The 52,356-nt window shown below is 69.2% G+C and carries 66 protein-coding genes; 12 read left to right on the top strand and 54 right to left on the bottom strand.

Annotation, left to right across the window (positions count from 1 at the left end; genetic code table 11):
- The first annotated feature begins 119 nt into the window (after window positions 1–119).
- Entirely contained in the window at window positions 120–368 is a 249-nt protein-coding gene (locus TSO221_RS19320) for a hypothetical protein (RefSeq protein ID WP_109120153.1), read from the top strand.
- 133 nt (window positions 369–501) lie between these two features.
- Here the strand turns inward: TSO221_RS19320 and TSO221_RS19315 are convergent, their stop codons facing one another.
- From TSO221_RS19315 to nifJ, 7 genes are all read right to left on the bottom strand, one after another.
- Window positions 502–927: an OsmC family protein gene (locus tag TSO221_RS19315; RefSeq protein WP_109120152.1), complete on the bottom strand. Its 426-nt coding sequence runs from the start codon at window positions 925–927 to the stop codon at window positions 502–504.
- A gap of 69 nt (window positions 928–996) precedes the next feature.
- On the bottom strand, window positions 997–1,527 hold the full coding sequence (locus TSO221_RS19310) for a hypothetical protein (RefSeq protein ID WP_109120151.1): 531 nt from the start codon (window positions 1,525–1,527) through the stop codon (window positions 997–999).
- Between the two features lie 113 nt (window positions 1,528–1,640).
- The gene (locus tag TSO221_RS19305) at window positions 1,641–3,218 is read right to left on the bottom strand and encodes an MBL fold metallo-hydrolase (RefSeq protein WP_109120150.1); all 1,578 of its coding nucleotides are present in this window, start codon (window positions 3,216–3,218) and stop codon (window positions 1,641–1,643) included.
- Between the two features lie 12 nt (window positions 3,219–3,230).
- A complete protein-coding gene (locus tag TSO221_RS19300) occupies window positions 3,231–4,112 on the bottom strand; it encodes a ribose-phosphate diphosphokinase (protein WP_109120149.1) in 882 nt (293 codons plus the stop codon).
- Complete coding sequence (locus TSO221_RS19295) at window positions 4,109–5,617, bottom strand: thymidine phosphorylase family protein (RefSeq protein ID WP_109120148.1); 1,509 nt, start codon at window positions 5,615–5,617, stop codon at window positions 4,109–4,111. Before TSO221_RS19295 ends, TSO221_RS19300 begins: the two co-directional genes overlap by 4 nt.
- A gap of 208 nt (window positions 5,618–5,825) precedes the next feature.
- The gene (locus TSO221_RS19290) at window positions 5,826–6,827 is read right to left on the bottom strand and encodes a dihydroorotate dehydrogenase-like protein (RefSeq protein ID WP_109120147.1); all 1,002 of its coding nucleotides are present in this window, start codon (window positions 6,825–6,827) and stop codon (window positions 5,826–5,828) included.
- A 15-nt stretch (window positions 6,828–6,842) separates the two neighbouring features.
- Window positions 6,843–10,430, bottom strand: coding sequence for a pyruvate:ferredoxin (flavodoxin) oxidoreductase (gene nifJ / locus TSO221_RS19285; protein ID WP_247878130.1), 3,588 nt, complete (start codon window positions 10,428–10,430; stop codon window positions 6,843–6,845).
- A gap of 515 nt (window positions 10,431–10,945) precedes the next feature.
- Between nifJ and TSO221_RS36470 the strand changes: the two genes are divergently transcribed.
- Window positions 10,946–12,877: a nitrate- and nitrite sensing domain-containing protein gene (locus TSO221_RS36470; protein ID WP_158284141.1), complete on the top strand. Its 1,932-nt coding sequence runs from the start codon at window positions 10,946–10,948 to the stop codon at window positions 12,875–12,877.
- A gap of 12 nt (window positions 12,878–12,889) precedes the next feature.
- Here TSO221_RS36470 and TSO221_RS19275 read toward each other — a convergent pair whose 3' ends face one another.
- Complete coding sequence (locus tag TSO221_RS19275) at window positions 12,890–13,900, bottom strand: hypothetical protein (RefSeq protein WP_109120145.1); 1,011 nt, start codon at window positions 13,898–13,900, stop codon at window positions 12,890–12,892.
- A 216-nt stretch (window positions 13,901–14,116) separates the two neighbouring features.
- On the opposite strand from TSO221_RS19275, the gene TSO221_RS19270 reads away from it, so the two are divergent.
- Window positions 14,117–14,338: a hypothetical protein gene (locus TSO221_RS19270; RefSeq protein ID WP_109120144.1), complete on the top strand. Its 222-nt coding sequence runs from the start codon at window positions 14,117–14,119 to the stop codon at window positions 14,336–14,338.
- 49 nt (window positions 14,339–14,387) lie between these two features.
- Entirely contained in the window at window positions 14,388–16,415 is a 2,028-nt protein-coding gene (locus tag TSO221_RS19265) for an AsmA family protein (RefSeq protein WP_158284140.1), read from the top strand.
- Window positions 16,416–16,427: 12 nt separating this feature from the next.
- On the opposite strand, the gene TSO221_RS19260 is transcribed toward TSO221_RS19265, so the two are convergent.
- Entirely contained in the window at window positions 16,428–17,003 is a 576-nt protein-coding gene (locus TSO221_RS19260) for a hypothetical protein (RefSeq protein ID WP_109120142.1), read from the bottom strand.
- A gap of 164 nt (window positions 17,004–17,167) precedes the next feature.
- On the opposite strand from TSO221_RS19260, the gene coaD reads away from it, so the two are divergent.
- Window positions 17,168–17,680, top strand: a complete 513-nt coding sequence (gene coaD, locus TSO221_RS19255; RefSeq protein ID WP_109120141.1) for a pantetheine-phosphate adenylyltransferase — start codon at window positions 17,168–17,170, stop codon at window positions 17,678–17,680.
- A gap of 145 nt (window positions 17,681–17,825) precedes the next feature.
- On the opposite strand, the gene TSO221_RS19250 is transcribed toward coaD, so the two are convergent.
- Window positions 17,826–18,086 (bottom strand): hypothetical protein, encoded by a 261-nt coding sequence (locus TSO221_RS19250; RefSeq protein WP_109120140.1) that lies wholly within the window; start codon window positions 18,084–18,086, stop codon window positions 17,826–17,828.
- A gap of 97 nt (window positions 18,087–18,183) precedes the next feature.
- Window positions 18,184–18,645, bottom strand: coding sequence for a cytochrome c (locus TSO221_RS19245; RefSeq protein WP_109120139.1), 462 nt, complete (start codon window positions 18,643–18,645; stop codon window positions 18,184–18,186).
- Window positions 18,646–18,735: 90 nt separating this feature from the next.
- Here TSO221_RS19245 and corA point away from each other — a divergent pair, with 90 nt between their 5' ends.
- Together corA and TSO221_RS19235 are read left to right on the top strand one after the other, a co-directional pair.
- The gene (corA, locus tag TSO221_RS19240; protein ID WP_109120138.1) at window positions 18,736–19,707 is read left to right on the top strand and encodes a magnesium/cobalt transporter CorA; all 972 of its coding nucleotides are present in this window, start codon (window positions 18,736–18,738) and stop codon (window positions 19,705–19,707) included.
- 74 nt (window positions 19,708–19,781) lie between these two features.
- Window positions 19,782–20,171 (top strand): hypothetical protein, encoded by a 390-nt coding sequence (locus tag TSO221_RS19235; protein ID WP_109120137.1) that lies wholly within the window; start codon window positions 19,782–19,784, stop codon window positions 20,169–20,171.
- A 47-nt stretch (window positions 20,172–20,218) separates the two neighbouring features.
- Here the strand turns inward: TSO221_RS19235 and TSO221_RS19230 are convergent, their stop codons facing one another.
- The 5 genes from TSO221_RS19230 to TSO221_RS19210 all read right to left on the bottom strand — a co-directional run bounded on the left by TSO221_RS19230 (window position 20,219) and on the right by TSO221_RS19210 (window position 25,201).
- Complete coding sequence (locus TSO221_RS19230) at window positions 20,219–21,295, bottom strand: BMP family ABC transporter substrate-binding protein (RefSeq protein ID WP_109120136.1); 1,077 nt, start codon at window positions 21,293–21,295, stop codon at window positions 20,219–20,221.
- Between the two features lie 58 nt (window positions 21,296–21,353).
- The gene (locus TSO221_RS19225) at window positions 21,354–21,557 is read right to left on the bottom strand and encodes a hypothetical protein (RefSeq protein WP_146208852.1); all 204 of its coding nucleotides are present in this window, start codon (window positions 21,555–21,557) and stop codon (window positions 21,354–21,356) included.
- A 63-nt stretch (window positions 21,558–21,620) separates the two neighbouring features.
- The gene (locus TSO221_RS19220; protein WP_109120134.1) at window positions 21,621–22,553 is read right to left on the bottom strand and encodes an ABC transporter permease; all 933 of its coding nucleotides are present in this window, start codon (window positions 22,551–22,553) and stop codon (window positions 21,621–21,623) included.
- Window positions 22,550–23,626, bottom strand: coding sequence for an ABC transporter permease (locus tag TSO221_RS19215; RefSeq protein ID WP_109120133.1), 1,077 nt, complete (start codon window positions 23,624–23,626; stop codon window positions 22,550–22,552). Before TSO221_RS19215 ends, TSO221_RS19220 begins: the two co-directional genes overlap by 4 nt.
- A gap of 21 nt (window positions 23,627–23,647) precedes the next feature.
- Window positions 23,648–25,201, bottom strand: coding sequence for an ABC transporter ATP-binding protein (locus TSO221_RS19210; RefSeq protein WP_109120132.1), 1,554 nt, complete (start codon window positions 25,199–25,201; stop codon window positions 23,648–23,650).
- Between the two features lie 172 nt (window positions 25,202–25,373).
- On the opposite strand from TSO221_RS19210, the gene TSO221_RS19205 reads away from it, so the two are divergent.
- The 3 genes from TSO221_RS19205 (at window position 25,374) to TSO221_RS19195 (ending at window position 29,568) form a co-directional block, all read left to right on the top strand.
- Window positions 25,374–26,255, top strand: coding sequence for a folate-binding protein YgfZ (locus TSO221_RS19205; RefSeq protein WP_109120131.1), 882 nt, complete (start codon window positions 25,374–25,376; stop codon window positions 26,253–26,255).
- A 133-nt stretch (window positions 26,256–26,388) separates the two neighbouring features.
- The gene (locus TSO221_RS19200) at window positions 26,389–26,976 is read left to right on the top strand and encodes a PRC-barrel domain-containing protein (protein ID WP_109120130.1); all 588 of its coding nucleotides are present in this window, start codon (window positions 26,389–26,391) and stop codon (window positions 26,974–26,976) included.
- 147 nt (window positions 26,977–27,123) lie between these two features.
- The gene (locus tag TSO221_RS19195; RefSeq protein ID WP_109120129.1) at window positions 27,124–29,568 is read left to right on the top strand and encodes a tetratricopeptide repeat protein; all 2,445 of its coding nucleotides are present in this window, start codon (window positions 27,124–27,126) and stop codon (window positions 29,566–29,568) included.
- A 12-nt stretch (window positions 29,569–29,580) separates the two neighbouring features.
- On the opposite strand, the gene TSO221_RS19190 is transcribed toward TSO221_RS19195, so the two are convergent.
- The 3 genes from TSO221_RS19190 to TSO221_RS19180 are packed head-to-tail and all read right to left on the bottom strand — an operon-like array spanning window position 29,581 to window position 31,980.
- Window positions 29,581–30,276, bottom strand: coding sequence for an ATP12 family protein (locus TSO221_RS19190; protein WP_109120128.1), 696 nt, complete (start codon window positions 30,274–30,276; stop codon window positions 29,581–29,583).
- A complete protein-coding gene (locus TSO221_RS19185) occupies window positions 30,273–30,953 on the bottom strand; it encodes an HAD-IA family hydrolase (RefSeq protein ID WP_109120127.1) in 681 nt (226 codons plus the stop codon). Before TSO221_RS19185 ends, TSO221_RS19190 begins: the two co-directional genes overlap by 4 nt.
- Before the next feature lie 40 nt (window positions 30,954–30,993).
- Complete coding sequence (locus TSO221_RS19180) at window positions 30,994–31,980, bottom strand: RluA family pseudouridine synthase (protein WP_199229535.1); 987 nt, start codon at window positions 31,978–31,980, stop codon at window positions 30,994–30,996.
- Window positions 31,981–32,101: 121 nt separating this feature from the next.
- Here TSO221_RS19180 and TSO221_RS19175 point away from each other — a divergent pair, with 121 nt between their 5' ends.
- Window positions 32,102–32,686, top strand: coding sequence for a cysteine hydrolase family protein (locus tag TSO221_RS19175; protein ID WP_247878129.1), 585 nt, complete (start codon window positions 32,102–32,104; stop codon window positions 32,684–32,686).
- Here TSO221_RS19175 and TSO221_RS19170 read toward each other — a convergent pair.
- The 6 genes from TSO221_RS19170 to TSO221_RS19145 all read right to left on the bottom strand — a co-directional run bounded on the left by TSO221_RS19170 (window position 32,673) and on the right by TSO221_RS19145 (window position 36,298).
- Window positions 32,673–33,548: a hypothetical protein gene (locus tag TSO221_RS19170; protein WP_109120124.1), complete on the bottom strand. Its 876-nt coding sequence runs from the start codon at window positions 33,546–33,548 to the stop codon at window positions 32,673–32,675. The two genes, TSO221_RS19175 and TSO221_RS19170, sit on opposite strands and share 14 nt — an antisense overlap.
- Window positions 33,545–33,889, bottom strand: coding sequence for a DUF190 domain-containing protein (locus TSO221_RS19165; RefSeq protein WP_109120123.1), 345 nt, complete (start codon window positions 33,887–33,889; stop codon window positions 33,545–33,547). Before TSO221_RS19165 ends, TSO221_RS19170 begins: the two co-directional genes overlap by 4 nt.
- Window positions 33,890–33,892: 3 nt before the next feature.
- Window positions 33,893–34,282, bottom strand: a complete 390-nt coding sequence (gene crcB / locus TSO221_RS19160) for a fluoride efflux transporter CrcB (protein ID WP_109120180.1) — start codon at window positions 34,280–34,282, stop codon at window positions 33,893–33,895.
- A 139-nt stretch (window positions 34,283–34,421) separates the two neighbouring features.
- Window positions 34,422–34,628 carry a hypothetical protein gene (locus TSO221_RS19155; protein ID WP_109120122.1) on the bottom strand — a complete coding sequence of 69 codons (207 nt, stop codon included), beginning with the start codon at window positions 34,626–34,628 and terminating at the stop codon, window positions 34,422–34,424.
- A gap of 42 nt (window positions 34,629–34,670) precedes the next feature.
- The gene (locus TSO221_RS19150; RefSeq protein ID WP_109120121.1) at window positions 34,671–35,993 is read right to left on the bottom strand and encodes a replication-associated recombination protein A; all 1,323 of its coding nucleotides are present in this window, start codon (window positions 35,991–35,993) and stop codon (window positions 34,671–34,673) included.
- A 20-nt stretch (window positions 35,994–36,013) separates the two neighbouring features.
- Entirely contained in the window at window positions 36,014–36,298 is a 285-nt protein-coding gene (locus TSO221_RS19145; RefSeq protein WP_109120120.1) for a hypothetical protein, read from the bottom strand.
- A 109-nt stretch (window positions 36,299–36,407) separates the two neighbouring features.
- Here TSO221_RS19145 and TSO221_RS19140 point away from each other — a divergent pair, with 109 nt between their 5' ends.
- Complete coding sequence (locus tag TSO221_RS19140) at window positions 36,408–36,671, top strand: hypothetical protein (RefSeq protein ID WP_109120119.1); 264 nt, start codon at window positions 36,408–36,410, stop codon at window positions 36,669–36,671.
- A 226-nt stretch (window positions 36,672–36,897) separates the two neighbouring features.
- On the opposite strand, the gene TSO221_RS19135 is transcribed toward TSO221_RS19140, so the two are convergent.
- From TSO221_RS19135 to TSO221_RS18995, 29 genes are all read right to left on the bottom strand, one after another.
- Window positions 36,898–37,476, bottom strand: a complete 579-nt coding sequence (locus tag TSO221_RS19135; protein ID WP_109120118.1) for a YqaA family protein — start codon at window positions 37,474–37,476, stop codon at window positions 36,898–36,900.
- A gap of 113 nt (window positions 37,477–37,589) precedes the next feature.
- A complete protein-coding gene (gene rplQ, locus TSO221_RS19130) occupies window positions 37,590–38,009 on the bottom strand; it encodes a 50S ribosomal protein L17 (RefSeq protein WP_109120117.1) in 420 nt (139 codons plus the stop codon).
- Between the two features lie 152 nt (window positions 38,010–38,161).
- Window positions 38,162–39,181, bottom strand: a complete 1,020-nt coding sequence (locus TSO221_RS19125) for a DNA-directed RNA polymerase subunit alpha (protein ID WP_109120116.1) — start codon at window positions 39,179–39,181, stop codon at window positions 38,162–38,164.
- Window positions 39,182–39,312: 131 nt separating this feature from the next.
- Window positions 39,313–39,711, bottom strand: coding sequence for a 30S ribosomal protein S11 (rpsK, locus tag TSO221_RS19120; RefSeq protein ID WP_012974490.1), 399 nt, complete (start codon window positions 39,709–39,711; stop codon window positions 39,313–39,315).
- Between the two features lie 12 nt (window positions 39,712–39,723).
- Complete coding sequence (gene rpsM / locus TSO221_RS19115; RefSeq protein ID WP_109120115.1) at window positions 39,724–40,092, bottom strand: 30S ribosomal protein S13; 369 nt, start codon at window positions 40,090–40,092, stop codon at window positions 39,724–39,726.
- Window positions 40,093–40,315: 223 nt separating this feature from the next.
- A complete protein-coding gene (locus tag TSO221_RS19110) occupies window positions 40,316–40,960 on the bottom strand; it encodes an adenylate kinase (protein ID WP_109120114.1) in 645 nt (214 codons plus the stop codon).
- Window positions 40,957–42,297, bottom strand: a complete 1,341-nt coding sequence (gene secY, locus TSO221_RS19105; protein WP_109120113.1) for a preprotein translocase subunit SecY — start codon at window positions 42,295–42,297, stop codon at window positions 40,957–40,959. Before secY ends, TSO221_RS19110 begins: the two co-directional genes overlap by 4 nt.
- A 151-nt stretch (window positions 42,298–42,448) precedes the next feature.
- A complete protein-coding gene (gene rplO / locus TSO221_RS19100) occupies window positions 42,449–42,934 on the bottom strand; it encodes a 50S ribosomal protein L15 (RefSeq protein ID WP_109120112.1) in 486 nt (161 codons plus the stop codon).
- Between the two features lie 4 nt (window positions 42,935–42,938).
- A complete protein-coding gene (gene rpmD / locus TSO221_RS19095; RefSeq protein WP_109120111.1) occupies window positions 42,939–43,130 on the bottom strand; it encodes a 50S ribosomal protein L30 in 192 nt (63 codons plus the stop codon).
- Window positions 43,131–43,132: 2 nt separating this feature from the next.
- Window positions 43,133–43,708 carry a 30S ribosomal protein S5 gene (gene rpsE, locus TSO221_RS19090; RefSeq protein WP_109120110.1) on the bottom strand — a complete coding sequence of 192 codons (576 nt, stop codon included), beginning with the start codon at window positions 43,706–43,708 and terminating at the stop codon, window positions 43,133–43,135.
- Between the two features lie 13 nt (window positions 43,709–43,721).
- Window positions 43,722–44,084: a 50S ribosomal protein L18 gene (rplR, locus tag TSO221_RS19085; protein WP_109120109.1), complete on the bottom strand. Its 363-nt coding sequence runs from the start codon at window positions 44,082–44,084 to the stop codon at window positions 43,722–43,724.
- A gap of 7 nt (window positions 44,085–44,091) precedes the next feature.
- Window positions 44,092–44,625 carry a 50S ribosomal protein L6 gene (rplF, locus tag TSO221_RS19080; protein WP_109120108.1) on the bottom strand — a complete coding sequence of 178 codons (534 nt, stop codon included), beginning with the start codon at window positions 44,623–44,625 and terminating at the stop codon, window positions 44,092–44,094.
- 13 nt (window positions 44,626–44,638) lie between these two features.
- Window positions 44,639–45,037, bottom strand: a complete 399-nt coding sequence (gene rpsH / locus TSO221_RS19075) for a 30S ribosomal protein S8 (protein WP_109120107.1) — start codon at window positions 45,035–45,037, stop codon at window positions 44,639–44,641.
- A 13-nt stretch (window positions 45,038–45,050) separates the two neighbouring features.
- The gene (rpsN, locus tag TSO221_RS19070) at window positions 45,051–45,356 is read right to left on the bottom strand and encodes a 30S ribosomal protein S14 (protein ID WP_109120106.1); all 306 of its coding nucleotides are present in this window, start codon (window positions 45,354–45,356) and stop codon (window positions 45,051–45,053) included.
- Between the two features lie 21 nt (window positions 45,357–45,377).
- The gene (gene rplE, locus TSO221_RS19065) at window positions 45,378–45,920 is read right to left on the bottom strand and encodes a 50S ribosomal protein L5 (RefSeq protein WP_109120105.1); all 543 of its coding nucleotides are present in this window, start codon (window positions 45,918–45,920) and stop codon (window positions 45,378–45,380) included.
- An 11-nt stretch (window positions 45,921–45,931) separates the two neighbouring features.
- Window positions 45,932–46,252, bottom strand: coding sequence for a 50S ribosomal protein L24 (gene rplX, locus TSO221_RS19060; protein ID WP_211099133.1), 321 nt, complete (start codon window positions 46,250–46,252; stop codon window positions 45,932–45,934).
- Window positions 46,249–46,617: a 50S ribosomal protein L14 gene (gene rplN / locus TSO221_RS19055; protein WP_109120103.1), complete on the bottom strand. Its 369-nt coding sequence runs from the start codon at window positions 46,615–46,617 to the stop codon at window positions 46,249–46,251. Before rplN ends, rplX begins: the two co-directional genes overlap by 4 nt.
- Window positions 46,618–46,634: 17 nt before the next feature.
- Window positions 46,635–46,889, bottom strand: coding sequence for a 30S ribosomal protein S17 (gene rpsQ / locus TSO221_RS19050; protein WP_109120102.1), 255 nt, complete (start codon window positions 46,887–46,889; stop codon window positions 46,635–46,637).
- A 14-nt stretch (window positions 46,890–46,903) separates the two neighbouring features.
- Window positions 46,904–47,110, bottom strand: a complete 207-nt coding sequence (gene rpmC, locus TSO221_RS19045) for a 50S ribosomal protein L29 (RefSeq protein WP_109120101.1) — start codon at window positions 47,108–47,110, stop codon at window positions 46,904–46,906.
- Window positions 47,107–47,538, bottom strand: a complete 432-nt coding sequence (rplP, locus tag TSO221_RS19040) for a 50S ribosomal protein L16 (protein ID WP_109120100.1) — start codon at window positions 47,536–47,538, stop codon at window positions 47,107–47,109. Before rplP ends, rpmC begins: the two co-directional genes overlap by 4 nt.
- A gap of 12 nt (window positions 47,539–47,550) precedes the next feature.
- Complete coding sequence (gene rpsC / locus TSO221_RS19035) at window positions 47,551–48,318, bottom strand: 30S ribosomal protein S3 (RefSeq protein ID WP_109120099.1); 768 nt, start codon at window positions 48,316–48,318, stop codon at window positions 47,551–47,553.
- A 1-nt stretch (window position 48,319) separates the two neighbouring features.
- Window positions 48,320–48,712, bottom strand: coding sequence for a 50S ribosomal protein L22 (gene rplV / locus TSO221_RS19030; protein ID WP_109120098.1), 393 nt, complete (start codon window positions 48,710–48,712; stop codon window positions 48,320–48,322).
- 3 nt (window positions 48,713–48,715) lie between these two features.
- On the bottom strand, window positions 48,716–48,994 hold the full coding sequence (gene rpsS, locus TSO221_RS19025; protein ID WP_109120097.1) for a 30S ribosomal protein S19: 279 nt from the start codon (window positions 48,992–48,994) through the stop codon (window positions 48,716–48,718).
- 12 nt (window positions 48,995–49,006) lie between these two features.
- Entirely contained in the window at window positions 49,007–49,831 is an 825-nt protein-coding gene (gene rplB / locus TSO221_RS19020) for a 50S ribosomal protein L2 (RefSeq protein WP_109120096.1), read from the bottom strand.
- Between the two features lie 16 nt (window positions 49,832–49,847).
- Window positions 49,848–50,165 (bottom strand): 50S ribosomal protein L23, encoded by a 318-nt coding sequence (locus TSO221_RS19015; RefSeq protein ID WP_109120095.1) that lies wholly within the window; start codon window positions 50,163–50,165, stop codon window positions 49,848–49,850.
- Window positions 50,162–50,782 (bottom strand): 50S ribosomal protein L4, encoded by a 621-nt coding sequence (gene rplD, locus TSO221_RS19010; protein ID WP_109120094.1) that lies wholly within the window; start codon window positions 50,780–50,782, stop codon window positions 50,162–50,164. The genes TSO221_RS19015 and rplD overlap by 4 nt, the downstream gene beginning before the upstream one ends.
- A 5-nt stretch (window positions 50,783–50,787) precedes the next feature.
- Window positions 50,788–51,498 (bottom strand): 50S ribosomal protein L3, encoded by a 711-nt coding sequence (rplC, locus tag TSO221_RS19005; RefSeq protein WP_109120093.1) that lies wholly within the window; start codon window positions 51,496–51,498, stop codon window positions 50,788–50,790.
- 65 nt (window positions 51,499–51,563) lie between these two features.
- Window positions 51,564–51,872: a 30S ribosomal protein S10 gene (gene rpsJ, locus TSO221_RS19000; RefSeq protein WP_014241039.1), complete on the bottom strand. Its 309-nt coding sequence runs from the start codon at window positions 51,870–51,872 to the stop codon at window positions 51,564–51,566.
- A 401-nt stretch (window positions 51,873–52,273) separates the two neighbouring features.
- Window positions 52,274–52,356, bottom strand: an 83-nt coding sequence (locus TSO221_RS18995) for a hypothetical protein (protein WP_078767514.1), incomplete at its 5' end; no start/stop codon positions are given.

The raw sequence follows: 52,356 nt of genomic DNA, 5'->3' as shown, positions 1-52,356 counted from the left end.
GCACCGTTTCAGGATCCCCCTTTGGTCGTAGTGCGCCGCCGGACGGCCGGACGAATTGAAGCGTGCGCGCCGGGACCGCGGCGTGGTAGGAACGCCGCATCCAGGAAGGGGGTGCCGCCTTGGCTCCAGCGATCTTCAAGCCCTACAAGGTGCAGTTCAGCCGCATCACCAGCGGCCTGCGCGGCCGGTCGGAGCGTGACCTGCACGTCGACCGCCTGAAGCGCTTCGTCTCCGAACAGGGCATGGCCGGCGAGTTGCACTCGATCCTGCCGTCGGGCGCCTTCGGCATCCTGGAGGTCCTGTGCACCGAACGCCTCGCCCGCCGCCTCAGCGATCTGAGCGAGGTCGAGGTGGTGCTGGAGGGATAGTCTCCCTCTCCCGCCCCGGGAGAGGGAGGGGCCCGCTCGGAGAGCGGGAGGGTGAGGGTAAGTCCAAGGATCCTTGCCTATACCCTCACCCGGCGCCTGCGGCGCCACCCTCTCCCGGGACGGGAGAGGGTTGTCATGCCAGCCGGGCGTTCAGCGTGATCTCGGTGCCGGCCAGCGCCTTCGACACCGGGCAGTTCTTCTTGGCCTCGTCGGCGAGTTTGCTGAACGCCGCCTCGTCGATGCCGGGGACCTGCGCCTGGCAGTCGAGCTCGATGCGGGTGATGGCGAAGCCGCCGCCGGCCTGCTCCAGGTGCACGCGCGCCGTGGTGCGCACGCTGGTCGGGGTGTGCCCGGCCGACGCCAGCCCGTGCGAGAACGCCATCGAGAAGCAGCCGGCGTGCGCCGCCGCGATCAGCTCCTCCGGGTTGGTGCCCTGGCCGCTCTCGAACCGCGATGGAAAGGAGTACGAGCCCTCGAACGCCCCGGACCCGAGCCGCATCGAACCCTTGCCGCTCTTCAGATCGCCGCGCCACTCGGCATCGGAACTGCGCATCACCATGGTGTGCCTCCCTCGTGTTGACCGCACGCGAGGAAGCTAGGGCCGCCGCGGCGCCCTCCAAGCTGGCCGTCAGTCGAACTCCTGCAGCACCTTCGGGCTCTGGTCGAGCAGGCGGTCGATCATCGCCAGCGTGTGCTCGATCTTGGTGCGGGTGGCGTCCAGCTCGTCGGCGGTCTTGTCGTCGATGCCCGCCTCGAAGAGCATCATGTCGAAGTAGCCGAGCACCTCGTTGAACGACGTCTGCTCCGAGGTCAGCACGTCGAACGCCCCCAGCGAGTGGGTCAGCGCGATCGGCGGGTCGCTGATGAAGGCGTGGCTGATGTCGGTGAAGAAGGCCAGTTCGTTCAGTTTCTGCCGCACCAGCCACTGCGCGAAGTTGGGCGGCAGCAGATCGCCGCTCTCGGCGATGCGCTCCTGGATGGAGAACATCAGGCCCTGGATCTCGCGGTGCCGGTTTCGGATCTCGCGGAACTGCGGAAAGGTTCTGGGCGGCGGCCCGTTGCGCAGCCTGCCTATCTCGGCAATGTCAGCCTGGAGCTTGCGCGCCATCTGCTTGACGACGTTCGCCACGCGCGGATCCGCGGGCTTCTTCTCCGCCATCGGAAACCCCTTGCTACCCCAACCCTCACCCAAGCGTCTTCAAGGAGTCATACTCCGAAGCGACAATAATGTGGAGAAACAAAACATCGCACCTCCACCCCGGCAGGACGAAATCATTGCGGGATTGCTTTGCGGACACGCTCCAGCAGATGGTCGCGCGTGCGGTCGTCGGGCGCCGCCCGCAGCGCCTCGCCCAACTCCAGCAGGGCCTCGGCGTAACGGTTGTGCCAGTCGGCCCCGCCCATCGCCGCGGCCGGCAGGCGCGGCGCGCCGTCCCCGGCCGTCTGCGGACGCGGCTGCGTCAGATCGACCGTCTCGTCCAGGTCGGGAACGCGGATGCTCGCCGGATCCCAGCCCTTGGCCAGCAGCGCCTGCCGGATCGCCTCGCGGGCGCCGGGCTCGCCGTGCACCAGGAACAGCCCGCGCCCGACGCCCTGCCGGGCCTCCAGCCAGTCGAGCAGCCCATCGCGGTCGGCGTGGCCGGAATAGACGTCGAGCGAACGGATGCGCGCCCGCACCTCGACCTCCTCGCCGTGGATGCGCACGCGCGGGGCGCCTTGCCGCAGCGTGTGGCCCAGCGTGCCGGGCGCCTGATAGCCGACCAGCAGCACCGTCGTCCCCGGCCGCCACAGGTGGTTCTTCAGGTGGTGGCGGATGCGGCCGGCGTCGCACATGCCGCTGGCCGCCATGATGATGGCGCCGCCCCTCAGCGCGTTGAGCGTCTGGCTCTCCGCCACGCTGAGCACGCGGTGGAAGTTCGGCCGCACGAAGGGATCGTCCCCCGCACTGCCGATCTCCGCGAGATGGCGGCGGAAGACGCCGGTCACCGCATCGGCCAGCGGCGAGTCCAGGAACACCTCCACCGGCGGCAGCACCCCGGTGTCGAACAGGCGGTCGAGGTCGTAGAGCAGTTCCTGCGTACGCTCCACAGCGAACACCGGGATCAGCAGCGGCCCGCCCGCCTCCAGCGCCGCGCGCACCTCCGCGGCCAGCAGGGCGCGGCGCTGCTCGTGGCCGAGCTCCTCGCGGTTGCGGTCGCCGTAGGTGGTCTCCATGACCAGCCAGTCGGGGTGCACCGGCGCCTCGGCGCCCTCGTGGAAGGCCTTGCCGCCGGGGCCGACGTCGCCGGAGAACAGCAGGCGGACCGGATCCCGGCCGTGGTTCGCCACCTCCAGTTCGACCGAGGCGGAACCCAACAGGTGTCCGGCCTGCCAGAAACGCGCCCGCACGCCGGCGATCACGTCCACCCAGCGGTCGTAGCCGACCGGCTTCAGGCGCTTCAGCGAGGCCCGGGCGTCCTCCTCGGTGTAGATGGGCTGCACGGCGGGCCGGCCGCGCTGGCGGTTGCGGCGGTTCAGGCGCTCGACGTCGGTCTCCTGGATGTAGCCGCTGTCGGGCAGCATGTATTCCAGCAGGTCGACCGTGGCCGGCGTGGCGTAGACGGGGCCGCGGTAGCCCTGGCGCACCAGCTTCGGCACCAGCCCGGCATGGTCGATGTGCGCGTGCGTCAGCAGCACGGCGCGCAACGAGGCCGGGTTGAACGGGAACGGCCGGTAGTTCAGCTCGCGCACCGTCTTGGTGCCCTGGAACAGGCCGCAGTCGATCAGCACGTCGCCGTTGCCGGTGGAGAGCCGGAAGCACGAGCCGGTGACCGTCCCGGCCGCCCCGTGGAAGGTGAGCGTGAGCTTCATGTGCGGCCCCTTCTATCGATTCAGCGCCTCGGCGATCATCGGCGCCAGTGGCAGGGCGTTGGACGGGTGCGGGACGCCGTCGCAGGACATCACGCTGTCGATCCCCTCCATCGGGAAGCGCGCCGCCGTTCCGGCGGTGAACAGCGCGTGCACCGCCGCCACGCGGACCGACGCGGCGCCCAGCGCGCGGGCGGCGCGGGCACAGGAGAAGATGGTCTCGCCGGAGCTGATGACGTCGTCGACGATCACCACCGGCCGGCCGCGCAGATCGGCGGTCTCCGGCAGCACCACGGTGACGTCGCGGTCGCCGCGCCGCTCCTTGCGGCCGCAGGTCCACGCCACGCCGAGGCCGCGGGCGGTCGCCTCGATCAGCGGCTCGGCCTCCTCGTCGGGGCCGACGACGACGCTGTCGGGGTCGAGGCCGCGCAGCGCGGCGGCGATCACCGGGGCGCCGGACAGCGCGTCGGTGCGCCGTCCCGGGAACACCTCGTCGAGCTGGCCGGTGCGGTGCAGGTGCGGCTCGACGCAGAGGATGCGGTCGAAGTGCTGCGCCAGCCATGCGCCGACCACCTTCTGGCTGACCGGCTCGCCGGGGCGGAACACCGCGTCCTGGCGCATGTAGGCCATGTAGGGGGCGACGAGGCACAGCTCCTTCGCGCCCTCGCGCCGCAGCACCGAGGCGGCGAGCACCAGCTCGATCAGCTTGTCGTTCGGACGGTCGAGCGAGCGGTAGACGACGGCGCGCTCCATGCGCTCCGGCACGCGCACCAGGCTCTCGCCGTCGGGGAAACGGTGCAGCTCGGCGATGGCGCAGGGGACGCCCAGCGCCGCGGCCAGACGCTGTGCGCCCTCCGCCGATTCCGGGAAGCCGTAGACGCCGGTGTAGCGGCTCATGGGTGGTTCTCTCCGTTGCCGCCGTTGATGCGGACGCCGCTGTCCTCGTCGGCGTGGCCGCGGGCGAAGGCGAAATCCGGGGCGGTGTGGGCGTGGATGCGGTAGAGCGGCTCGCCCTTGCGGACGGTCGCGCCGACCTTGTGCAACAGGTCGATGCCCGCCCCCTTCTCGGACGGCGCGCCGGCGAGGCGCGCGATGCGGGCGATGCGGTAGCAGTCGATGGCCGTCACCACGCCGTCCCCGGACGCCGCCACCTCGTGCACGAGGTCGCCCAGCCGGGACGGCCGCGGCGGCGGCCCCTGTTCGGTGATGATGCGCTCCATGGCGGCGAGCGCGGCGCCGCTCTCCAGCAGCTCGCGGGCACGGCGGACGCCGGTGCCGCCGCGCACCGCGGGGTCGAACTCGATGATGGTGCCGGCGAGGTGCAGCGCGCGCTCGCGCAGGTCGGCGGGGGCGGCCGGCTCGTTGCGCAGCACCGCCATCACGTCGCGCGCCTCCAGCACCGGGCCGATGCCGAAGCCGACCGGCTGCGAGCCGTCGGTGATCGCCACCTCCAGCACGAGGCCGAGCTTGTCGCCGACGAACTCGAACAGCTTGCGCAGGCGCACCGCCTCGGCCATGGAGCGCACCTTGGCCGAGGGGCCGACCGGGATGTCGACCAGCAGATGCGAGGATCCGGCCGCCACCTTCTTCGACAGGATGGAAGCCACCAGCTGCTCGCGCGTGTCCACCGCCAGCGGGCGCTCGACGGCGATCAGCACGTCGTCGGCCGGGGAGAGGTTGACGTGGCCGCCCCAGACCAGACAGCCCTTCACCGTGCGCACCATCTCCTGCATGCGCTCGACGGGCACGTCGACGTTGGCCAGAACCTCCATGGTGTCGGCGGTGCCGGCCGGCGAGGTGATGGCGCGCGACGAGGTCTTCGGGATCGGCAGCCCGTGCGCCGCCACCAGCGGCACCACGATCATCGAGGTGCGGTTGCCGGGAATGCCTCCGATGCAGTGCTTGTCCACCACCCGCGGCAGGTCCCAGGTGAGGCGGGCGCCGGCCGCGACCATGGCGCGGGTCAGGCCCAGCACCTCGTCGGTGGTCATGAAGCCGGCGCAGGCGACCAGGAAGGCGGCGACCTCGATCTTCGAATAGCGCTGCGCGGCGATGTCGCGCACCACGGCGTCCAGGGCGGCCTGGTCCAGCTCGGCCCCGGTGACCTTGGCGCGCACCATCTCGAAGCTGACCGGCGGGTGGGGATGGCGCACCTCGACCCGCGCGCCGTCGGGCATGCCGAGGTGGCGGAAGGCCGGGGCGGACAGGCCGATCTCGTCCGGCTTGAGGATCGAGGAGTCATCGACGATGTTGAGCACCGCCGGCAGCGCCTTGCCGTTGCCGCGCACCTCGACCCGGCCGAGGCCAAGGAAGTCCTCGACCTTGTAGGCGGCGCACTGGCGGTTGAGGAAGGCGACGTTCTCGCGGAACGTGTCGATCGCGAGATAGCGCAGCGTCAGCATGATGGGCTCGGTTGCCGAAACGATGGGCAGCTTGGCAAAGGCATCCGGGCGCGGTCAAGGCGGAGGGGGGAATATACCCCTCTCCCGTCCCGGGAGAGGGTGGCCGCGCAGCGGCCGGGTGAGGGTCATTGCGAGGATCCTTGGACTTACCCTCACCCTCCCGCGCTCCGCGCGGGCCCCTCCCTCTCCCGGGGCGGGAGAGGGTTTTTCACCACCCCTCGCGCTTCCAGCCCTGCAGGATCTTCTGGTAGTTGCCGCGCTCGAACGCCGCGGGATCGGGGCAGCGCAGCAGGTTCATGCTGCCCTGCGCCTGGGCGAGGGACTCGTACTCGTGCTCCTCCAGCCAGCGGGTCAGCTCGCCCCGCAGGACCGCCAGCCGCTCCGGACCGTGCCTGAGCAAGGCGGAGACCACCTGCACCGCGTGGGCGCCGGCCATCACCGCCTTCAGCGCGTCCACCGCCGTGTGCACGCCGCCGGACGCCGCCAGCGACGGCGTGACCCGACCGGACAGCGCCGCCAGCCAGCGCAGCCGCAGGCGCAGCTCGTCGGGGCGCGACAGCTCCAGCGTCGGCGCGGCCTCCAGCGCCTCGACGTCGATGTCCGGCTGGTAGAAGCGGTTGAACAGCACCAGCCCGTCCACCCCCTCCGCCTCCAGCCGCTTCACCAGCGCCGGCAGCGCGGTGACGTAGGGCGACAGCTTGACCGCCAGCGGGATCTCCACCGCCGCGCGGACCATGCGCACCAGCTCGACCATGCGGTCCTCGACGGCCTGCCCCGACACGTCCGGATCGGTCGCCATGAAGTACAGGTTCAGCTCCAGCGCGTCCGCCCCCGCCTGCTCGATCAGGCCGGCGTAGCGGGTCCAGCCCGACGGCGTCATGCCGTTCAGCGAGGCGATCACCGGCACGGAGACCGCCTCCCTGATGCGCGCCACCTGCCCCAGGTAGGCGTCGGGGCCGAGCGCGTAGCGGTCCAGCGGCGGGAAGAAGCCGCGCGCCTCGGCCGACAGGAACGCGGTGCTCTCGCGCGCCTCCAGCGCGCCCATCTCGACGCGGGTGATCTGCTCCTCGAACAGCGAGTGCATGACGATGGCGCTGGCCCCGGCGTCCTCCAGCCGCCGCACCACGTCCAGGTCGTCCACCAGCGGCGAGGCGCCGGGCATCAGCGGGTGGGCCAGTTTCAGGCCCAGGTACTCGGTCGTCAGGTCCATGGCCGTTCCTCCCGCTTAGTCGTCGTCGCTGGGCATGCCGGGCAGCGGTTCGGCGAAGCCGGCCATGTGCTTGTAGAGGTCGTACTTCAGCCGGTTGTTCTCCTCCGCCCGCTTCAGCAGCTCGCGGAAGCGCTCGGGGTCGTCGCGTTCGACCACCTGGAAGCGCGCCTCGCCGGCCATGAAGTCGCCGAGCTTGACCTTCGGCGGGCCGCTGTCCATCTCCAGCGGCGCCTCCCCGGTGTCGAGCCGGCGCGGGTCGTGGCGGTACAGCGGCCAGTGCCCGCTGTCCACCGCCAGCTTCTGCTGCTTCAGCCCGTGCGCCATGTCGTAGCCGTGCGCGATGCAGTGGCTGTAGGCGATGATGAGGGACGGGCCGCGGTGGCTCTCCGCCTCCATGAAGGCCGCCACCGTCTGCGAGTCCTTGGCGCCGAAGGCGACCTGCGCGACGTACACGTGCTCGTACGCCATGGCGATCATGCCCAGGTCCTTTTTGGCGACCGAGCGGCCGGCCATGGCGAACTTGGCCGAGGCGCCGATCGGCGTCGCCTTCGACTGCTGGCCGCCGGTGTTGGAGTACACCTCGGTGTCCAGCACCAGGATGTTCACGTCGCGGTCCGACGCCAGCACGTGGTCGAGGCCGCCGTAGCCGATGTCGTAGGCCCAGCCGTCGCCGCCGACGATCCACACGCTCTTGCGCACCAGATGGTCGGCCAGCTCCTCCAGCCGCCGCGCCGGCGGGCCGTCGAGGCGGGCGAGCTGCCGGCGCAGCTCCGCCACCCGCTCGCGCTGGGCGGCGATGGCCGCCTCCTGGTTCAGGTCGGCTCGCGTCATGTCGGCGGACAGGATCGCCGTCACCAGGTCGGGGTTCAGGCCGGAGGCCAGCTGCGCCAGCAGGTCGCGCGCCTGCTCGCCCAGCGCATCCAGCGCGACGCGGATGCCCAGGCCGAACTCGGCGTTGTCCTCGAACAGCGAGTTGGCCCAGGCCGGGCCGCGGCCGTCGGCGTTGGTGGTGTAGGGCGTGGTCGGCAGGTTGCCGCCGTAGATCGACGAGCAGCCGGTGGCGTTGGCGATCACCGCCCGGTCGCCGAACAGCTGGGTGAGCAGCTTGATGTAAGGCGTCTCGCCGCAGCCGGAGCAGGCGCCGGGGAACTCGAACAGCGGCTCCAGCAACTGCGTGTGCTTGACGGTGAACGGCACCTGGGCGCGCGGCGCCTCGGGCAGCGCCAGGAAGTAGTCGAACAGCGGCTGCTCGTGCGCCAGCTCGGCGAAGGGGCGCATCTCCAGCGCCTTGCGGCGCGGGTTGGCCTTGTCCTTGGCCGGACAGACCTCGACGCACAGCGTGCAGCCGGTGCAGTCGGCCGGCGAGACCTGCAGGCGGTAGCGGCTCGGCCCGAACTCGCTGCCCTTGTAGGCCAGCGTGGTGAAGCCCTCCGGCGCGTCCGCCACCGCCGCCTCCGGCACCGCCTTCACGCGGATCACCGCGTGCGGGCAGACCATCGCGCACTTGTTGCACTGGATGCACAGCTCGGCGTTCCAGGCCGGCACCTCGGTGGCGATGCTGCGCTTCTCGTACTTCGCGGTGCCGGTCGGCCAGGTGCCGTCCACCGGGAAGGCGGAGACCGGCAGCCGGTCGCCGTGCCCGGCGATGATCGCCGCGGTGACCCGCTGCACGAAGTCCGGCGCGTGCGCCGGCACCACGGCGGGCCGGGCGTGGCCGGCGGTGACCTCGGCCGGCAGCTCGATGCGGTGCAGGTGGGTCAGCGCCTCGTCCACCGCGGCGAAGTTCCGCTGGACCGCCTCCTCGCTGCGGCGGCCGTAAGTCTTCTGGATGGCGGCCTTGATGTCGTCGATGGCCTCGTCCTGCGGCATCACGCCGGACAGCGCGAAGAAGCAGGTCTGCATGATGGTGTTGATGCGCCGGCCCATGCCGGTCTCGCGCGCCACGGCGGTGGCGTCCACGGTGTAGAGCTTCACCTGTTTGTCGATGCAGGCCTTCTGCACCTCGCGCGGCAGCGTCGCCCACACCTCCGCGGGCGTGCCCGGCGCGTTGAGCAGCACGGTGGCGCCGGGGGCGGCCATCTCCACCACCTCCATGCGCTCCATCAGCGGGAAGTGGTGGCAGGCGACGAACTGCGCCTGCCGGATCAGGTAGGGCGCGCGGATCGGCGTCTTCGCGAAGCGCAGGTGCGACACGGTGGTCGAGCCGGACTTGCGGCTGTCGTAGACGAAGTACGCCTGGGCGAACTGCCCGGTGTGGCCCTGGATGATCTTGATGGAGTTCTTGTTGGCCCCCACCGTGCCGTCGGCGCCGAGGCCGAAGAACACGGCGCGCGAGACCTCGTCGCCCTCGATGGCGAAGTCCTCGTCCCAGGGGATGGAGCTGTGCGTCACGTCATCGACGATGCCCACCGTGAAGCGCCGCTTCGGCCGCTCGCGCGCCAGCTCGTCGAACACCCCCCGGACCATGGCCGGCGTGAACTCCTTGGACGACAGGCCGTAGCGGCCGCCGATCACCAGCGGCTCGTCCTTGAGGCTGCCCGCCGCCCGCGCCTCGCCCAGCGCCGCGACCACGTCGAGGTACAGCGGGTCGGCGACGGCGCCCGGCTCCTTGGTGCGGTCGAGCACGGCGATGCGCCGCACCGTCTCCGGCAGCGCCGCCACGAAATCGACGATCGAGAAGGGGCGGAACAGGCGGACGACGACGCAGCCCACCCGCTCGCCCTTTGCGGCGAGGAAGGCCGCGGTCTCGGCGCAGGTCTCGGCGCCGGAGCCCATGGCGATCACCACGCGCTCCGCCTGCGTGTGGCCGACGTAGTCGAACAGGCGGTAGCGGCGGCCGGTGCGCCTGGCCAGCCGGTCCATCATCTCCTGCACGGTGGCCGGGCAGGCCTCGTAGAAGCGGTTGCAGGACTCGCGGGCCTGGAAGAACACGTCGGGATTCTGCGCCGTGCCGCGCAGCACCGGATGGTCGGGGCTCAGCGCATGGCGGCGGTGCGCGGTGACCGCCTCGTCGCTCAGCAGCGCGCGGAGGTCGTCGTCCGCCAGCGTCTCGACGCGGCTGACCTCGTGCGAGGTGCGGAAGCCGTCGAAGAAGTGCAGGAACGGGATGCGGGCGGCCAGCGTCGACGCGTGCGCCACCAGCGCCAGGTCGTGCGCCTCCTGCACGCTGGCCGAGGCCAGCATGGCGAAGCCGGTCTGCCGGCAGGCCATGACGTCGGAATGGTCGCCGAAGATCGACAGCGCGTGCGTCGCCACCGTGCGCGCCGCCACATGCATGCAGAACGGCGTCAGCTCCCCGGCGATCTTGTACATGTTGGGGATCATCAGCAGCAGGCCTTGCGACGCCGTGAAGGTCGTCGCCAGCGCGCCGGCCTGGAGGGCACCGTGCACGGCGCCGGCGGCGCCGCCCTCCGACTGCATCTCGATCACCTGGGGGATGGCGCCCCAGACGTTGGCCTTGCGGTGCGCCGCCCACTCGTCCGACAGCTCGCCCATCGGCGAGGACGGGGTGATCGGGTAGATGGCGATGACCTCGCTGGCGCGGTACGCGACCGACGCGGCGGCCTCGTTGCCGTCCATGATGGCGATGGCGGGGTTCGGCATGGCGCTTCCCTTCGGCAGGCGATGCGGGCTGGAGAAGTCTGCGCCTTCAGCGGGTTGCGTGCCATGACCGAAATCAGGTCGGGCGCTGCGGCTTATGGCAGCAGCACGGCGGCACCGGCCACCGCACACAAACGTCGAACGGAGATCGTCGCGCCATTATTCCCAGTTGCCGGAAAAGCGTCGTTGGCTCCCAGGCAAAAGAGCATAGCGCACAATTCAATACGCTGAGATTGCAAAAGAACTTTCGAATAAATGCAACACCATACGCCCCAAACACAAGAAAACCCACAATCCGATTGTGACTCAAAAACTGCCAGATCCAAACCAGAGCGCAATGTTATGGTAATTTTTCCAGGCCTATTCTCCAGCTTCGAGGTGAAGCTCTGGAGGCGGCGATGAGGCTGCACAATGTGAAGATTGCAACGCGCGTCCTGCTCGTCGCGCTGCTTCCATGCCTTGGAATGCTCGGGCTCGCCGGCGAAATGCTCCTGGAGAAGCGGCAGGAAGGGCGCGAGATGGACAAGCTCGTCCGGCTTTCCAACGCCGTGTCCAACATCAACGGCCTCGCCCACGAACTGCAGAAGGAGCGCGCCGTCTCCGTCGGCTACGTCGGCAGCAAGGGCCAGACGTTCCGCGCCGAGTTCGATACGCAACGGGACGCCACCGACCGGGCGCTCCGGCTCTTCGACACGGCGGTGGCCGGCATCGACCGGCAGACGGTGCCCGGCGGCTTCATCCGCAACCTCGAAACGGCGCGGGCCGCCGTGGCGAAGCTCGACGCGACGCGCAAGCAGAGCCTCGCCCTGACCCTGACGGCTGCGGACGTCGCCGCCTACTACACGGCCACCGTCGGCACCCTGCTGGACGTGATCGGCGAAGCCGCCTTCGCCATCAAGCACGCCGACGTGCCGCGGGCGATCCTCGCCTACGTCAACCTGATGCAGGGCAAGGAGCGCGCCGGACAGGAACGGGCGACGGGCATGCAGGGCTTCTCCGCCGGCGCGTTCAGCGAAGACCTGCTGCGCCGGCTGGCCCTCCTCGCGGCAACCCAGGACTCCTACTTCCGGACGTTCGAATCCTACGCGCGCGAGGACCAGCGCGCGCTGTTCCGGCAAACCATGGCGCACGAGACCGCGGGCGAGTTGGAGCGCCTGCGCAAGGCGGTCGCGGAGGGCGGCCTCTCCGGCAACCTGAAGGGCGCCGACGGTCCGTCCTGGCTTCGCGTCACGACCGCGCGCATGGACCTCATCCGGTCGGTGGAGGATCGCCTCACCGCCGACCTCACGCAGATGGCGGAGCGCATCGCGGCGGACGCGGCCACCGAATTCTACGCGGTGCTCGCCATCGTGCTGGCCCTGCTGGCGACCGTCGGAACGATCGCCGCGGTCATGGTCCGCGGAATCGTGCAGCCGATCAAGGCGATGACGGGCACTATGACGCAACTGGTGGACGGCAACCTGGACGTCCGCATCCCGGCGGCCGGCCAGAGGGACGAGATCGGCGCGATGGCCGCGGCGGTCGAGGTGTTCAAGGGCAACGCCCTCCACGCGCGGCGGCTGGCGGCGGAGCAGGAGGCCGAGCGGCAGGCGAAGGAACACCGCGCCGCCGCCATCGAGGACCTGCTGCGGCGCTTCGACCAGAGCGTCTCGGGTACCCTCGGCAGCGTCACGTCGGCCTCCGGCGAACTCGGCCGGACGGCCGCCAGCATGGCCTCGCTGGCCGAGCAGACCAACGAGCAGGCCACCGCCTCGGCGGCGGCGGCCGAGCAGACCTCGGCCAACGTGCAGACCGTCGCCGCCGCCGCCGAGGAGATGGTGGCGTCGATCCAGGAGATCAGCCGGCAGGTCACGCGCTCCAACGAGATCGCCGGGAAGGCCGTCGTCGAGGCCCAGCAGACCACCGGCTCTGTGCGCAGCCTCGCCGGGGAGGCCGCGCAGATCGGCGAGGTGGTCAAGCTGATCCAGGACATCGCCTCGCAGACCAACCTGCTGGCCTTGAACGCCACCATCGAGGCGGCGCGCGCCGGCGAGATGGGCAAGGGCTTTGCCGTGGTGGCCAGCGAGGTGAAGGCGCTGGCCACCCAGACCGCCCGGGCGACCGAGCAGATCGTGGCGCAGATCACCAACGTGCAGACGGCGACGCAGGAGACGGTCCAGGCCATCGAAGGGATCGGCACGACCATCGCGACCATGAACGAGATCGCCTCCGCCATCGCCGCGGCCATCGAGGAGCAGAACGCCACCACCAGCGAGATCACCCGCAACGTCCAGCAGGCGGCGCAGGGCACCGAGGAGGTCACCAACACCGTCGTGCAGGTGAACCAGATCGCCACGCAGACCGGCACCGCGGCTTCGCAGGTGCTGGACGCGTCGAACCAGCTCTTCCGGCAGGCCGACACGCTGCGCCTGGAGGTGGAGACGTTCCTCGGCCGGATCCGGGCGGCCTGAGGCGCGGCACGCCTACGGCTGCCGTGCCAGCGGGCGCCAGTCCGGCCCCGGCGGGGTGTCGTGATCGCTGCCGAAGGTCTGGCCGCGCGGGTTCACCCATTGATAGCGCGGACCGTTCTTCAGTTCGTAGTCCTGGCCGGTCGCGGGATCGGTCCAGCGCTCGACCCCGCGGGTGGCGTCGCTGCGGTTCTGGCTCATGCGGTTCTGCGCGGCGACGCCCGACCAGTAGCTGCCGCTGATGGTGGCGGCGATCTCCTGCCCGGTGCGGGTGACGATCCCGCTGACGTTGCCGGTGGTGCCGAGTTGGGCGGCCCACCATTGCGGGTTCGGCGTGAAGCTGCCGACCATGTGGGCGAGCAGGCCCGCCGCCTCGGCGGCGCGGTGCTCCGGGGCGTGGAAGCCGTACAGCAGGTGGGCATCCCAGACGCCCGTCTGCCCCGTGCCGGTGAACATGGTGGCGGCGAAGACGTAGGCGGCCCAGCGGCCGTACTGGTTGGTGCAGGCGAAGGCGGCCTCGCCGGCCTGCACGGTCTGCTGCACCATGCCGCCCTGCTGGAAGATGCCGTTCAGCCGCTGCGTCATGTCCGGGCGCGGCCGGTTGTCGACGACCCCGAGGGCACTGCCGCACGAGGCGCCGAACCGCCGCTGCCCGTAATTCCGGGCGAAGACGTGGCCGGGCTGGTAGTTCCACAGGATGAGGGTCTGCCCGTATCCCGGGCTGTAGGGCTGGCCCTCGCGGAATCCGAGCATCCGCATCGTGTCGTTCATGATGGAGAACACCGGGACGTCGGCGTCGCCGAGGAACAGGCCGATCTGGTTGTCCGGCGACACGGCGGCGACCGGCATGACGACGTCCACCGCAGAGCGGCGCACCGTGCCGCCGCTCACCCCCCAGCCGGCCGGCACCTGGACGGTGAAGGCTCCTTCGCGGGGATCCTGGAAGGTGACGAACTGTGCCTCCGCCACCGCCGGCGCGGTGCACAGCAGGACGAGGCAAACGGCGGCGACGGCGTTGCGGGGCATGGGCACCCTCCCGGTCGCGGGATCTCGTCCGAGAATACTGCTCCGGCGCCGGACGCCGGGGGTACGCAGAAGCATGGGGCGCCGTATCCCGTGTGGGTAGCGGGGGGCCACGGAACGTCCGGCCCGCGGCCCTGTTCTGGGTAGCGGGCGAGACCGTGGGGAGCGGGCGCGCCCGGATAACCAGGACCCAGGCACACATCCCAGGGGGACAGGGCGATGACGAATCTCGTTCTCGGCGAGGTGCTCGACAAGGCGCACGAAGGCAAGCCGTTCCGCGACATCCTCAAGCTTTCCCCCTCCGCGCTCCAGGGGGTGACGGAGAAGGACGCCGAGGCGCTGAAGTCCGCCTTCGGCATCCGCACCATCGAGGACATGGCGGGCAACAAGTTCTTCAGGCTCGCGCAAGCCCTCGTCACCATGGCCGCCTACGAGCGATAGCCGCGGCGGAAAGACCCGGAACGCAGCAGCAGGCATGAAGGGGGGCGGCATGAAGAAGCTCCTGATCGCGGTCGCCGCCATCGTCGGCGTCGTCATCGTCGTCGTGGCCGCCCTCCCCTACGTCCTCACCGGCGGCTTCATCGCCGAGCGTCTCGCGGCGGCGGTGAAGGAACGCACCGGCCGCGACCTGTCCATCCGCTTCGCCTCGGTGTCGGTGTTTCCCCACATCCGGGCGATGGTGGAGACGGCGGCGCTCTCGGACGTGCCGGGCAGCGGGCGGCCACCGATGCTCGAACTCGGGGCGAGCGAGTTGGAGATCCCGGTGTGGCCGCTGCTGCGCGGCACGGTGGAGGTGCGGCGCCTGACGGTCGATGGCCTTCGCGCCAACCTCCTGGTCGACGCCGAGGGGCGGCCCAACTGGGACTTCGGCCAAGGGGGCGGCACCCAGGAGGCCGGCGCAGCCCAGCCGAAGTCCGCGGAGCCGGTCCGCCTTCCCGACACCCGCCTCGGCGACGTCCGCCTCGGCAACGCGTCGGCCACCTATCGGGACGAGCGCACCGGCCAGTCCGTGCAGGTGTCGGACGGGGCGCTGACCGTCACCATGCCCGATCTCGACACCCCCGCCCAGGTCGATGGCAGCGCGAAGGTCAACGACCGGGCGCTCGTCCTGAGGGCCACGGTCGCGTCGCCGCGCGCCCTGGCGGAGCAGCGGCCGACGACCGTGCGGGGCGAGGTCTCGTCCGACCTGTTCGAGGCCAGGCTGGAGGCCGGGCCGGAGGCGGACGGGCGCACCGGCGGGCCGCTGTCGGTGTCGGTCCCGGACCTGCGCGCCGTGGCCGCCTGGCTCGGCGTGCCGAACCCGCAGACCCTGCCCGTGCGCAGCGTGAGCCTTGCCGGCAAGGCCGGCCTCGGCGGGCGGCAGGCCGCGCTCGACGGGCTGACGCTGGCGCTCGACGACATCAAGGCGAGCGGCGACGCGACGGCCGACTGGTCCGGCCGGGTGCCGGCGGTGACGGTGCGCGCATCGGTCGATCCGGTGAACCTCGACCGCTTCCTCCCCCCGGACCGCGGCGGGCGCTCCGCCGGGTGGAGCGACGAGCCGATCGACGTCTCGGCGCTGCGGCGTGCGAATATCGACGCGGTGATCGAGAGCCGGGGACTCCAGGTCCGCAACATCAAGCTCGGGCCGAGCCGGACGACGCTGCGCCTGCAGGACGGCGTCCTGGCGGTCGAGACGCCGGACCTCCCCGCGCTGGGCGGGCGGACCAGCACCGCGGTGCGGATCGACGCCACCCGCCAGCCGGCCGGCTTCGCGCTGAAGGCCTCCGCCGACGGCCTGCGGGCAGAGCAGATGCTCGCCACCCTGGCCGGAACGGACCGCCTGCGCGGCGCCACGTCGCTCGAAGCGGATCTTGCCGCCGCCGGGGCCAGCCAGAAGGCCCTGGTCTCCGCCCTGAACGGGACCGCCCGCATCGTCCTCCACAATGGCGCGCTGAAGGGCATCAACATCGCCGCCATCCTGCGCGATCCGATCGCGGCCGCCACCGGCGGCCAGCAGGGCGCCGCCCAGGAGACCGATTTCGCCGAGTTCGGCGGCAACTTCCGCCTCGAGAACGGTGTGGCCCATACGGCGGACCTGCACATGCAGGCGCCGCTCTTCCGCCTCGACGGCGCGGGAGCGGTGTCGCTGCCGGCACGGACGCTCGACCTCCGCCTCAACCCGACGGCCGCGGCGACCGTGAAGGGTCAGGGCGGGCGGCGCGACCTTGCCGGCGTGACGGTCCCCGTTCTCGTCACCGGGACCTTCGACTCCCCGTCGATCCAGCCGGACTTCAGCGCGGTCGCGGCTTCAGCCATCGGCGACCCGGCGAAGGCGGCCGACGCGGTGCGGCGCCTCAAGGAAGGCGCCTCCCCGGCCGACATCCTCGGCGGCCTGACGGGCTCGGGCAGCTCGGGCTCCCCCGGCGGGCGGACGGACGGCTCGTCCGATCCCGTCGGCAACGCGCTGAAGGGCGCGCCGGCGCAGATCCCCAAGGGATCGGTGGAACAGGGGCTCAAGGGGCTGTTCGGCCGCTGAGCGCGGGCCCCGTCACGCCCCCCGCTTCGCCGTCGCCGCGAGGTACTGCGCCGCCGCCCTCAGCAGGAACTCCGCCACCGCGAGGTCGCCGACGTCGCGGTCCGGACCGCCGAGCCGCTGGTCGCCCTCGGCGTGGACCAGCGCGGCGGCGATCACCTCGGCGGTGATCCAGGCGCGGCGCTCGTCCTCCGGCACCTCGTCCAGGCGTTCCATCAGCTCGCCGCAGGCGGACTCGATGTCGGCCAGCGTCGGGTGCTCGGCCCTGAGGTAGGCGACCTCGCCGTCCGGAGTCGCCGCCCCATGATAGGCACGGGCGAGCAGCGCCGTCTCGATGGCCTGCCGGAAGATCGTGCTGCGCGGCCGGGTGCGGCGGCGCAGGCGCATCGTCATCATGGTGAACAGCTGGGCCACCGGCTCCGCGCGGTCGGGCGGCACCTCGTCGAGGATGTCGAGGATCTCGGCCGTGACGGCGTTGCGCGCCGGCTGGCCGGGCCGCTGCACCGAGGTGGCGAAGACCGCGATCAGCGTGCGCAGCGCATCCGCCTGCTCGTCGGCGGTGATGCGGCCGAGGTCCCCGGGATCGAACATGAAGCGCCCTCCACCAGTTCAAGGAAGATGGGATGGGATCCTTTTCTTGAACTGGGGCGCGGCGGGCCGGCCGGAAAGCGACCCCGTCCGTTCGCGCCGGGCGCGTTCTTCCGTCGGCATTTCCGTGTTATCACCTGAGGGCAGACGTTCCGGAGCCCCTTGCCATGGCCACCGCCATCTACGCCGCCAGCCTCGACCCGATCACCCGCGGGCACCTGTGGATGATCCAGCAGGGGGCGCGGCTGTTCGACCGCGTCATCGTCGGCATCGGCCACAACCCCGGCAAGACGCCCACCTTCCCGCTGGAGCAGCGCCTGGAGCTGACCCGCACCAGCATCGCCGAGGCCGGGCTGGACGGCCGGATCGAGGTGGACAGCTTCGAGCGGGTGTTCCTGGTGGACTTCGCCCGCACGCGCGGCGCCGACATCCTGCTGCGCGGCATCCGCAACGAGTCGGACTTCACCTACGAGATGACCATGCGCCACGTGAACGGCGACCTGGCGCCGGACATGCTGACCGTCGCGCTGATGCCGCCGCGCGAGCTGCGCGAGATTAGCTCCAGCTTCGTGCGCGGGCTGGTCGGGCACGCCGGGTGGGAGAAGGTGGTCGGCCGCTACGTCACGCCCGGCGTGCTGGCCGCCATGCAGGAGCGCTACGCCGACCGGCTGAACCTCTAACCCGTCTGCGCGGGAACCACCCGCCCCGTCCCCTGTTGTCCGGGGCAGCACAGAGGGACCATGACCGCTCATCGGCCCCGCCGGCGTCATCAGGAACGCCGGCGGGGCCGAACCGTTTCGGGGGTCGGTTCCCGTTGCGGCGATTCTACGGCTGCACGCCGAAGGCGGGGTTGTCGCTGGTTCCGTACATGGTCGCGTCGCCGCGGTCCGCCCGGCCGGTGCCGGAGGGGCCGAGACGGCTGGAGCTCGTGCACTCCGGGCTCACGTTGCCCGGCGGGCAGGCCGCGTCGGTGCGGCCGAATCCGGCGCTTCCGGCGTTGGTGGTGGGCATGGAGTTGTCCTGCGCGCAGCCGGCCGCGGCGGCCAGCACCAGCAGGGACAGTCCGGCGATCAGCGAACGATGCATGGCGTCCCCGTCCTTCCCCGGCCGGTCGAGCGGGCGGAATTGCACCGCTTGCGCCGGCCCCTCGGGCGAAGAACAGGAAATCCGCGCCTTCGTCGCGTCAGCGCTTCGCCTGCGCGGAGGCGCGCGCCTGCCGCTCGCGCGCGGCGGGCGGCCAGGTGCTCTTGATGTAGGCCAGCACGGCAACGATCTCGCGCTCGCTCAGCACGCCCTTGAACCCCGGCATGTCGCTGACGTAGCCGGCCGGGGCGAAGGGCGCCATGCCCTCGCGCACCATGGCGAGGAGTTGCTCGTCGGCGTGGTGCCAGGTGTGCCCCTCGGCGTCGTGCGGCGGGGCCGGCAGGCGGCCGTCCGGCCGGCGCTCGCGCCAGTTCGGCTGGCCCTCCAGGCCGGCGCCGTGGCACGACGCGCAGTGCTGCGCGTAGGTCAGCTTGCCCAGCGCCACCAGCGGCGCGTTGTCGGGGTCCGGGCGCAGGTCGGCGTCGCCGCCACCGAGCACCAGGGCGTACGCCAGCCCCGCCACCACGGCGATCCCCAGCAGCCAGACGCTGATCCGCACCATGCCAATGCCCTTCCCTCTCCGCCGCCGCCTCGACAGGGGGCGGGCGGCGCGTCTAGGCTCCTAGCAGATTTCTGGGACCGGAGGAAACGCATGAGCCAGGTTGTCGCGTCCGCCGCCTACCACGAGGGCCGCCGCGTCGCCGACGTGCCGGTCGAGGAGGCCGGGGCCTGGGCGGCGCGCGAGGGCCACTTCGTGTGGGTCGGCCTGCTGGAGCCGGACGAGGCGCTGCTGCGCCGCGTGCAGGAGCAGTTCGCCCTGCACGATCTGGCGCTGGAGGACGCGCTGCACGCCCACCAGCGCCCGAAGATCGAGGTGTACGGCGACGCGCTGTTCCTGGTGCTGCGCACCGCGCGGCTGACCGACGGGCGCATCCATTTCGGCGAGACGCACGTCTTCGCCGGGCGCAACTACGTGGTGACGGTGCGGCACGGCGCGTCGGCCACCTATTCCCCGGTCCGCACCCGCGCCGAGAGCGCGCCGGACCTGCTGCGCCACGGCGTGGACTTCGTGCTCTACGCCGTCATGGACTATGTGGTGGACTGCTATTTCCCGGTGCTCGACGCGCTGGAGGCCGACGTGGGGCGGATGGAGCAGAAGCTGCTGCACCGCCCGCCGACCCCGGCGGAGGTGGAGCGCATCGCCCACGTCCGCCGCGACCTGGAGCGGCTGCGCCGCGCCGCCTCGCCGCTGACGGAGGTGTGCTCGCGCCTGGAGCGCTTCCCGCTGCCGATGATCGACGAGGAGATGCACCCCTATTTCCGCGACGTCTACGACCACGTGATCCGGGCGAACGAAGCGGTGGTATCCTTGCGCGAGCTGCTGTCCTTCGCCTTCGAGGCCAGCATGATGCTCGCCTCGGCGCGGCAGAACGACGTGACGCGCAAGCTGGCGGCCTGGGCCGCCATCCTGGCGGTGCCGACCGCGGTGGCCGGCATCTACGGCATGAACTTCAAGACCATGCCGGAGCTGGAGTGGACCTACGGCTACCCGATGGCGCTGACGGCGATCGTCACCGTGTGCGGGGTGCTGTACTGGCGCTTCAAGCGGATCGGGTGGTTGTAGGGGGCTTGAACGCCCGCGGCGCGGCGCCGTAGGGTGGGCGCCCCACGATTTCTTCGTTCCGGGAGTTGACGACGATGTCCGACCCCAAGGACGCGCTCCGCGCGCTGCTGGAGACCTACCTGCGCTGCCCGGTCCAGCCGGTGCTGAGCGAGCTGGAGCAGGGCCTGCGCGCCTACCAGACGGAATGGATCCGCGCCCGCGCCGGCGGCGACGCTCCCGCGCTCGCCGATCCCGCCAAAACGGCCATCCCCAAGGCGAAGTTCAAGGTGGACGGCGGCGACCGCGCGGTGCTGGAGCGCATCGCCGGGGGCTGGCTGCCGACCACCGCCGAGGTGCCGCGCTGGGCGTGGCTGGAGGACCGCGAGCTGGTCAAGCTGGAACCCAACCCCGCCGGCTCGGGCCCCGAGGTGCTGCGCATGGGCGACGAGGGCTGGCGCGTCCTCGGCCGCAACCCGCCGGGCTGACCGGCGGGCGACATGAGGGCGGGGACGGGGCCCCGCCCTGCGTCACGTCACTTCGGCAGCTTGCCGACGACGCCCTCGACGAAGTAGTCCATCTTCAGGATCTGCTCGTCGGTGGCGCTCTTGCCGGCCGGGATCACCTCCTTGCCGGACTGGTCCTTGATCGGGCCGGCGAAGGGATGGCGCGCGCCGGACACGATGTCGGCCTTGGTCTTGTCGGCCGTCGCCACCACGTCCGCCGGGATCGCCGGGTTGTACGGGGCGAGGTGCAGCATGGCGTCCTTGATGCCGCCCCAGGTGTCCTCCGACTTCCAGCCGCCGGCCAGCAGCTTCTTGGTGCGGTCGACGTAATAGCCGCCCCAGTCGTCGACGATGGCGGTCAGGTGCGCCTTCGGGCCGAAGCGGGTCATGTCGGACGACTGGCCGACGGCGAACAGGCCGCGCTCCTCGGCGGCCTGGATCGGCGCCGGGCTGTCGGTGTGCTGGACGATGACGTCGGCGCCCTGGTCGATCAGCGCCTTGGCGGCCTCGGCCTCCTTCGGCGGGTCGTACCAGCTGTTCACCCACACCACGCGCACCTCGGCCTTCGGGTTGACCTTGCGCAGGGCGATCGTCATGGCGTTGATGCCGCTGACCACCTCGGGAATCGGGAAGGACGCGACGTAGCCGATGACGTTGGACTTCGTCATCTTGCCGACGATCTCGCCGACGATGGTCCGCCCCTCGTAGAAGCGCGCCGAGTAGGTGGCGAGGTTGGCCGAGCGCTTGTAGCCCGTGGCGTGCTCGAACTTCACGTCGGGGTAGCGCTGCGCCACCTTCAGCGTCGGGTTCATGAAGCCGAACGAGGTGGTGAAGATCAGCTTGTGGCCCTGGGCGGCCAGCTGGTCGATGACGCGCTCGGCGTCGGCGCCTTCCGGCACGTTCTCGACGTAGGTGGTGGTGACCTTGTCGCCCAGCTCCTTCTCGAGCTGCAGGCGGCCCTGGTCATGCTGATAGGAATAGCCGTGGTCGCTGATCGGGCCGACATAGACGAAGCCGACCTTCAGCTTGTCCTGCGCCACCGCCCCGCCGGCACCGACCGCCAGCGCCACCGCGGCGCCCGCGAGGCCGAGGAGGGCCTTGCCCATGGTTCGTCTGTTCACGTGAGAGCTCCCTGTATTTGACTGGTTGGGCATGAATCGGGAATCACGCGCCGCCGGCACGGCGCGGTTGACGGGCGGCCAGCGCGATCTGAAGGAATTGCGACTGCTCCTCGATCCAGCCCTCCACGCGCGACACGCGCTGGGCCAGGTCGTCCACCTTGTTCTCGATGCGGCGCGCCGTCTCGGTCAGCGCACTCAGCAACGCGAACAGCTCGCCTTCCCGCTCCGGCGTCATCGGTGGCTCCATACCTGGATCGACGAAACAGCGTAGCGCACTTTTGCAACGCGCAGAACGGGCGTCAAGCGGCACTCAACCGTCGGGATGGAACACCTTGCCGAGGCAGGCCGGCGCGTTCAGCCGGATGCGGGCGACGTCCCGCGAAATCGCCACAAGTACCAGGATCGTCGCCAAATACGGCAGCATTGACAAGAGTTGTGAGGGCACCGCGAAACCATGTCCCTGCACGTGCAGCTGGGCGATGGTGACGCCGCCGAACAGCCACGCGCCGAGCAGCACCCGCCCCGGCTTCCAGGTCGAGAAGACGACCAGCGCCAGCGCGATCCAGCCGCGCCCGGCGGTCATGTTCTCCGCCCACATCGGCGTGTAGTCGAGCGACAGGTAGGCGCCGGCGATGCCGCTCATGGCGCCGCCGAACAGCACCGCCAGGAAGCGGATTCGCACCACCTTGTAGCCCAGCGCGTGCGCCGCCGCGTGGTTCTCGCCCACCGCCCGCAGCACCAGCCCGGCGCGCGTCGAGAACAGGAACCAGTGCACCGCCGGCACCATCGCCAGGCCCAGATAGACCAGCGCGTCCTGCCCGAACAGCGCCGGGCCGATCACCGGCAGGTCGGTGAGGCCGGGGATGCGCAGCTCCGGCACGTCCTGGATGGGACGGCCGACCCAGCCCTGCCCGACCAGGGCCGACAGGCCGACTCCGAACAGCGTCAGCGCCAGACCGGTCGCCACCTGGTTGGCCAGCAGCCCCAGCGTCAGCACGCCGAACAGCGCCCCCATGGCCAGCCCCGCCACCGCCGCGGCGACGAAGCCGAGCGTCGAGCTGCCGGTGCTCGCCGCCACCATGAAGCCGATCACCGCGCCGGCCAGCATCATCCCCTCGACGCCGAGGTTCAGCACGCCGGACTTCTCCACCACCAGCTCGCCCAGCGCCGCGAACAGCAGCGGCGTCGCGGCGGTCAGCATGGCCGCCAGCACCGGGCCGAGGAACACGACGACCTCGCTCATGCCGCCACCCTCCGGGCGCCGAGGCGGACGCGGTAGCGGATCAGCACATCGCAGGCGAGCAGGAAGAACAGCAGCATGCCCTGGAACACCCCGGTGATCGCCTTGGGCAGGCCGAGCGCGATCTGCGCTGCCTCGCCGCCGATGAAGGACAGCGCCATCAGCAGCCCGGCCAGCAGGATGCCTACCGGGTGCAGCCGGCCGAGGAAGGCGACGATGATCGCCGTGAAGCCATAGCCCGGCGAGATCGACGGCGTGATCTGCCCGATCGGCCCCGCCACCTCGCCCAGCCCGGCCAAGCCGGCCAGCCCGCCGGACAGCAGCAGCGTCAGCCAGACGATGCGCTTCTCGTTGAAGCCGGCGTAGCCCGCCGCCGCCGGGGTCAGGCCGATGACGCGGATCTGGAAGCCGATGAAGGTGCGGCTCATCAGCACCCAGCCGCCGGCCACCGCCAGCAGCGCGAACAGCGAGCCGAGGTGCACGCGCGTGCCCTGGATCAGGTGCGGCAGGGTGGCGTCCGGCTCGAACATCCGCGATTCGGGGAAGGCGAAGCCCTCCGGGTCGCGGTACGGCCCGTTGATCAGGTAGTTGAGCAGCAGGAGCGCCACGTAGGTCAGCATCAGGCTGGTCAGGATCTCGCTGGCGTTGAAGCGCAGCTTCAGCCACGCCGGGATCGCCGCCCACAGCATGCCGCCGGCCACGCCGCCGAGGACCATCAGCGGCAGCACCCACCAGCCGCCGTCACCGTAGAACGCCAGCCCGATGCCGCCGCCGACGATGGCGCCCAGCGTCAGCTGCCCCTCGGCGCCGATGTTCCAGACGTTGGCGCGGAAGCCGATGGCCAGCCCGACGCCGATCAGCACCAGCGGCGTCGCCTTGACGATCAGCTCGCCCAGGCCGCGCGCGGTCGAGATCGGCTGGATGAAGAAGGCATGCAGCGCCTTCACCGGGTCGAAGCCGAGCGCCAGGAACAGCAGGAACCCGCTGGCCAGCGTCAGCGCCACCGCCAGGACGGGGGTGAGGTACACCATCGCCCGCGACGCCTGTCCGCGGGGTTCGAGACGGAGGAGGCTCATGCGCGGGTCTCCGCGGAAACGCTACGCCACACGCCCGATCTCCCCCTCGTCTTCCCCGCTGCCGCCGAACAGGCCGCCCATCAGCAGGCCGATCTGCTCCACCGTCGTCTGGTGCGACGGGGTGGACGGCGACAGCCGGCCGTGGAACAGCACCGAGATGCGGTCGCACAGCACGAACAGCTCGTCCAGGTCCTGGCTGATGACCAGCACTGCGGTGCCGCCGCGCGCCAGATCGATCAGCGCCTGATGGATCGCCGCCGCGGCGCCCGCGTCCACGCCCCAGGTCGGCTGGCCGACGATCAGCAGCTTCGGCCTCTGCAGGATCTCGCGGCCGATGATGAACTTCTGCAGATTGCCGCCGGACAGCGAGCGCGCCTCGGCCTTGTGCCCGTGCGTGACCACGTTGAACAGGTCGATGATCCGTTCGGCGTAGGAGCGGGCCCGGCCGAAATGCACGATGCCGCTGCGCACCAGCGGCTCGCGGGCGTAGCCGGACAGCAGCGCGTTCTCCGACAGGCTCAGCTCCGGCACGGCGCCACGGCCCAGCCGCTCCTCCGGCACGAAGGCGAGGCCCAGCTCGCGCCGCGCGCGGGGGCCGAGGTGGCCGACCGGGCGGCCCTCGATCAGCACCGCGGTCTCGTCGCCGATCAGCGTCTCGCCGCTCAGCGCCGCCATCAGCTCGGCCTGCCCGTTGCCGGCAACGCCGGCGATGCCCAGGATCTCGCCGGCGCGCACCTCCAGCGAGACGTCCTTCAGCTCGGTGGCGAAGGGCACGTCCGTGGTGGTGGAGAGGTGACGCACCTCCAGCCGCGGCGCGCCGGTGACCGCGGCGGCGGCGCGCTCCGGCGTCGACAGCGAGGTGCCGATCATCATCTCGGCGAGGCTGCGGGCGGTTTCCTTGCGCGGGTCGCAGGTCGCCACCACCTTGCCGCCGCGCAGCACCGTGGCGCGGTCGCACAGCGCGCGGATCTCCTCCAGCTTGTGCGAGATGTAGAGGATGGTGCAGCCCTCGGCCGCCAGCCGGCGCAGCGTCTCGAACAGCCGCCCGACCTCCTGCGGGGTGAGCACCGAGGTCGGCTCGTCCATGATCAGCAGGCGCGGATCCTGCAGCAGGCAGCGCACGATCTCCACCCGCTGGCGCTCGCCGACCGACAGGTCGAAGACGTGGCGGTCCGGGTCGAGGGCGAGGCCGTAGCGCTCGGACACCGCGCGGATCCGCACCGACAGGTCCTTCAGCGAGGTCGCCTTGTCCTCGATGCCGAGCGCGATGTTCTCCGCCACCGTCAGCGTGTCGAACAGCGAGAAGTGCTGGAACACCATGCCGATGCCGAGCCGGCGGGCGGCGTGCGGATCGGAGATGGTGACCTCCCGCCCTTCCCAGTGCAGGGTGCCGGAGTCGGCGTGCTGGACGCCGTAGATGATCTTCACCAGCGTCGACTTGCCGGCGCCGTTCTCGCCGAGCAGCGCGTGGATCTCGCCGGGCAGCAGCGCCAGGTCGACATGGTCGTTGGCGAGGCAGCCGGGAAAACGCTTCGTGATGCCGCGAAGGTCGAGGCGGGGCGTCGGTGAGGCCAAGGGTGTCGGTTCCGGAACGGTCTGGCGGGCGCGCACGCGCCAAGGACACACTAAGCCGGGCCGACGCCCTGCCGTCAACTCCCGCTGAGCGCCGATGGTACGACCGGTGTTGCGAGGCTCTTGCTCAGCGGCCCCCGTGCCGCCAAGTTTGAGGCCTGACACGGAGGACGGAATGGCCGAGACGACCGGATACGTGGTTCTGGAACAGCGCGGCGTGCTGGCGGTGACGGGCGAGGACCGCGTGGCGTTCCTGCAGGGACTGGTGTCCAACGACATGCAGGCGGTGACGCCGGAACGCGCCGTCTACAGCCTGTTCCTGACGCCGCAGGGCAAGTACCTGCACGATTTCATGGTCGCCGCCGAGGGCGACGCGCTGCTGCTGGAGGTCGAAGCGGCGCGGCGCGACGATCTGCTGAAGCGGCTGCGGATGTACAAGCTGCGCTCCAAGATCGCGCTGGAGGACCGCACGGCGGAGCGGATGGTGGTGGCACTGGTCGGTCCGGACGCGCTGGCCAGGGCCGGCCTGCCGGCCGAGCCGGGTGCCGCGGGGGCGTTCGCCGGCGGTGTCGCCTTCACCGACCCGCGCACGGCGGATCTGGGCGCCCGCGCCATCCTGCCGGCCGGGACCGACCTCGCGGCGCTGGGACTCGGCCGCCTGCCGTTCGAGGCGTGGGACTCGCGGCGCCTGGAGCTGGGCATCCCGGACGGCAGCCGCGACCTGGAGGTGGAGAAGGCGATCCCGCTGGAGAACAACCTGGACGTCTTCAACGCCATCTCCTGGGACAAGGGCTGCTACATGGGCCAGGAGCTGACGGCGCGCACCCGCTACCGCGCGCTGATCAAGAAGAAGCTGGTGCCGGTCACGCTGGACGGCCCCCTGCCCGCCCCCGGCACGCCGGTCCGCCTGGGCGACCAGGAGGTCGGCGAAATGCGAAGTGGATTGCAGAATCGGGCGCTCGCCATGCTGCGCCTGGAAGATTTGGACCGCGCCGCAAAAGAACAAATCGCATTCCAGTCCGGCGATACCATGGTCACACCACACACCCCTTCATGAATATCGGTATCGGAACCATACTTTTGACCGAGGGGTGCCCCGAAAGATATCCTTGAGCGTGGGACTATTCCGCTCCCTCCGGTGTTGTTAGGGCTGCCATGGACGAGTGAACCATGCAGGAGGAGAGAGAACCATGCGCAAGACACTGATCGCGGCCGTTTCGATGCTGGCGCTGATGACCGGCGCGGCGTTCGCCCAGTCCAGCACCGGCACGACCGCCGGCGGCTCGACCGGCAGCGGCGGCACGACGACCAACTCGCCGGCGATGCAGCGGACCGACAGCACGGCCGCCACCTCGGCCACCAGCGCCAGCCCCGCCGTCCTCGCCAGCGCCGAGAAGTTGCTGGGCAAGAACGTCTACGGCAAGAACGACGAGAAGATCGGCGAGGTCGATGACATCATCCTCGACCCGGCGTCCGGCCAGGCCAAGCAGCTCGTCGTGTCGTCCGGCGGCTTCCTCGGCATCGGCGAGAAGAAGGTCGCCATCGACTTCAACCAGGCCAAGTGGAACGACGCCGACAACCGGCTGCACGTGGCGACGTTGGGTCGCGACGACGTCAAGGCCATGTCCGAGTTCAAGTACGACGACCGCATGACGTCGCTGAACCGCAACCGCGACGCGACGCGCAGCGGCGCCACGACGGCGCCGGCCGACCGTTCCACCACCGGCGTGACCAGCCCGGCGACCCCGCCAAGCGGTACCAGCCAGCCGAAGCAATAACGCGCTTCGCACGGAAGGAACCCCCGCAGCCATCCCTGCGGGGGTTCTTTTTTCGTCCATAGTGAATGACTTGACGCCGGCACAGCGCCAAGTTGAAGACAGCCGCACCATCTGGCACAATAGCCCCATGGTTCTTGGGGGTGTGGCATGAAGGTCTTCATTTCGTATTCACACAAGGACAGCAGGTTTCGGGATAGCCTTGATGCTCACTTGGCTCCGCTGCGCAGGATGCGTGGCCTCGATGTTTGGACCGACCGCAAGATCCTGGCCGGGGAGGTCATCGACGATGAGGTGAAGCGGCAATTAACGACCGCAGACGTCATCGTCCTGTTGATCAGCCAGCATTTCTACGCGTCCGATTACTGCTACTGCACCGAACTGAAGGAGGCAATGCGACGGCACGATTCTGGTGAGGCTTGCGTCATTCCAGTCATCGTCCGCCCGGTCGATAACTGGTATGCCGATATCTTTGGCAAGCTCAAGGCATTCCCGGAGGACGGTAGGCCCATTAACAATTGGCGCAATCGGGACGAAGCGTACGCGCAGGTCGCCGCCGGAATACGCCGGCACATGGACGCGCTGGAGATCCAATTCAAGGCGAAGCGCGAAGCCCGGGCTGATACGCTGGGCGCAGCACTCAACAATCTTCCCTGGCCGGAAAACCCATACTTTCAAGATCCACACGGCATCCTCGACTGCATCGCCGAAGCGCTGATCAAGGACGGAACCACTGCGGTAACGCATGGCATGGGCGGTGTCGGTAAGACACAGGCGGCGCTCCACTATGCCCACCGGAACCAGGACAAGTATCGTGTCGTCTGGTGGGCGGAGGCGGAAACTGAAGCCGGACTCGACCTAGCCTACACGGAGTTGGCCAAGGCCCTGCGGCTGCCCGAGGCGGCGGCGCGGGACACGGCCGAGATAAGGGCGGCCGTGCGCAACTGGCTGGAACGCGAGTCGGACTGGCTGCTCATCCTCGACAACGCCGAGGATATGCCGTCGCTCTCGCGGCACCTGCCGCGGTGCCCGGCGGGGCACGTCATCATCACCTCGCGCTCGCCCGAGTGGGACCGCTTCGCGAAGCCACTGCCGCTCGACCGGTGGCCGGTTCCGGAGTCGGCCGACTTCCTGCTCGCCCGCGTCGGGCAGGGCAACCGTGCGGAGGCGGAGGCGTTGGCGCGCGACCTCGACGGCCTGCCGCTCGCCCTCGAACAGGCGGCCGCCTACGTCAAGGCGTCGGGCATCGGCTTCGCCGCTTACCGGCACCTGTTCCAGGAGCGCTTCACCGCGCTCGCCGGGCGCTCCCCACCGAGAGACTACCCTGCCCCTCTGCTAACAACCTGGAACGTTTCCTTGCAGGCCGCCGAGCGCGCCTGCGCCGCGGCTGGCGACCTGATGCGCCTGCTGGCGGTCTTCGCGCCCGACGACATCCCCCGCTCCCTGTTCCTGGAGCACGGCAGTGAATTGGCCCCGCCACTCGACGCGCTCGCCGATCAGCTCATGTTCAACGACGCCGTCGCCGCTCTCCAGCGCTATTCGTTGATCCGGGCTACGGAAGACGCCCTGTTCGTCCACCGCCTCGTCCAGCGTGTTGCAAGGAGTGGATCCGAAGACAACGCACAATGGACAAACGCTGCCATTCGCTTGACGAATGCCGCGTTTCCCCACGAATCCAACGATGTCCGCACTTGGTCGCATTGCGCCCGCTTGCGACCCCACGCGGAAGCGCTGCTGGCCGGTCTAAAAGACAGCACGGCAGAAGCGAGATCTGCGACACGTCTTCTCAACCAACTTGGTGTCTATCTGCGCGCTCGTGCCGAATTTTCGGCGGCCCACGCCTGCTACGAGCGTGCCCTGCGCATTGACGAGTCCACCCATGCCCCGGACCATCCGACCATCGCCATTCGGGTCAACAATCTTGGCGCTGTGCTTCGAGAGCAAGGTGACCTCGATGGTGCACGCGCCTGCTTCGAGCGCGCCCTGCGCATTGACGAGGCAGCCTATGGCCCGGATCACCCCGAAGTCGCCACCGACGTCAACAATCTTGGCGATGTGCTTCAAGAGCAAGGCGATCTTGATGGCGCACGCGCCTGCTACGAGCGTGCCCTGCGCATTGACGAGTCCACCCATGCCCCGGACCATCCGAACGTCGCCATTCGGGTCAACAATCTCGGCACTGTGCTTCGAGAGCAAGGTGACCTCGATGGCGCACGCGCCTGCCTAGAGCGTGCCCTGTGCATTGACGAGGCAGCCTATGGCCCGGACCATCCTAACGTCGCCAACGACGTCAACAATCTTGGCGCTGTGCTTCAAGAGCAAGGTGACCTCGATGGCGCACGCACCTGCCTAGAGCGTGCCCTGCGCATTGGCGAGGCAGCCTATGGCCCGGACCATCCTGACGTCGCCAACCAAGTCTACAATCTCGGTGCTGTGCTTGCAGCGCAAGGCCTCATCAACGACGCACACGCCTGCCTAGAGCGCGCCCTGCGCATCCTTCTCGCATTTTTTGGCAGCAATCACCCCAACACCGAATTGGTCCAACGAAATTTGGAAATGCTGAAGCGCCAGTTGCCCACAACCAAGCAGCCCTGATCCTCCGCGCCCCTACCCCGCCAGCAGATCCACGAACCGCCGCGAGGCCTCGATGTCCGCCCTGAGCGCTGCGCGGCGCTTGATGCTCTCGGCGTCCTCGCCCCACTGCTCGATCTGCCAGGTCTCGTCCACCTGGGAGGCCTCAAATGCCTCGGTCGCATCGATGCGGCGCTCGATCAGGGCCAGCGCCAGCACCAGCGAGCCGCAGGCGGCGGTGGCGTCCTGCAGGGCGCTGAGCACCCAGTCGTCGTACGCGTCCACGGCGCTGCGCAGCGCGCGGGTGGCATCCTCGGGCTGGGGCTTGGGCATCAGACCGGTGTGCACGTGCAGCGGCGCGTCGTAGCGCAGCGTCGCCCAGTCGAGGATCGGCTGCCACAGGCGGGCCTGCCGGTCCACCAGCTCGCGCGGGTGTTCGGCGCGGTAGCACAGCAGGTCGGTCTCGGCGTACTTCGCCACGCCCTCGACGATGGCCGCGCGATTCTTCGCCACCACGTCCACCGCGGTGCTGGCCAGCTGCATCATCGGCATGGAGTGCGCGTCGATCTGCTCGCCCTGCGCCTCCCACTCGCCGGCCACGGCCTGGGCGAGGGGTTCGCTGCGGAACACCAGCGGCGCCTTGGCCGGGCTGCGCACCGAGCGGCCGTCCAGCCGCACCTCCCAGCCGCCGCCCACCGCCGCGACGCTCACCGCCTTGTAGAAACGCTTCATCGCTTGCCTTCCAGAAGATCGAGCACCGCCGCGGCGACCTGCGCCCCGTCATCGACGATGCAGTCGGCGCCGGCCGCCCGAAGCTCCGGCACCTCGTGATAGCCCCAGGACACGCCGACCGACGCGATGCGGGCGTTGCGCGCCATCTGGATGTCGTAGGTGGTGTCGCCGATCATCACCGTCGCTGCCGGGCCCACGCCGGTCTCGGCCAGCGCGCGGTGCACCATGTCGGGGTGCGGCTTGCCGGGGCCGGTGTCGGCGGTCTGCAGCGTGACGAAGCGGTGCGTCAGCCCGTGCCGCTCCAGCACCGAGCGCAGGCCGCGCATCGACTTCCCCGTGGCGACGCCGAGCAGCATGCCGGCCGCCTCCAGCGCGTCCAGCGTCTCGGCTATGCCGGGGAACAGCGGCTCCTCCAGCACGCCGCGCTGGCGGCGGGCGGCGAAGGCGTCCCGGTAGGATTCGGCGACGGCGACGTGCAGGTCGTCGCTTGAGCCCGGCAGCAGCGCCGCCACCGCCGGCACCAGCGACAGGCCGACGACGCGGCGCACCGCGTTCGGGTCGGGCTCGCCCAGGCCGTGGGCGCGCCAAGCCTCCGCCATCGACTCGACGATGGCGTGCTGGCTGTCGACGAGCGTGCCGTCGCAGTCGAACAGGGCGAGGCGAAGGGGGCCGGTCATGCGGGGTGACAGGTGGGGTGCGGCAACGGCGCTCTCAAGGTTAATCGACCTCGGCGAACGGGTCGCCCTTCAGGTTGCCGCTGAAGCCCAGGTACTTCCACGTCGCCTGCATGTGCTCGGGCAGCGGCGCGGTGACGTCGATCGGCTTGCCGCCGCGCGGGTGCGGGATGATCAGGCGGCGGGCGTGCAGGTGCAGCTTCTTCGGCACCTCGGCGCCGGGCAGGAAGGCGCCCTGCCCGCCGTACTTGCCGTCGCCGAGGATCGGCGTGCCGATGGCCGCCATGTGGACGCGGAGCTGGTGGGTGCGGCCGGTGCGCGGCCACAGCGCCACGAAGGCGGCCTCCTTGCCGGCGTTCTCCAGCACCGAGAAGTAGGTGAGCGCCCGCTTGCCCTCGTCCTCGTCGGTGGCGACGCGCTCGCCGTGGGTGCTGCCCTCCTTGGCCAGGGCGAGGTCGATCTTGCCCTGGTAGGGCTTCGGCACGCCCACCGTGGCCGCCCAGTAGATCTTGCGGGCGTCGCGGCCGCGGAAGGTCTCGGCCAGCCGGCTGGCGGCGAACACCGTGCGCGCCAGCAGCAGAACGCCCGAGGTGTCCTTGTCGAGCCGGTGCACCAGCCGCGGACGCTCGGCCGAACCGAAGCGCAGCGCGTCCAGCATGGCATCCAGGTGCTTGGAGGTGCCGGTGCCGCCCTGCACGGCCAGCCCGGCCGGCTTGTCGATGGCGATCACGTCGTCGTCCTTGAACAGGACGCGGGCCTGGAGGGCGGCGACCTCCTTGTCGCTGATGACCGGCTTGGGGCGCGGGGCGCCGACGGCCTCGGCCGGGACGTTCAGCGGCGGCACGCGGATCGCCTGCCCCGCCTCGAGCCGGGTGGCGGCGTCGGCGCGCTTGCCGTCGACGCGGACCTGTCCGGTGCGCAGCAGCTTCTGCAAGTGGCCATGCCCGAGGTCCGGGTAGTGCCGCTTGAACCAGCGGTCCAGGCGGATGTCCGCCTCGTCCGCCGAAACCGTCCGTGTCTCAACCGCCATGGTGCCGCTCCGCTCGCAAAGTGGGCGCATTTGACAGAAGTCGGGTGCCGTTGTCACGCGGAGTGGTCGGGCGCGGCGCGCAATGGCACCATGCGCCCCGCCACACACCCCGGAGACCACCGTGCCCGCCCTGCCCGCCGCCCTGCCCGCCAATGCCGCCCTGCTGATCATCGACCTTCAGAAGGCCATCGACGATCCGCGCTGGGCCGTGCACGGGCCGCGCAACAACCCGCAGGCCGAGGGCAACGTCGCGGCGCTGCTGGCCGCGTGGCGGGGCACCGGCCGGCCGGTCGTGCACGTCCGCCACGATTCCGCGAAGCCGGAGTCCACCTACCGCCCCGGCAGCGCCGGCCACGCCTTCAAGCCCGAGGCGCAGCCCCACCCCGGCGAGCTGGTGGTGGGCAAGTCCACCAACAGCGCCTTCATCGGCACCGGGCTGGAGGCGTGGTTGACCGAGCGCGGCTGCACGACACTGGTCATCGCCGGGGTGATCACCAACAACAGCGTCGAGGCGACGGCCCGCATGGCCGGCAACCTGGGCTTCGACACGCAGGTGGTGGCGGATGCGTGCTTCACCTTCGGCAAGCGCGACCGCACCGGCCGGCTGTGGACCGCCGAACAGGTGCACGAGCTGTCGCTCGCCAACCTGGACGGCGAGTACGCGCGGGTCGTCGAGACGGCGGACGTGCTGGCTATGACGCATTAGCCCGGTCCCCGACGCCGAAGATCCAGCCCTCCTGACGGCGGGCGGTGCCGTCCAGCGCCGCGGGCGACCACACCTCCGGCCGCGCCGCCAGCCAGCGCAGCCCGGCGGCGGAGACCAGCGCGTCGGCGTCGTGGTCGCTGACGGACGCGGGCAGCTTGGCGGGCCGGGATTTGAGGTGGGCGAGCGCGGCGTCCACGTCCTCGGGCGCGCGGATCTTGCGCAGGCCGAAGCCGGCGCGCTTGAGGAACAGGCGCGGGTAGATCTCGGCGAACACGGTCCGGCCCGGCGCCGGCTCCTCGAAGGGCCAGACGGCGACGCGCGGGTCGGTGGCCCGCAGCGCCCGCAGCATGCGGATGCCGGCCAGCGCACCACGGCCGACCTGCTTGGAGCCGATCAGCTTGTACGGGCTCTGCGGCGAACCGTAGCCGTCGGCGCGGCAGACGCGCTCGGTCAGGCGGTGCGGGTCGGTGTACCACGCCGGCTGCCGGCCGCCGGTCCAGAAGCCGGCGGCGAAGGCGGGATGCTCGGCGAAGGGGCCGCCGAGGAAGTCGGGGTGGCCGGCGGTGGCCTGCTCGATCAGGTCCCACAGGTCGAAGGCGGTGGCCTCGGCCGGGAAATAGGTGCGGGCGACGGCGAAGGGCAGCGAGAAGGCGCAGTCGATGCCGACCAGCGCCGGACCGCGCTCCAGGCCCGCGCGCAGCCACTCGAACACCGCCTGCCGCGACCACCAGCCCGTGGGCGGCTCGACGAGCGTGGGCGGGTCATCGCCGGCAACGCACTCGGCGACGGCGACGCCGGCGTAGCGCCTGCCCTTGGCGCCGGACCAGTCGATGGCGACGAAGCGGTCGAACGCGGGGATCACGGTGCCGGCCGGTGGTCGCCGTAGCGGATCACCGTCGCCTTCTCCAGCGTGACGAGGCCGCTGCCCATCATGGATTCCAGCGTCGGCAGGAAGGCCTGGATGCGCGTGTCGGAATCGACGATCTCGACGATGAACGGCAGGTCGTTGGACAGGCGCAGGATCTTCGCCGTGTGCACGCGGCTGGAGGCGCCGTAGCCCATCACCGCGCGGATCACCGTGGCGCCGGCCAGCCCGGCCTCGCGCGCCGCCATGACGATGGCCTCGTAGAGCGGCAAGGTGCCGTGGCGGTCCAGTTCGCCGACGAAGATGCGCAGCAGGGTGGCGGTTTCCGGCATCGGCATGGCTCAGGTCCCCCTGTTCAGCAGCGCCGCGGCGACGTGCCCGGCCCACACCGCCAGCATGCACAACACGAACGACCCGACGGTGTTCGCCCCGGCCCGCGCCCACTCTCCATCCTGCAGGAGGTTCAGCGTCTGCAGGCTGAAGGACGAGAAGGTGGTGAAGCCGCCGCAGATGCCCACCATGACGAACACCCGCGCGTCCGACGGCACCAGCAGCCGCCCGTCCGGCCCGGTCAGCGTGGCGGTGAAGCCGATGACGAAGGAGCCGACGACGTTGATCACCAGCGTCCCCCACGGGAACGTCGCCCCGACCGCGTTGGCGACCACGCCCGAGGCCCAGTAGCGGGCGACCGACCCGATGGCGCCGCCGACGGCGACCCAGAGGTAGGTCATCATGGCGCGGCGGGTGAGACGCTATGAAACGCTACGAAACGCGATTCGAAGGTGTGTTTCATGCGGCGGCCCCAGGCACGATGAAGGACTTCCATCCTATCAAGCCGGCGCAGCAAACTCAAGGCGGTGTCCAGGTTCGTCAGCGCGCCCCATGCCGGAGCCGGGCGGGAGATGCCGGTGGGTGAATGCGACGAACCTCGGCAGAGGGAACAGCGGAGAGATCCGGCGCGGTATCCGGGTCGTCGGTGATCTGGCGCGCGATGTCGTCCGGCGTGGTTGCGTCCACCTTCGACCAGTCGATGCCGGACAGGTCCACCTCAGACGAGGAACGCTTTACGATAGGCATAGGTCCCTCCGGGCGAAGCCTTCCTCAAGGATATGGCGTCAATCACCCCTCGCCCGCCTTCCGGTCCCTGAGCTTGGCCCAGTAGTCCAGCCGCTTGCGGATCTCCCGCTCGAAGCCGCGTTCCACCGGCTGGTAGAATTCTCGCCGCGCCATGCCGTCGGGGAAGTAGTTCTGGCCGGAGAAGCCCTCCGCCGTGTCGTGATCGTACTCGTAGCCCTTGCCGTAGCCGATCTGCTTCATCAGCCTAGTCGGCGCGTTCAGGATGTGCTTGGGCGGCATCAGCGAGCCGGTCTCGCCCGCAGCGCGCACCGCCGCCTTGTACGCCGTGTAGGCGGCGTTCGACTTCGGCGCCGTGCCCAGGTAGATCACCAGCTGCGCGATGGCCAGTTCGCCCTCGGGCGAACCCAGGCGCTCGTACGCCTCCCAGGCGGCCATGGCCTGGGTCAGCGCGTTGGGATCGGCGAGGCCGATGTCCTCCACCGCGAAGCGGCACAGGCGGCGCGCGATGTAGCGCGGGTCCTCGCCGCCGGCCAGCATGCGGGCGAACCAGTACAGCGCCGCATCCGTGTCGGAGCCCCGCAGCGACTTGTGCAGCGCGCTGATGAGGTTGTAGTGCCCCTCCTGCGCCTTGTCGTACAGCGGCGCCCGGCGCTGGATCGTGGTGGCGAGCGCGTTGGTGTCGAGCACGGTGCCCTCCGGCAGGGCGAACAGCTCCTCGCACAGGTTCAGGCAGAAGCGGCCGTCGCCGTCGGCCATCGCCTTCAGCGCGGCGCGGGCGTCGGGGTCGAGCGGCAGGGGGCGGCCGACCTCCGCCTCGGCGCGGCCCAGCAGCTTCTCCAGCGCCGCGTCGTCCAGGCGGTTCAGCACGAACACCTGGGCGCGGCTGAGCAAGGCGGCGTTCAGCTCGAAGGACGGGTTCTCGGTGGTGGCGCCGACCAGCGTCACCGTGCCGTCCTCGACGTAGGGCAGGAAGCCGTCCTGCTGCGAGCGGTTGAAGCGGTGGATCTCGTCGATGAACAGCAGCGTCCCCTGCCCGGCCGTGCGCCGGGCGCGCGCCGCCTCGAACACCTTGCGCAGGTCGGCGACGCCGGAGAACACCGCCGACAGCGGCTCGAAGTGCAGGTCGGTGGTCTGCGCCAGCAGGCGGGCGATGGTGGTCTTGCCGCAGCCCGGCGGCCCCCACAGGATCATCGACGCCAGACGGTGCGCCGCCACCATGCGGCCGACCGGGCCGTCGGGCTTCAGCAGGTGCTCCTGCCCGACCACCTCGGCGAGCGTGCGCGGGCGCAGCCGGTCGGCCAGAGGCCGCGGGGCCTCCGATTCGAACAGGCTGTTCCCGGCGTCGCCGGGCGGTTTGCGGGCCATCACGGCACCCCGAGTCGGGCTTACTGGACCGGCGCGCAGCCCCGGAAGCACGAGCGCATCTGCTCCTCGCAGCCGGCGGTCGGGCCGAACAGGCGGTCGCGGCGCTCGTCCTCGCTGCCGCGGCGGGGAGCGGCCGAATCCATGCAGACCCGGTAGCTGCGCTCGCAATGCGCCCGGCAATCCGGCCCGGCGATGGCTTCCGACGAAGAACTGCGCGACGGCTGCGAGCGCTGGAGCGGCATGCTGCAACCGGCCAGCAGCGTCAGCACAATGGCGGCGGCCAGGGCGGGGATCGGACGGAACATCGGCTTGCCTGCTTCCTTATCGTTGTATGGTGTGCCGGAAGGCGCCCCGGATCCGGCCCGGGGACACACGCACTATGCCGGGATCGCACGCGGAAAGGGAACGGCCCAAATGAACTCGCACATCCAGGACAAGCCGGCACGACGGCGTAGCACGGTGGTGTTCTTCGCCGTGCTGTTGGGGCTCGGCCTGCTGATGCTGGTCGGGCGGATGCTGGCGCTGCCCGGCTTCACGGTCGGCGAGGCGATCTTCCCGATTCTCGGCGGCGTGTTCATCGCGGCGGCGCTCGCTGTCATCGTGATGCGCGAGCGCCGCGAGCGCACCCACATGACGCCGGAGGAACGCAACCGGCAGGACCAGGGCACGCCGCGCTGAGACTCGACCTGGAGATCCCGCGGGTTACGCGACCGAGGCAACATTCACACGGATTTCGCGGATTAAGGCACGGATTACACGGATTTTTATGCTCGCCAAATCCTGGGCCTGCCCGCCAGCCGTGGCGGTGCATGAATAAAATAGATCCGTGTAATCCATGAAAAATCCGTGCAATCCGTGTGGATTCTTGTCGTCCATCCAGCGGCTTGGCGGGGACCGAAGGTCGTCACACCAGCTTGAAGCTCAGCAGCCCGCCGATGACGATCACCAGCAGCACGGTGGTGACCAGCATCAGCCGCTTCTCGATGATCTCCTGCACCTGCGGGCCGTAGAAGTGCAGCAGGATGGCGATCATGTAGAAGCGCGAGAAGCGCGCCACCACCGAGCACAGCATGAAGATGGTGAAGTCCAGCTTGGCGAAGCCGGCGGTGATGGTCAGCAGCTTGTAGGGAATCGGCGTGACGCCCTTGAGGATCAGGAACCACGGGCCGTACAGCGCGAACATGTCCTGGAAGCGCTCGAACGACTCCTGCGCGTCGTAGAGGTCGATGACCAGCCGCCCGACGCTCTCGAACAGGAAATATCCCAGCGCGTAGCCGAAGGCGCCGCCGAGCAGCGAGGCGAAGGCGCAGAGGTTGGTGTAGCGCCAGAGCTTCTTCGGCTGCGCCAGGCACATCGGCACCAGCATGATGTCCGGCGGCAGCGGGAAGAACGAGCTTTCGGCGAAGGACACGCCGGCCATCCACCACACCGCGTCCTTGCGGGCGGCGCGCGCCAGGATCCAGTTGTACAGCGGTCGCAACATGGAACGATAACAGTCCCCTGAAAGAGAAAACCCCCTCCCCGGGCGAACCGGAGAGGGGGCGATCCTCGGCGGGCATGGGGATACCCGTCTATCACAACAGTGTTACACCGGTCTTACGACTCGGCGTCAGCCTCGGCGACCTCGACCGGGCCGCTGTCCTGGCCCTTGGCCTCCGGATCGCGGTCGACCAGCTCGATCACGCCCATGGCGGCGGCGTCGCCATAGCGGAAGCCGGCCTTCAGGACGCGGCTGTAGCCGCCCTGGCGGTCCTTGTAGCGCTCGGCCAGGGTGGTGAACAGCTTGGTCACCATGACGTCGTCGCGCAGCTGCGCGAACGCCAGGCGGCGGTTGGCGAGGCCACCCTGCTTGCCCAGCGTGATCAGCTTCTCGACGATCGGACGCAGCTCCTTGGCCTTGGGCAGGGTGGTCTTGATCTGCTCGTGCTTGATCAGCGCGTTCGCCATGTTCGAGAACATGGCCTTGCGGTGGGTGGTGGTCTTGCTCAGCTTACGTCCAGCAACGCCGTGACGCATGGCGATTCCCTCTCATGGCTTGGCCCCCCTCGGGGAGCCGATGGTGATCCCCACCGCCCCTAGAGCCGAAAACGGCCGGTACGGTGCGGGGCGGGCCGAAGCGGCCCTGGAAGAACGCCGGAGCCCTGCGGCCCCGGCGCGGCAACGGGTGCTTAGTACGGCTCTTCCAGACGCTTGGCCAGTTCCTCGATGTTCTCGGGCGGCCAGTTCGGGATTTCCATACCCAGGTGCAGGCCCATCTGGGCGAGCACTTCCTTGATCTCGTTCAGCGACTTGCGGCCGAAGTTCGGGGTGCGGAGCATCTCCGCCTCGGTCTTCTGCACCAGGTCGCCGATGTAGACGATGTTGTCGTTCTTCAGGCAGTTGGCCGAACGCACCGACAGCTCCAGCTCGTCCACCTTGCGGAGCAGGTTCTTGTTGAACGGAACCTCCTCGTGCTTCTCCTCGGCGACGTGGTGCGTCGGCTCCTCGAAGTTGATGAACAGCTGCAGCTGGTCCTGCAGGATGCGGGCGGCGAGCGCCACCGCGTCGTCCGGGCGGACGGCGCCGTTGGTCTCGATGCTCATCGACAGCTTGTCGTAGTCGGTGACCTGGCCGACGCGGGCGTTGTCGACCTTGTAGGAGACCTTGCGCACCGGCGAGAACAGCGCGTCCACCGGGATCAGGCCGATCGGCGCGTCCTCGGGGCGGTTCTGGCTGGCCGGGACGTAGCCCTTGCCGGTCTCGACCGTCAGCTCCATGTTCAGCCGCGCGCCGGAGTCCAGCGTGCAGATGACCAGATCCGGGTCCATGACCTGGATGTCGGCGCCGGTCTCGATCATGCCGGCCTTGACCTCGCCCGGGCCTTCGGCGCGCAGGCGCATGCGCTTCGGACCGTCGCCGTGCATGCGCAGGCCCATCGTCTTGATGTTCAGGACGATGTCGGTCACGTCCTCACGGACGCCGGGGATCGAGGAGAATTCGTGCAGCACGCCGTCGATGTGCACCGACGTGACGGCGGCGCCCTGGAGCGAGGAGAGCAGGACGCGGCGCAGCGCGTTGCCCAGCGTCAGGCCGAAGCCGCGCTCCAGCGGCTCGGCGACCAGGGTCGCGACGCGGTCGGCGTCGTCGCCCGGGTTGATCTCGAGCTTGGAGGGCTTGATCAGCTCTTGCCAGTTCTTCTGAAGGGCCACGGAGGTACCTCATGCCATCGGAGTGGAACGAACCCGCGGGGCCCGGTCCGTTCCAATGCAGCGGCGGCCGCGATGGCAGCGGCCGCCTGTCCCGGAACGGGGAGCCCCGCGGGTGCGGGTAGGCGCAGAAATCAGACGCGACGCTTCTTCGGCGGACGGACGCCGTTGTGCGGGATCGGCGTGACGTCGCGGATCGAGGTGATCTGGAAGCCGATCGACTGCAGAGCGCGCAGCGCCGACTCACGGCCCGAACCCGGACCCTTCACCTCGACCTCGAGGGTCTTCATGCCGTGCTCCTGGGCCTTGCGGCCGGCGTCCTCGGCAGCCACCTGGGCGGCGTAGGGGGTCGACTTGCGCGAACCCTTGAAGCCCATGGTGCCCGACGACGACCAGGCGATGGTGTTGCCCTGCGCGTCGGTGATGGTGATCATCGTGTTGTTGAACGAGGCGTTCACGTGCGCGACGCCGGCGGTGATGTTCTTGCGCTCGCGGCGGCGGAGGCGCTGCGAAGCGGCGGACGGCTTGGCCATGGACCGAGTTCCTTACTTCTTCTTGCCGGCGATCGGCTTGGCCGGACCCTTGCGGGTGCGGGCGTTCGTGTGAGTGCGCTGACCGTGGACCGGCAGGCCCTTGCGGTGGCGCAGGCCACGGTAGCAAGCCATGTCCATCAGACGCTTGATGTTCATCGCCGTTGCACGACGCAGGTCGCCTTCGACCTGGTAGTCGGCGTCGATGGTCTCGCGGATGCGCAGGACCTCGTCGTCGGTCAGCTGGTTCACGCGGCGCTCGGCCGGGATGCTCAGCTTGCTGCAGATTTCCTTAGCCTTGGCCGGGCCAATGCCGTGAATGTAGGTCAACCCGATCTCCACGCGCTTCTGCGCGGGGATGTTGACGCCAGCGATACGCGCCACGTTGCTCTCCTCGATATCTCAACGATGCCCGGACGGGCATCTACACACCGATCACGCCGCGAATCCGTTGCGCACGATTCGGGACGCAAAACGTCGCCCGGGGCCACTTTGGCCGCGGGAGGTGGTGGACTATAGAAAAATGCGGACGCTTGTCAAGCGCGCAAAACAGAAAGGGGCAGCCCGACGGCCGCCCCCCTTCCCTACTCCTTCGGCGACCCGGGCCTCAGGCCAGGATCGCGCCGATCTGCTCGGTCACCACGTCGATGTCGGCCATGCCGTCCACCGACTTCAGCACGCCCCGCTCCCGGTAGTACGGCAGGATCGGCGCGGTCTGCGCGTGGTACTGGTCGAGGCGGGTCTTCACCGTCTCGGCGTTGTCGTCGGCGCGGCGCTTGAACTCGGTCGAGCCGCAGACGTCGCACACGCCCTCGACCGCCGGCTTCTCGAACGAGTCGTGATAGCCCTTGCCGCACTTGGCGCAGGTGTAGCGGCCGGTGATGCGCTCGGTCAGCGCCGCGTCATCGACCTTCATCTCGATCACATGGTCGAGCTTCAGGCCCTTGTCGGCCAGCATCTTGTCGAGCGCCTCGGCCTGCGCCACCGTGCGCGGGAAGCCGTCGAGGATGAAGCCGGCCTTGACGTCCGGCTGGTCGATCCGGTCGGAGATCATCTGGATGACCAGCTCGTCCGGGACGAGCTTGCCGGCCGTCATGATCTCCTTGGCCTGCTGGCCGAGCGGGCTGCCGCTGGCGACGAGCGCCCGCAGCATGTCGCCGGTGGAGAGCTGCACGAGGCCGCGCGCGTCCTCGAGACGGCGGGCCTGGGTTCCCTTACCCGCACCCGGCGGACCAAGCAGGATCAAATTCATTTCTTCCCCCGAAGCTTCGCTTTCTTGATCAACCCCTCGTACTGGTGAGCCAGCAGATGGGAGTGGATCTGACCGACCGTGTCCATCGTGACCGACACCACGATCAGCAGACTGGTGCCGCCGAAATAGAACGGAACGGACTGCTGGGCAATCAGAAACTCGGGCAGCAGGCAGACCACCACCAGGTAGGCGGAGCCGATCACCGTCAGCCGGGTCAGCACGTAGTCCAGGTAGTCCGACGTGTTCTTGCCCGGACGGATGCCCGGGATGAAGCCGCCGTACTTGCGCAGGTTGTCGGCCGTCTCGGTCGGGTTGAAGACGATGGCGGTGTAGAAGAAGCAGAAGAAGACGATCAGCGCGGCGTACAGGAACATGTAGACCGGCGTGCCGTGCGCGATGATGCGCGACACCGTCTGCAGCCATTCCGGCCCCTCGCCGCCGGCGAAGCCGACCGCGGTCAGCGGCAGCAGCAGCAGCGACGACGCGAAGATCGGCGGGATGACGCCGGAGGTGTTGAGCTTCAGCGGCAGGTGCGTCGATTCGCCGCCCATCATGCGGTTGCCCATCTGGCGCTTGGGGTACTGCACCAGCAGGCGGCGCTGCGCGCGCTCCATGAAGACGATGAAGAACACCACGCCGACCGCCATCAGCAGCATGAAGATGATGAAGACGGTGGAGAGCGCGCCGGTGCGGCCCAGCTCCAGCGTGCTGGCCAGCGCCTTCGGCAGCTCGGCGACGATGCCCGCGAAGATGATCAGCGAGGTGCCGTTGCCGATGCCGCGGGCGGTGATCTGCTCGCCCAGCCACATCAGGAACAGCGTGCCGCCGACCAGCGTCACCACGGCGGTCAGGCGGAAGAACATCCCCGGATCGTGCACCGCCGGGCCCAGCGACCCGGTCATGCTCTCCATGCCCACGGCGATGCCCCAGGCCTGCACGGTGGCCAGCAGCACGGTGCCGTAGCGGGTGTACTGGTTGAGCTTCTTGCGGCCGGCCTCACCTTCCTTCTTCAGCGCCTCCATCTGCGGCGACACGGCGGTCAGCAGCTGCACGATGATGGACGCCGAGATGTACGGCATGATGTTGAGCGCGAAGATGGTCATGCGCTGCAACGCGCCGCCGGCCAGCATGTCGAACATGCCGAGGATGCCGCCGCCCTGGCGGCGGAAGACGTCGGCGAGAATGTTGGGATCGATGCCCGGCAGCGGGATGTAGGTGCCCAGGCGGTAGATGATCAGGGCGCCCAGGGTGAACCAGATGCGCTTCTTCAGCTCGGTCGCTTTCGCGAACGCGCCGAAGTTGATGTTCGCGGCAAGCTGTTCGGCCGCAGATGCCATGGCTGCTATCCCCCGATCCAAACTTTATGGGGCCCGAATTGAGTATGGGCCACTCGTGCGGACGGGGCGGCCCTGGACCAGGACCGCCCCTCGCATGGTCGCTTCTAGGTGAGGGAACCGCCCTCCCCCGTCAAGGGTCGAGCGCGTCCGATCACTCGGCCGCTTCGGCCTTCGGCTCGGTCACCGTCACGGTGCCGCCGGCCTTCTCGACGGCCTCGACGGCCGCCTGGGAAGCGCCGGTCACGGTGACGTTCACCTTGGCGGTGAGCGCCCCCTTGGCCAGCAGGCGGACGCCGTCCACCTTCGCCTTGCCCACCAGGCCGGCGGCCTGCAGGGCCGCGGCGTCGATGGCGTTGGCGATGTCCAGCTTGCCCGCGTCGATCGCCTTCTGGATCGAGCCCAGGTTGACGACCGCGTACACCTTGCGGAACGGCTTGCTGAAGCCCCGCTTCGGCAGACGGCGGTGCAGCGGCATCTGGCCGCCTTCGAAGCCGTTGATGGCGACGCCGGTGCGCGAGGTCTGACCCTTCACGCCGCGGCCCGCGGTCTTGCCCTTGCCCGAGCCGATACCGCGGCCGACGCGCATGCGCTCCTTGCGGGCACCGGGGTTGTCCCGGAGATCATTGAGCTTGGTCATGCCTTCAGCCCTCGTTCTCGACGCGGACCAGATGCGCGACCTTGGCGATCATGCCGCGCACGGCCGGAGTGTCCTCCAGCTCGCGGGTCCGGTGCAGCTTGTTCAGGCCCAGACCGACCAGCGTGTCCCGCTGGTCCTTGCGGCGGCCGATCGGGCTGCCGGTCTGGGTGATGACGACGGTCTTCTTGTCGGCCATGATCACGCCTCCTGGGCGCCGGCGCCGGCGCCGGTCTCGCGCTTGCCAAGGATGTCGCTGACGCGACGGCCGCGGCGGGCGGCCACCGAACGCGGGCTGACCACCTGGGTCAGCGCGTCGAAGGTCGCCTTGATCATGTTGTGCGGGTTCGAGGTGCCGATCGACTTGGTCACCACGTCGGCCACGCCGAGCGCCTCGAAGATGGCGCGCATCGGGCCACCCGCGATGATGCCGGTACCGGCCGGAGCCGCGCGCAGCACGACCTTGCCGGCACCGTAGTGACCGAAGGTGTCGTGATGCAGGGTGCGGCCCTCGCGCAGCGGAACGCGGATCATGCCGCGCTTCGCCTGGTCGGTCGCCTTGCGGATCGCCTCGGGAACCTCGCGGGCCTTGCCGGAGCCGTAGCCGACGCGGCCCTTGCCGTCACCGACGATGACCAGGGCGGCGAAGCCGAAGCGACGGCCACCCTTCACCACCTTGGCGACGCGGTTGATCCCGACGAGCTTCTCGATCAGCTCGCTCTCTTCACGCTCACGCGGCTGCCGATCGCGGTCGCCCCGTTCTCTTTCACGTGCCATATCAGGGACTCCCTTAGAACGACAGCCCGCCCTCGCGGGCGGCCTCGGCCAGGGCCTTGACCCGACCGTGGTAAAGGTTGCCGCCGCGGTCGAAGACGACCTCGGAGACGCCGGCAGCCTTCGCACGCTCGGCGATCAGAGCGCCGATGCGCTTGGCCGCCTCGACGTTGCCGCCGTGCTTGAGCTGGGCCCGCAGATCCTTCTCCAGCGATGAGGCGGCGGCGACCGTGCGGCCGCCGGCATCGTCGATGATCTGGGCGTAGATGTGCAGGTTGGTGCGGTGGATGGACAGGCGAGGCCGCCCGCCAGCCTTCTTCGCGATCTGAGCGCGCACGCGTTGCTTGCGACGCTCCTGGAGTTGCTTGGAGTTCAGCATGGCGGGCCTACTTCTTCTTGCCTTCCTTGCGGAGGATGGTCTCGGTGTCGTACTTGATGCCCTTGCCCTTGTACGGCTCCGGCTTCTTCCAAGCGCGGATCTCGGCAGCCACCTGCCCGACCTTCTGCTTGTCGTAGCCGCTCACCGAAATGGCGGTGGGCTTGTCGCACTTGATCGAGATGCCCTCCGGGATCGGGAACTTGACGTCGTGCGAATAGCCGAGCTGCATGACCAGCTCCTGCCCCTGCACGGCGGCACGGTAGCCGACGCCGTTGATCTCCATGTTGATCGTGTAGCCCTGCGACACGCCGACGACCAGGTTGTTCACCAGGGTCCGCGAGGTGGCCCACATGACGCGGCCGCGCTTGCTGTCGTTGCGGGGCTTGACGACGACCTTGCCGTCCTCGAGGGAGGCGAGGATGTCGTCGATCAGGGTCACGCTGAGCTGACCCAGCTTGCCCTTGGCGGTGACGGTCTGACCGGAGACGCTGACGTCGACTCCGGCCGGGACGGCCACCGGATGCTTGCCAATGCGTGACATCGGGTGAGCCTCCTTAGAACACGCGGCAGAGGACTTCGCCGCCGACGTTGGCGGCGCGGGCCTCGTTGTCCGACATGACACCGCGCGGCGTCGAGAGGATCGCGATGCCGAGGCCGTTGTAGACCCGCTGCATGTCGGCGATCTTCGAGTAGACGCGGCGACCGGGCTTCGACACGCGGGAGATCTCCTTAATGACAGGCTCTCCCTCGTGGTACTTCAGCTCGATCTTCAGGTTGCTCACGCCCGGACGCACTTCTTCCTGGGCGTAGCCACGGATGTAGCCTTCGCGCTTCAGCACCTCCAGCACGGACGTGCGGAGCTTGGAAGCCGGGCTTTCCACAGACGACATGCGTGCACGCTGGCCGTTGCGGATGCGGGTCAGCATATCGCCGAGGGGATCGCTCAAAGCCATCTTGCGGTCCTCCTTACCAGCTCGACTTCACCATGCCCGGGATCTGGCCGGTGGAGGCCAGCTCGCGGAGCGCGATGCGCGACAGTTTGAACTTGCGGTAGAAAGCGCGCGGACGACCGGACAGCTCACACCGGTTGCGGATACGCACCTTCGACGAATTGCGGGGAAGCTCAGCGAGCTTCAGACGGGCCTGGAACTGCTCCTCGGGCGAGAGCGAGCGGTCCCTGGCGATCGCCTTCAGCTTGGCGCGCTTGTTGGCGAACTGCTTCACCAGCTTGGCGCGGCGCTTGTTCTTCTCGACAGCGCTGGTCTTAGCCATGGATGTACTTGCTCCTGCCTATCAGGCCACGAACGGCATGTCGAAGCCCTTGAGGAGGGCCTTGGCCTCCTTGTCGGTCTTCGCCGAGGTGACGATGATGATGTCCATGCCGCGGATCTGATCGATCTTGTCGTAATCGATCTCCGGGAAAATGATCTGCTCCTTCAGGCCCATGGCGTAGTTGCCACGGCCGTCGAAGCTCGTCCCCGACACGCCGCGGAAGTCGCGGACGCGCGGCAGCGCGATGGTGACCAGACGGTCCAGGAACTCGTACATGCGCTCGCGGCGCAGCGTCACCTTGCAGCCGATCGCCATGTTCTCGCGCAGCTTGAACTGGGCGATCGACTTGCGCGACTTGGTGATCACCGGCTTCTGGCCGGAGATGGCCTGCAGTTCGGCGACGGCGCTCTGGATCTTCTTGGAGTCGGCGACGGCTTCGCCGACGCCCATGTTGATGACGATCTTCTCGAGCCGCGGAACTTCGAGATCGTTCCCGTAGCCGAACTCGCTCTTGAGCGCGGCGCGGATCTTGGAGTCGTAGATTTCCTTAAGACGTGCAGCCATGGTCCGGCCCCTCAAAGATCGATGGTCTCGCCGGACCGCTTGGCGACACGCACCTTGCGGCCGTCCTCAAGGACCTTGAAGCCGACGCGGGTCGGCTTGCCGTCCTTGGGATCGACGTGAGCGACGTTGGAGACGTGGATCGGCGCCTCGATCTCGACGATGCCGCCCTGCGAGCGGGCCGACGGACGGGTGTGCTTCTTGACGACGTTCACACCCGCAACGACGACGCGCGCCTCCTTGGGGAGCACCTTCACGACCTCGCCGGTCTTGCCCTTGTCCTTGCCGGACAGGACGACGACCTTGTCCTTGGTCTTGATCTTCTGGGCCATCACAGCACCTCCGGCGCCAGCGAGATGATCTTCATGAACTTCTTCGCGCGCAGCTCGCGGGTGACCGGCCCGAAGATACGGGTGCCGATCGGCTCGCCCTGCTTGTTGATCAGCACGGCGGCGTTGCGGTCGAAGCGGATCGCCGAACCATCGTCGCGGCGCAGTTCCTTCGCGGTGCGGACGATGACGGCGCGATGCACGTCGCCCTTCTTGACGCGGCCCTTCGGAATCGCCTCCTTGACCGACACCACGATGATGTCGCCCACGGAAGCCACCTTCCGCTTGGAACCGCCAAGCACCTTGATGCACTGCACCCGGCGCGCCCCGCTATTGTCGGCGACTTCCAGGTTGGTTTGCATCTGAATCATGGATTAGACCTTTCTAATCACGCGGCGCCGGTCGAGCCGGCGGACTCCGTCACGACCGTCCAACGCTTGCGCTTGGAGATCGGACGGCACTCGATGATCGAGACGGTATCGCCGGCCTTGAACGAGTTGTTCTCGTCGTGGGCGGCGTACTTCTTCGACTGACGGATGAACTTCTTGTACACGGGGTGCATCACGCGACGCTCGACGAGGACGATCACCGTCTTGTCGCCCTTGTCGCTGACCACCGTGCCCTGCAGAACGCGGCGAGGCATTGGCAGTCTCCCTCTTACTTCGCGGCCGCGGCGGCGTTGGCACGCTCGCCGAGGATGGTCTTGATGCGCGCGATGTCGCGACGCACCGTACGAACCCGCGCGGTGTTCTCCAGCTGGCCGGAGGCCTTCTGGAAGCGCAGGTTGAACTGCTCCTTCTTGAGCTGGAGGAGCTGGTCGTTCAGCTCGTCCACGCTCTTGGTACGGATGTCCTGGGCCTTCATGCCGCAGTCTCCTCAGCACCGCCGAGGCGGGTGACGATCTTGGTCTTGATCGGCAGCTTGGCAGCCGCCAGCTCGAACGCCAGCTTGGCCACGTCGAACGGGACGCCGTCCAGCTCGAACATGATGCGGCCGGGCTTGACGCGGGCCGCCCAGTACTCGGGCGAACCCTTACCGGAGCCCATGCGGACCTCGGCCGGCTTGCTGGTGACCGGGACGTCCGGGAAGATGCGGATCCAGACGCGGCCCTGACGCTTCATGGCGCGGGTGATCGCGCGGCGGGCCGCCTCGATCTGCCGGGCGGTGACGCGCTCGGGCTCCAGGGCCTTGAGGCCGTAGGCGCCGAAGTTCAGCTCGTAGCCGCCCTTCGCCACGCCGTGGATGCGGCCCTTGAAGGCCTTGCGGTACTTCGTACGCTTGGGGGAAAGCATCGCTCTATCCCTTTACTCGCTGGCGCCGCGGCGATCGCGGCGGTCGCGGCGGTCGCCACGATCCTCGCGGTCGCGGCGCTCGCGGCGCGGCTGGTGCTCGCCGTCGGTGGAGACCGGCTCGCCGGCCATACGCTTGTCCTGGGCCATCGGATCGTGGGCCAGGATCTCGCCCTTGAACACCCACACCTTGACACCGCAGGTGCCGTAGGTGGTCTTGGCGGTGCCGATGCCGTAGTCGATGTCCGCGCGCAGCGTGTGCAGCGGAACGCGACCCTCGCGGTACCACTCCATGCGGGCGATCTCCGCACCGCCCAGACGACCCGAGCAGTTGATGCGGATGCCCTGGGCGCCGAGACGCATGGCCGACTGCACGGCGCGCTTCATGGCGCGACGGAAGGCGACGCGGCGCTCGAGCTGGCTGGCGATGTTCTCGGCGATCAGGCGGGCGTCGATCTCCGGCTTGCGGATCTCGATGATGTTCAGGCTCACTTCCGAGCCCGTCATCTTCGCCAGTTCGCCGCGCAGCTTCTCGATGTCCGCGCCCTTCTTGCCGATCACCACGCCCGGACGGGCCGAGTGGATGGTGACGCGGGCCTTCTTGGCCGGACGCTCGATGACGACGCGCGAGCAGCCGGCCTGCTTGAGGCGCTCCTGCAGGAACTCACGCAGCTTCAGGTCCTGGTGCAGCAGCTTGGCGTAGTCGCGACCGGCGAACCAGCGGCTGTCCCAGGTGCGGTTGATGCCGACCCGCAGGCCGATCGGATTGACTTTCTGACCCATCTTACTCGGCCCCTTCGGCGGCTTCCTCGCGCTCGCGCACGATGATCGTCAGGTTGGAGAACGGCTTCATGACGCGGGCGCCACGGCCGCGGGCGCGGGCGTGGAAGCGCTTCATCACGAGAGCCTTACCCACCGTGGCGGTCGCGACGTAGAGCTTGTCCACGTCGAGCTGGTGGTTGTTCTCCGCGTTGGCGATGGCCGCCTGCAGAACCTTCTTCACCTGGCCGGCGATGCGGCGCTTGGAGAAGGTCAGCTCGGCGACGGCACGGCTGGCGTCCATGTTGCGGATCAGCTGGGCGACGAGGTTGAGCTTCCGCGGGCTCGTCCGGATCATCGGATCGAACGCCTTGGCCTCGTTCTCAGCGGTGCGGCTGGGATTGGCGGGCTTGCCCATCGGTTACTTCCTCTTCGCCTTCTTGTCCGCCGCGTGGCCGTAGAAGGTCCGCGTCGGAGAGAATTCGCCGAACTTGTGGCCGATCATGTTCTCGGTCACCAGCACCGGCAGAAACTTATGGCCGTTGTAAACGCCGAACGTGAGCCCGACGAACTGCGGCAGGATGGTCGAACGACGGGACCAGATCTTGATGATCTCGTTGCGGCCCGAAGCCCGCGACTTCTCCGCCTTCTTCAGCAGATAGCCGTCGATGAACGGACCCTTCCAAACGGAACGTGCCACGGTCCGACCTCCTTACTTCGTCCGACGGCGCAGGATCAGGCCGTCGGTCTTCTTGTTGTGACGCGTCTTCTTGCCCTTGGTCGGCTTGCCCCACGGCGTGACCGGGTGGCGGCCGCCCGAGGTGCGCCCCTCACCACCACCGTGCGGGTGGTCGATCGGGTTCATGGCGACGCCGCGGACCGCCGGGCGCTGACCGAGCCAGCGGTTGCGGCCGGCCTTGCCCAGATTGGTGTTCATCTGGTCCGGGTTCGACACGGCGCCGATGGTGGCCATGCAGTCGCCGCGCACCACGCGAACCTCGCCCGAGGGCAGCTTCAGCTGGGCGTAGCCGCTGTCGCGGCCGACCAGCTGCAGGTAGGTGCCGGCCGAGCGGGCGATCTGGCCGCCCTTGCCGGGCTTCAGCTCGACGTTGTGCACGATCGAGCCGACCGGGATGCTCCGCAGCGGCATCGCGTTGCCGGGCTTCACGTCCACGCGCTCGCCGGAGATCACGGTGTCGCCCACCTTGATGCGCTGCGGCGCCAGGATGTAGGACAGCGTGCCGTCGGCGTACTTGATCAGCGCGATGAAGGCGGTCCGGTTCGGATCGTACTCCAGGCGCTCGACCGTCGCCGGGACGTCGAACTTGCGGCGCTTGAAGTCCACCAGACGGTAGACGCGCTTGTGACCGCCACCCATGCGACGGGCGGTGATGCGGCCGGTGTTGTTACGCCCGCCGGACTTGGACAGACCCTCGGTGAGGGCCTTGACCGGCTTGCCCTTGTACAGCTCCGAGCGGTCGACGATGACCAGCTGGCGGAGCGACGGCGTAATCGGGCGGTATTGCTTCAGAGCCATCGGATCACACTCCCGCTCAGATGCCCGTGGTCACGTCGATCTTGTTCCCCTCGGCGAGGGTCACGACGGCCTTCTTGAAGTCCGAGCGACGGCCTTCGATGCCGCGGAAACGCTTGGTCTTGCCCTTGGAGATGAGCGTGTTCACCGCCGTAACCTTGACGTTGAACAGGCCTTCCACGGCAGCCTTGATTTCCGGCTTCGAGGCGGAGAGCGGCACCCGGAAGGTCACCTGGTTGTGCTCCGACGCCATCGTCGACTTCTCGGTGATCACCGGCGCCAGGATGAGGTCGTACATCCGCTCGCGGCTCACCGCAGGTTTCGACTGCTTGCTCATTTCAGACGAGCCTCCAGCTGCTCGACCGCGTTGCGGGTCAGGACCAGCGTGTCGCGGCGAAGAATGTCGTAGACGTTGGCGCCCTGCTCCGGCAGCACGTCCACCAACGGGATGTTGCGCGAGGCCTTGACGAAGTTCTCGTCGAGGTTCGCACCGTCGATGAACAGCACCGAGGTCAGGCCCAGCTTGGCGAAGCGGGCGACGAGCTCCTTCGTCTTGTGCGACTCGGCGGTGGCCGCGTCGAGGACGATGAGCTTGCCGTCGGCAGCCTTGGCCGACAGGGCGGTCTTGAGCGCCAGCTTGCGGACCTTCTTGGTCAGGCCGTGCTCGTGCGAGCGGACGACCGGGCCGAAGATGGTCGCGCCGCCGCGGAACTGCGGCGAGCGGGTCGAGCCCTGGCGGGCGCGGCCGGTGCCCTTCTGCTTGTACGGCTTCTTGGTGGTGCCGCGGATCTCGCTGATGCCCTTGGTCTTGTGGGTACCGGCGCGGCGCTTGGCCAGCTGCCAGTTGACCATGCGGTGCAGCAGGTCGCTGCGGACCTGGAGGCCGAAGATCTCGTCGGCGAGCTCGATCTCGCCCACGGCTTCGTTGTTCAGGTTCTTGATGGTGGCCTTCATCGATCTCACTCCTGCGCCGCGGCCGGGGCTTCACCCGCCGGGGCAGCCTTGATCGCCGCCGGGAACGGCAGGCCGTCCGGCTGCTTGCGCTTCACGGCGTCGCGGATCTTGACCCAGCCGCCTTCGCTGCCGGGGACCGCGCCCTTGACCAGGATGAGACCGCGGCTCTCGTCCACCGAGACGACCTTCAGGTTCATCACGGTGACCGTCTCGTCGCCGAGGTGGCCGGCCATCTTCTTGTTCTTGAAGACCTTGCCGGGATCCTGGCGGTTACCGGTGGAGCCATGCGAACGGTGCGACACGGACACGCCGTGGGTGGCACGCAGACCGCCGAAGTTCCAGCGCTTCATGGCGCCGGCGAAGCCCTTACCGATGGAGGTGCCCTGCACGTCCACGAACTGGCCGGGGATGAAGTGGGCGACCGACAGCTCGGCACCGACCTCGATCAGCGCGTCGGGGGTGACGCGGAATTCGACCAGCTTGCGCTTCGGCTCGACGCGCGCCTTGGCGAAATGCCCGCGCATCGGCTGCGTCACGTTCTTCACCTTGATCGCGCCGGCGCCGAGCTGAACGGCGGTGTAGCCGTCCTTGTCCTCGGTGCGAACGGCGACGACCTGGCAGTTGTCCACTTTCAGCACAGTCACCGGAACGTGCTCGCCCTCATCCGTGAAGATGCGGGTCATGCCCAGCTTCTGTGCGATCAGACCGGATCGCATTCTTGTTGTCTCCTTGCCAGGGACATCCGTTGGTGGAGAGGTCCCTTAACGACTCAAAACCAGACTTAGAGCTTGATCTCGACGTCCACGCCGGCGGCGAGGTCGAGCTTCATCAGCGCGTCCACCGTCTGCGGGGTCGGGTCCACGATGTCCAGGAGCCGCTTGTGGGTGCGGATCTCGAACTGCTCGCGGGACTTCTTGTCCACATGCGGCGAACGGTTGACGGTGAACTTTTCGATCTGCGTCGGCAGCGGGATCGGACCCCGCACGCGCGCGCCGGTCCGCTTGGCGGTGTTCACGATCTCGCTGGTCGACTGGTCGAGCACGCGATGATCGAACGCCTTCAGGCGAATACGGATGTTCTGACTATCCATGTCCAAACGTCCCTTACACAACGTGGCGGTGGCGCCGAGCGCCATCCGAACCTTGAACCTTGACCGGCAGGCCGGCCGCGCGTTTCCGCCCTGGCCGACCCGGTCGGAGGACCCGGCGGCGGCGTGCTCGGCAATGCAGGAACCGATGACGAAAAAAGAACACCCCGCCGCGGGTTGCGCGGATCGGGATGTTTTTGGCCGGGTTCGCTTGGAACTCCAGCGCGCTTCTTCGTATCGGGCTGCGTCTAGGCCGAACCTGCCTACCACCAACCCTCAAACCAGAGGCCGGATGTTTATGCCCTGGCGGACCGGCTGTCAACCGGAATTCCACAGATGGTCACAAAAGCAAAAAGCCGCCGGCCCGAAGGCCGACGGCTTCCACCTTACGGCTGTTTAGGCCGTTACTCGATGATCTTGGCAACCACGCCGGCGCCGACGGTGCGGCCGCCCTCGCGGATGGCGAAGCGCAGACCCTCGTCCATGG

This window comes from Azospirillum sp. TSO22-1, assembly GCF_003116015.1.
Taxonomy (GTDB): domain Bacteria; phylum Pseudomonadota; class Alphaproteobacteria; order Azospirillales; family Azospirillaceae; genus Azospirillum.
The sequence above is the reverse complement of the archived record's forward strand: the minus strand, read 5'-3'. Positions and strand labels throughout refer to the sequence as shown.

Bases quoted from the DNA above. Each gene is read 5' to 3' on its own strand.
- TSO221_RS19110 (WP_109120114.1), bottom strand. From the start codon at position 40,960: ATGAATTTGATCCTGCTTGGTCCGCCGGGTGCGGGTAAGGGAACCCAG.
- TSO221_RS19220 (WP_109120134.1), bottom strand. From the start codon at position 22,553: ATGAGCGAGGTCGTCGTGTTCCTCGGCCCGGTGCTGGCGGCCATGCTG.
- TSO221_RS19270 (WP_109120144.1), top strand. From the start codon at position 14,117: ATGACGAATCTCGTTCTCGGCGAGGTGCTCGACAAGGCGCACGAAGGC.
- rpsK (WP_012974490.1), bottom strand. From the start codon at position 39,711: ATGGCCAAGCCGTCCGCCGCTTCGCAGCGCCTCCGCCGCCGCGAGCGC.
- coaD (WP_109120141.1), top strand. From the start codon at position 17,168: ATGGCCACCGCCATCTACGCCGCCAGCCTCGACCCGATCACCCGCGGG.
- nifJ (WP_247878130.1), bottom strand. From the start codon at position 10,430: ATGCCGAACCCCGCCATCGCCATCATGGACGGCAACGAGGCCGCCGCG.
- rpsN (WP_109120106.1), bottom strand. From the start codon at position 45,356: ATGGCTAAGACCAGCGCTGTCGAGAAGAACAAGCGCCGCGCCAAGCTG.
- rpmC (WP_109120101.1), bottom strand. From the start codon at position 47,110: ATGAAGGCCCAGGACATCCGTACCAAGAGCGTGGACGAGCTGAACGAC.
- TSO221_RS19305 (WP_109120150.1), bottom strand. From the start codon at position 3,218: ATGAAGCTCACGCTCACCTTCCACGGGGCGGCCGGGACGGTCACCGGC.
- secY (WP_109120113.1), bottom strand. From the start codon at position 42,297: ATGGCATCTGCGGCCGAACAGCTTGCCGCGAACATCAACTTCGGCGCG.
- TSO221_RS19275 (WP_109120145.1), bottom strand. From the start codon at position 13,900: ATGCCCCGCAACGCCGTCGCCGCCGTTTGCCTCGTCCTGCTGTGCACC.
- TSO221_RS19290 (WP_109120147.1), bottom strand. From the start codon at position 6,827: ATGGACCTGACGACCGAGTACCTGGGCCTGAAACTGGCCCACCCGCTG.
- rplC (WP_109120093.1), bottom strand. From the start codon at position 51,498: ATGCGATCCGGTCTGATCGCACAGAAGCTGGGCATGACCCGCATCTTC.
- TSO221_RS19260 (WP_109120142.1), bottom strand. From the start codon at position 17,003: ATGTTCGATCCCGGGGACCTCGGCCGCATCACCGCCGACGAGCAGGCG.
- rpmD (WP_109120111.1), bottom strand. From the start codon at position 43,130: ATGGCCGACAAGAAGACCGTCGTCATCACCCAGACCGGCAGCCCGATC.
- rplV (WP_109120098.1), bottom strand. From the start codon at position 48,712: ATGGGCAAGCCCGCCAATCCCAGCCGCACCGCTGAGAACGAGGCCAAG.
- corA (WP_109120138.1), top strand. From the start codon at position 18,736: ATGAGCCAGGTTGTCGCGTCCGCCGCCTACCACGAGGGCCGCCGCGTC.
- TSO221_RS19180 (WP_199229535.1), bottom strand. From the start codon at position 31,980: ATGGCGGTTGAGACACGGACGGTTTCGGCGGACGAGGCGGACATCCGC.
- TSO221_RS19235 (WP_109120137.1), top strand. From the start codon at position 19,782: ATGTCCGACCCCAAGGACGCGCTCCGCGCGCTGCTGGAGACCTACCTG.
- TSO221_RS19295 (WP_109120148.1), bottom strand. From the start codon at position 5,617: ATGCTGACGCTGCGCTATCTCGCGATCGACACGTTCCGCGAGAACGTC.
- rplP (WP_109120100.1), bottom strand. From the start codon at position 47,538: ATGCTTTCCCCCAAGCGTACGAAGTACCGCAAGGCCTTCAAGGGCCGC.
- TSO221_RS19190 (WP_109120128.1), bottom strand. From the start codon at position 30,276: ATGAAGCGTTTCTACAAGGCGGTGAGCGTCGCGGCGGTGGGCGGCGGC.
- rplR (WP_109120109.1), bottom strand. From the start codon at position 44,084: ATGCTGAACTCCAAGCAACTCCAGGAGCGTCGCAAGCAACGCGTGCGC.
- rplF (WP_109120108.1), bottom strand. From the start codon at position 44,625: ATGTCACGCATTGGCAAGCATCCGGTGGCCGTCCCGGCCGGAGTCGAC.
- TSO221_RS19250 (WP_109120140.1), bottom strand. From the start codon at position 18,086: ATGCATCGTTCGCTGATCGCCGGACTGTCCCTGCTGGTGCTGGCCGCC.
- rpsQ (WP_109120102.1), bottom strand. From the start codon at position 46,889: ATGCCTCGCCGCGTTCTGCAGGGCACGGTGGTCAGCGACAAGGGCGAC.
- TSO221_RS19315 (WP_109120152.1), bottom strand. From the start codon at position 927: ATGGTGATGCGCAGTTCCGATGCCGAGTGGCGCGGCGATCTGAAGAGC.
- TSO221_RS36470 (WP_158284141.1), top strand. From the start codon at position 10,946: ATGGACAAGCTCGTCCGGCTTTCCAACGCCGTGTCCAACATCAACGGC.
- TSO221_RS19155 (WP_109120122.1), bottom strand. From the start codon at position 34,628: ATGCCTATCGTAAAGCGTTCCTCGTCTGAGGTGGACCTGTCCGGCATC.
- TSO221_RS19200 (WP_109120130.1), top strand. From the start codon at position 26,389: ATGCGCAAGACACTGATCGCGGCCGTTTCGATGCTGGCGCTGATGACC.
- TSO221_RS19195 (WP_109120129.1), top strand. From the start codon at position 27,124: ATGAAGGTCTTCATTTCGTATTCACACAAGGACAGCAGGTTTCGGGAT.
- TSO221_RS19310 (WP_109120151.1), bottom strand. From the start codon at position 1,527: ATGGCGGAGAAGAAGCCCGCGGATCCGCGCGTGGCGAACGTCGTCAAG.
- rplN (WP_109120103.1), bottom strand. From the start codon at position 46,617: ATGATTCAGATGCAAACCAACCTGGAAGTCGCCGACAATAGCGGGGCG.
- TSO221_RS19140 (WP_109120119.1), top strand. From the start codon at position 36,408: ATGAACTCGCACATCCAGGACAAGCCGGCACGACGGCGTAGCACGGTG.
- TSO221_RS19300 (WP_109120149.1), bottom strand. From the start codon at position 4,112: ATGAGCCGCTACACCGGCGTCTACGGCTTCCCGGAATCGGCGGAGGGC.
- rplB (WP_109120096.1), bottom strand. From the start codon at position 49,831: ATGGCTCTGAAGCAATACCGCCCGATTACGCCGTCGCTCCGCCAGCTG.
- TSO221_RS19215 (WP_109120133.1), bottom strand. From the start codon at position 23,626: ATGAGCCTCCTCCGTCTCGAACCCCGCGGACAGGCGTCGCGGGCGATG.
- rplO (WP_109120112.1), bottom strand. From the start codon at position 42,934: ATGACCAAGCTCAATGATCTCCGGGACAACCCCGGTGCCCGCAAGGAG.
- TSO221_RS19015 (WP_109120095.1), bottom strand. From the start codon at position 50,165: ATGAGCAAGCAGTCGAAACCTGCGGTGAGCCGCGAGCGGATGTACGAC.
- rplE (WP_109120105.1), bottom strand. From the start codon at position 45,920: ATGGCTGCACGTCTTAAGGAAATCTACGACTCCAAGATCCGCGCCGCG.
- rpsJ (WP_014241039.1), bottom strand. From the start codon at position 51,872: ATGGATAGTCAGAACATCCGTATTCGCCTGAAGGCGTTCGATCATCGC.
- rplD (WP_109120094.1), bottom strand. From the start codon at position 50,782: ATGAAGGCCACCATCAAGAACCTGAACAACGAAGCCGTGGGCGAGATC.
- TSO221_RS19225 (WP_146208852.1), bottom strand. From the start codon at position 21,557: ATGGAGCCACCGATGACGCCGGAGCGGGAAGGCGAGCTGTTCGCGTTG.
- crcB (WP_109120180.1), bottom strand. From the start codon at position 34,282: ATGACCTACCTCTGGGTCGCCGTCGGCGGCGCCATCGGGTCGGTCGCC.
- rpsC (WP_109120099.1), bottom strand. From the start codon at position 48,318: ATGGGTCAGAAAGTCAATCCGATCGGCCTGCGGGTCGGCATCAACCGC.
- TSO221_RS19230 (WP_109120136.1), bottom strand. From the start codon at position 21,295: ATGGGCAAGGCCCTCCTCGGCCTCGCGGGCGCCGCGGTGGCGCTGGCG.
- TSO221_RS19245 (WP_109120139.1), bottom strand. From the start codon at position 18,645: ATGGTGCGGATCAGCGTCTGGCTGCTGGGGATCGCCGTGGTGGCGGGG.
- TSO221_RS19185 (WP_109120127.1), bottom strand. From the start codon at position 30,953: ATGACCGGCCCCCTTCGCCTCGCCCTGTTCGACTGCGACGGCACGCTC.
- rpsH (WP_109120107.1), bottom strand. From the start codon at position 45,037: ATGGCTTTGAGCGATCCCCTCGGCGATATGCTGACCCGCATCCGCAAC.
- TSO221_RS19165 (WP_109120123.1), bottom strand. From the start codon at position 33,889: ATGCCGATGCCGGAAACCGCCACCCTGCTGCGCATCTTCGTCGGCGAA.
- rpsE (WP_109120110.1), bottom strand. From the start codon at position 43,708: ATGGCACGTGAAAGAGAACGGGGCGACCGCGATCGGCAGCCGCGTGAG.
- TSO221_RS19145 (WP_109120120.1), bottom strand. From the start codon at position 36,298: ATGTTCCGTCCGATCCCCGCCCTGGCCGCCGCCATTGTGCTGACGCTG.
- TSO221_RS19135 (WP_109120118.1), bottom strand. From the start codon at position 37,476: ATGTTGCGACCGCTGTACAACTGGATCCTGGCGCGCGCCGCCCGCAAG.
- TSO221_RS19205 (WP_109120131.1), top strand. From the start codon at position 25,374: ATGGCCGAGACGACCGGATACGTGGTTCTGGAACAGCGCGGCGTGCTG.
- rplQ (WP_109120117.1), bottom strand. From the start codon at position 38,009: ATGCGTCACGGCGTTGCTGGACGTAAGCTGAGCAAGACCACCACCCAC.
- TSO221_RS19150 (WP_109120121.1), bottom strand. From the start codon at position 35,993: ATGGCCCGCAAACCGCCCGGCGACGCCGGGAACAGCCTGTTCGAATCG.
- TSO221_RS19265 (WP_158284140.1), top strand. From the start codon at position 14,388: ATGAAGAAGCTCCTGATCGCGGTCGCCGCCATCGTCGGCGTCGTCATC.